Origin of the sequence: Rhizobium sp. H4 (assembly GCF_003013335.1) — a bacterium.
Classification (GTDB): Bacteria; Pseudomonadota; Alphaproteobacteria; order Rhizobiales; family Rhizobiaceae; genus Rhizobium; species Rhizobium sophoriradicis.
Map to the genome: position 1 here is coordinate 1 of NZ_PSOW01000026.1, position 57,671 is coordinate 57,671.

The window sequence follows — 57,671 nt, forward strand, 5'->3', positions numbered from 1 at the left end:
ACGTTGGACCACCGGATGCTAGAGTTTTCCGGCTTCATTCAGGGAGGCGGGCTGGTTGCGCCTCCCGAATTCACCAACGAGATCGGCACCTTGTTGCCGATCGCACCATGAGGTCTTTCCTCATTGTAGTATCTACGCCAATCCTCCATCTTTTCGCGGGCATCCGCAAGGGTCAGGAACCAATGCTGGTTCAGGCATTCTGCACGGAAGCGGCCATTGAACGCTTCGATGAAAGCATTATCAGTCGGCTTGCCGGGGCGTGAGAAGTCCAACGTCACACCCTTGGAATAGGCCCACAGGTCCAAGTCGCGCGACACGAACTCGGTCCCTTGGTCGACACGGATCGTTTTCGGATAGCCGGCTTTTTGGCACACCCGTTCAAGGGTTTGCACAACGTCTTCGCCTCTATAGCTATGACGTGGATCAAGCACCGGCACGTAGCGCGAGAAGGTGTCGACCACCGTCAGCACGCGCAGTTTCTTACCCGTTGCGAGTTGGTCGTGAACGAAGTCCATCGCCCAGACGTCGTTGGGTCCGACGGCCATGTGCCGATCCTCGCGAAGCTTGGCTTTTACCCCCCGCTTCGGTGTCTTGTTCCGCAACTGTAGCCCCAAGTCCCTGTAAATGCGGTAGGTTCGCTTGATGTTGGTGCCCCAACCCTCGCGTTCCAACAGCACATGCACGCGGCGATAGCCGTACGTAAGCGCCCGGTGAGGGCCGTCTTGCGAGGTTGAGACGAACATCGGAAGTCCTAGTGCAAACACTAGGAGTAGTCCTATGACGAAGCATCCGATTGAAGTGACACGTCTGTCGAGCGCCGACGGCGCTGGTCTCGGGAAGACAAAGAGCGGCTTGTTGCGGCCTGCTTTGAGCCAGATGCGGTGCTTTCCGAGATTGCCCGTGCGGCCGGTATCCATGTCAGCCAGCTTTTCCGTTGGCGCAAGGAGCTTTGCCAAATCGAGGAGCCGAAGACGGAAACGGCGAGCACGTTGGTGCCGGTGATCCTATCCGAGGCCGCGCCTCCAGCCACGCCCATTCCCTCGGGGCCGCCTGCCCCATCGCAGTCCCGCCGGAAGCGTAGCGATGTGACGATTGAGCTGGGTCGGGGCCGTCGTATTCGCGTGGACAGCGACATCGATACCGAGGCGCTGGGCCGTATTCTCGATGTCGTGCTGGAACGGAGATGATCCCGGTTCCGAGTGGTGTGAAGGTCTGGCTGGCGACAGGCCATACGGACATGCGCAAAGGCTTCCCCGGCCTATCGCTGATGGTGCAGGAGACGCTGAAGCGCGATCCGATGTGCGGACACCTGTTCGTGTTCCGCGGTCGCGGTGGTGGCCTGATCAAGGTCATCTGGCATGACGGCCAGGGAGCCTGCCTGTTTACGAAGAAGCTTGAACGCGGACGCTTCGTCTGGCCGTCGGCGGCAGATGGATCGGTGGTGATCACACCGGCGCAGCTCGGTTATCTGCTGGAAGGTATAGACTGGCGGATGCCGCAAAAAACCTGGCGACCGACGTCGGCAGGATGAGCAAAAGCACTGGAATGGCTGGGTCGAATATGATTCCATCCTACCATGAACGATGCGGCCGAACAGCTTCCTGACGATCTTGCCAGTGCGCTTGCACTGCTGGCGCAAGAGCGTGCCTGGCGTATGAAAGCCGAGGCGGAAGCCGCCAGTGCCAAGGCGCTCGTGTCACATTCAGAAGCGCTGATCGCGCGGTTGAAGCTGGAGATCGAGAAGGTTCGCCGTGAACTTTACGGCAGCCGGTCCGAGCGCAAGGCGCGACTTCTCGAGCAGATGGAGCTGCAACTCGAGGAACTCGAAGCCGACGCTGGTGAAGACGAACTGGCGGCGGAGATTGCTGCCAAGGCTTCTACAGTCCGGGCGTTCGAGCGAAAGCGTCCATCACGGAAGCCGTTTCCCGAACACCTGCCGCGCGAGCGCGTCGTCATCGCCGCCCCGACGAGTTGCCGCTGCTGCGGTTCCGCCAGGCTGTCGAAGCTCGGCGAGGACATCACCGAGACGCTGGAGGTGATCCCGCGCCAGTGGAAAGTCATCCAGACTGTGCGGGAGAAGTTCTCCTGCCGCGAATGCGAGAAGATCACTCAGCCGCCCGCACTTTTCCATGTGACGCCGCGCGGTTTTGCCGGGCCGAACCTGCTGGCGATGATCCTGTTTGAGAAGTTCGCCCAGCATCAACCGCTGAACCGCCAGAGCGAGCGCTATGGCCGAGAGGGGATCGACCTCAGCTTATCGACACTGGCCGACCAGGTCGGTGCTTGCGCGGCGGCGCTGAAGCCCATTCATTCGTTGATCGAGGCGCATGTTCTGGCCGCCGAGCGGCTGCATGGCGACGACACCACCGTGCCGATCCTGGCGAAAGGCAAAACCGATACGGGGCGCATCTGGACATATGTCCGGGATGACCGACCGTTCAGCGGGCAGTCACCACCGGCAGCTCTTTACTATGCGTCGCGGGACCGGCGGCAGGAGCATCCCGAGCGCCACCTGAAGACCTTTACCGGCATTCTGCAAGCGGATGCTTATGGCGGCTACAATCCCCTGTTCAAGGTTGACCGCGATCCCGATCCGCTGACGCAGGCACTGTGCTGGGCGCACTCACGCCGCAAGTTCTTTGTGCTCGCTGACATTGCCACGAATGCCAAACGCGGCAGCCGTGCCATGCCGATCTCGCCGCTGGCGCTGGAGGCTGTCAAACGGATCGATGCCCTGTTCGACATCGAGCGGGAGATCAACGGGCTTGCCGCCGACGAACGCCTGCAGCGCCGTCGCATCGACAGCCTCTCACTCGTCAAAGAACTCGAGGACTGGATGCGGACCGAGCGGGCAAAGCTGTCGCGCAGTTCTCCTGTCGCCGAGGCTATCGATTACATGCTGAAGCGTTGGGACGGCTTCACGTCATTCCTGGAAGATGGGAGAATTTGCCTGACGAACAATGCAGCCGAGCGGGCGCTGCGAGGCTTTGCTCTCGGAAGGAAGTCATGGCTCTTCGCCGGATCGGATCGTGGTGCTGATCGCGCAGCCTTCATGGCGACGCTGATCATGAGCGCAAAGCTCAACGACATCGATCCGCAAGCCTGGCTTGCTGATGTCCTCGCCAACATCGCTGACACGCCGACGAGCAAACTGGAACAATTGCTTCCGTGGAACTGGACGCCGACGGCGCTGGATGCTCAAGCGGCCTGACCTGCGTCCTTCACCGGATGCTTACAGCCGTACCGCACACGGATCTCGCAGATCTCGCGAATACGACGTTCCAGACCGGCCTGATCAGCACGGCGAGAGGTATAGTGGTGAGTTGATCGATCGAAGTTCAACGCTCCACAAGCACGTCGGATCGAGATCGCCCAATCGCAGCACATGCCTTTCACCATCTCCCGCTTCCGAGCAGGCCTTAGAGCTTTCGGCGGATGACATCCTGCAACATCTCGCGGTCCAGCGTCAGATCCGCGACGATCTTCTTCAGGCGCGAATTCTCGTCCTCGAGCTGTTTCAGCCTCTTCATCTCCGGTGGCAGCATGCCCGCGTATTTTTTCTTCCAGTTGAAATAAGTCGCCTGGCTGATCCCCGCCTTCCTGCAGATTTCAGCAACCGACACGCCTTCATCACCTTGCTTCAGAATGAACGCCTTCTGAGCGTCCGAAAACTGCGACGCTTTCATCGTCTTCTGGTCCCTTTCCCAGCCAGGAAAATGCACCGGAAAACTCTAACCAAAACTGGTCCAGTTTGAAGGGTTCAGATCAAAGTGCACAAGATGGTGGCGAATGGGAACGTAGGGTCGTCGCCTCGATCGCCAAGAAATTGAAAAGGGGCCAGCGAGGAGCGCCTTTTGGCTCGCATCGCCGGGTCCGCGATCAAGGCCCTCGACGGAGCGGTGCCGAAATTGCCGAACAGGCGATACTTTCGGCTCTGGTCCGCAAATACAAGACTGGCGGTTCCTAAGCAGCGAGCCCAGGCGGTGCCACGTTCCTCCTACGGCATTTCATTATCCACGCATGTTGCCGAGGCTGCTGAGCCTGCTCGAATTCCGGAACAATGCAGCACATCGGGTCCGCCATCGCGGCGCTGGAATGGCTCAAGCGTCTGATCGACGAGGACGACAGACGGATCGACCCGTATCGATCCGAGACCTGGCTGTAGGCCTGAAGGCCTAGCATCCTGCCGTATTTCACGTTTACCAGGGCGTGGCCTTGTCCCTATTGGCAGATGCTATGGCCGGATGTGTCAAGTAAAAGATCCACCGGATGCGAAAAGAAACACGAGACCTATTGGGCAATGCTTGGGCGGGTCCCGACGCTATGGCGATCTCAGACCTGCACTTGTTCCGGCCCAGGCTGTGGCCGACAGCGATCGTCTCGCGGGGCCGTTGCGACAGGAGGATAGCTGGCAAATCTCAAGCTCACCTCGACATCCGGTTACGCGAGCTTGGCCGCGCCAGCTCGGGCTGTTACGATTCCGGGCGGCTCGATTGCGAAGGCGACGTCCAGACGTGGATGCTGCGACTGGCTTCTGCGAAGCATTCAGTCATCTGCGTACAGGAGCGCCCTGCGATGAACGTCATCCTCGCAGAAGAGACTAGCTTTGGCCTGCGCATGATGGCCGATGCCACAGACACCCACACCTTGTGGGTGTTAATCCGTGTTCGACAGTGGCATGTCGAGAGCGAAGCCTACGACCGGGCGCTAGCCAGGGTGGTCGAGGCGCAGGCGGGGTTACCGATCCATGGGCACTCCGGCTTCGAGCGACGGCCTATTATTTGCCGCCACAGCGCAAGGCGACGGCCCGCGGCACCAAGCGGCGCATCCGCGCCCACTATCGTGCGGAGGGCCACCAACAATTCACCAGGTTTCAGAGTGAATCAGCAGCAACAAAAATCGACGGCAAACTCGATGGGGGCTACGCGGATGGGGGCGCGCTTACTGAGCGCCGAGTCTCAACTGTACCGTCGCCACCGAACTTTGGAGCTGTCGATCCTGTTCAGGACGTTCATTCAGAACCCTACTCGGTTTGTCGTGCTTGCGACAGCGTGATGTGCGGTTTGGCACGTCTCGGCGCTCTAGGGCAGCCATTGAATAACATACAGAACAGTTTTCTGATGCTTTTCGCTCCTTCTGCATTGGCACGAATCTTGAACCTTTTTGTTGCGCGCCGCTAGGAGCTCCCAACGGGGACCTTGGCATCTTCTCAATCCAGCTCTGAACGGAGACACCAATGATGAACAACATGGCAGCCTATCGTGTAACCGAATTAACCCCTCAAGAAGCAGCTGAAACCTCCGGAGGTTGGTATTTTTGGGTTTACTTGTTTTTGCGACGTTACGGACACTTGTTTGGTTGATAAGCGAGCTGGCTCTCGATGGCTCCTAGTGACTACAGACTAGCAGTTCCCCTTTCTGCTGAAACGGCCAGCTGCACCGCAGAAAGCATACTGGCGCGACGATCAGGACGATCCTTGAGCATTTATAGGGCGATCTTGCTCTTCGTCGCCGCGGCATTTGGCTCACTGCCACTCGTTACCATACCGGTCTCCATGCAGAGTGTCGGTACTATTCGCCCGATCGTGGAGAAGACGCCCCTGATAGCGCCCGTCTCCGGACGCATCTCCCGTGTCCTTGCCTTTGAGAACGATGTCGTTGCTAAGGGGAAGGAAATAATCGCCTTTGACGATCATGTAATCGAGGAAAAGCTCAGCGGGGTTTTAGCCGACATTCATGCCAAGAGCGATCTTGCCCATGACTTCCAAACGCTGATTTCTTCCGGCGCAAGGCTCAGCGTCTCGCCCCCCCTCCAAACCGAATCCGCGACGGCTGAAAGGGTGCATTTTCTCAACTTGCTGCGCGAGAACCAAAATGCGCGCAGTAACGCCGCGGCGGAACTCGACCGCGCAAAGCGACTTGTCTCGGCTGCTGCGGCGCCCGCGAAGACCGTTGACGAGAAGGCTTTCGCTCTCCAAAATATCGAGGTCCAAGGCGAGATCCTCGTGCGACGCAAAACCGCTGATTGGAACCAGAAGCTCCTTGATGCTAACCTGCGCTTAAAGGAACTCACGGCCACCTTGCATCAGCTCGAGCACGAACGGGACCTGCACCGCATCCGCGCCCCAGTATCGGGTGCTCTCGAGCAGTTCTCCGGCCTCGCGCACGGAAGCTACGTGCAGAGCGGGCAAACCGTTGGTTGGATCTCGCCGAACGACGATCTGGTGGCGGAAATCTACGTCTCCCCCAACGACATTGGCTTTGTGCAGCCTGGTCAGCCGGTGCGGCTCCAAGTGGATGCCTTTAACTACAACCAATGGGGTGTCATCAAAGCAAGGGTGGTCGAGGTGGCGCAGGACTTCACTCTGCATGACGGGAACCCGGTCTTCAAGGTCCAGTGCGCGCTCTCTCGCAGCGAACTCGCGCTGAAAAGCGGGGCCATCGGCCACCTGAAGAAAGGCATGACCGTGCGGGCTCGCTTTCTGTTGGCCAATCGCACTCTCCTGCAACTGCTCTACGACGAGGCAGACGATTGGCTCAACCCGATGCTGGCGGGGCGCTAATATTGTCCCAACAGCCAGCGAGCCTCCATGTCGAGTAAGGCCATTAAGTTCAAACAGCGTGACATCACGGATTGCGGCGCCGCCAGCCTCGCATCTGTCGCAGCCTTCTATGGCTACAAGTTGCCATTGGCGCGCATCCGCCAGTATGCGTCGACCGACCGCTCCGGTACGAGTGTGCTGGGGCTCACGGAAGCGGCGCAGAAGCTGGGCTTCATCGCGAAAGGCGTCAAAGGTGGCTTCGACAGCCTGTACAAGATCCCCAAGCCCGCTATCGCGCACGTCGTCAAGGAGGACCTGCACCATTTCGTAGTGGTCCATGCGATCGACGCCAAGTGGGTCATCGTCATGGACCCGGCCTTGGGCGAAATCTGCAAAGTGCCGCATCAGGAATTCATGGAGCAATGGACCGGCGTTCTGGTTTTGCTGGTTCCGGCAGACACATTCAATCGTCGAGACGAGACCACGTCGCCCCTCGCCCGATTCGCCCGCCTACTCGCGCCACACCGCACGGTGATGGCGCAGGCTCTCGTCGGCGCTCTTGTGACGACCGTCCTCAGTCTCTCGACGGCGATCTACGTTCAGAAGATCGTTGATCACGTGATCCCAGCGGGAAACCGCAACCTGCTCAACTTGATGAGCATCGCAATGCTGCTGATCCTAGCGATACAGATCCTGATCAACCTCCTAAGAGGCCGACTCGTCCTGCAGACGGGGCAGAAGATCGACGTATGCTTGATCCTCGGCTATTACAATCACATCCTGGCCCTGCCCCAGAAGTTCTTCGATAGCATGCGCATGGGAGAAATCGTGTCGCGCATGAACGACGCTGTGAAAATCAGGAGCTTCCTGAACGACGTTTCGATAAACATGTTTGTTGACATTTTAATGATACTGTTCTCGTTCGGAATGATGTTCATCTATTCCTGGAATATTGCTTTGATCGTGGCGCTCGCCATTCCAATGTACATCCTGGTATATTGGGCCATCAATCGGATGAATCGAAATCTCCAACGAGTCATCATGGAAAATGACGCCAAACTCGAGGCGCAACTGGTAGAATCACTCGGAGCTGTCTCCACCATTAAGACTTCCGGCGTCGAGAGCTTCGCAAACTTCAAAATGGAGACCCGCTTCGTAAAGATGCTGCATTCCGTCTACAGCTCCGGGCTGATCTCAATCTGCGGCGACAACGCCTCGACGTTGCTGTCGGTCCTGTTCACCATCGTGCTGATGTGGTTTGGAACCACGCTTGCGCTCGAACAGGCCGTCACGCCCGGCGAATTGCTGTCCTGCTATACGTTGCTTGGCTATATCACCCGGCCGGTCGCCCGCCTGATCCAGACCAACCGGATCGTTCAAGACGCGTTTATCGCGGCGGATAGACTTTTCGAGATCTTTGAACTGGAGTCGGCAAGCAGCAGCGGCATCGATGCTACGAAGACCGATCTCGGAGATATTCGCCTGGAGAACGTCACATTCCGCTATGGCGCGCAGGCGGAGGTTTTCAGCGATCTAAGCGTCTCCTTTCGCCAAGGAGAGTTGACGGCCGTCGTGGGTGAGAGCGGCTCGGGCAAAAGCACCCTTGCGGCTCTGCTGCAGAATGTCTACCAGCTTGAGGATGGATGCATTCGGATCGGCCAATATGCCCTCCAGGATTTCTCGAGCGCATCACTGCACAAGGTCATGGCTGCAGTACCGCAATCGATAGACGTCTTCTCCGGTTCCGTGATCGAGAACATCGCCCTGGGCGAGTTCGAACCGGAGTTCGATAAGATCGTACGCATCTGTGATCGAATAGGACTGCGGGAGTGCATCGAGCGCTGGCCCGGGCGGTTCCAGGCCCATCTGGGCGAGAACGGGGTTCGCCTCTCCAGAGGTGAGAAGCAGCGCCTCGCATTGGCTCGGGCCCTGTACCGGGATCCCGACGTTCTAATCCTTGACGAAGCGACCTCCTCTCTGGACTCGGCAGCCGAAGAATTTGTGCTGCGGGTTGTTGAGGATCTGTCTCGCGCTGGGAAGACCATCATAGTCATCACTCATCGGTTGAGCACCGTTCGTGGGGCGGACAATATTGTGGTCCTGGACAAGGGGCGGGTCATTGAGGAGGGAAAGCACGCTGACCTAGTGAGAACTGATGGCCCTTACGCTCGATTATGGCGGGCGCCAAGGTCGTGATCCGTGTAGGCCCTGTCGGCTCGAGGATTGAAAACGGTTGTGAACGTCACGGTTAAGCAGCATGGCAACATTGTCGGCTGTGAACTTGAAGCGGCGGTGATCGGAACGTGGGCGATGGACTTCGTTCACGACCAACTCGCAACGGGTAAGAAACTGCGCGTGCTGACGGTGGTCGACACCTTCTCGCGCTACGTGCCGGTGCTTGATCCACGTCATAGCTATAGAGGCGAAGACGTTGTGCAAACCCTTGAACGGGTGTGCCAAAAAGCCGGCTATCCGAAAACGATCCGTGTCGACCAAGGGACCGAGTTCGTGTCGCGCGACTTGGACCTGCGGGCCTATTCCAAGGGTGTGACGTTGGACTTCTCACGCCCCGGCAAGCCGACTGATAATGCTTTCATCGAAGCGTTCAATGGCCGCTTCCGTGCAGAATGCCTGAACCAGCATTGGTTCCTGACCCTTGCGGATGCCCGCGAAAAGATGGAGGATTGGCGTAGATACTACAATGAGGAAAGACCTCATGGTGCGATCGGCAACAAGGTGCCGATCTCGTTGGTGAATTCGGGAGGCGCAACCAGCCCGCCTCCCTGAATGAAGCCGGAAAACTCTAGCATCCGGTGGTCCAACGTTTGGGAGCGTTTCAAGACCGCCGAGGCTCTAATCGCCGCCGGATGAAAATTCAGTGACAGGTCATTTGAAGGCCAACCACCTACCTTCCTGCCGAACACTGGCAGACCAGAAAACAAGGGGCGCAGCCAATACACGTCGCTTGATCAGTGCTTGTGAGATACGCCGGAGCCAAAGAGGAGCCGTAGTGAGTAGTGAACGCACTGTCATGCAGGTTCCTCCATGTCGCCCCCCCCCCCCGCGCCAAGAACGCTAGGGCACACCCCCGGATTGCTTGATTGCTGGGCAGATTAGCGAAGAATTCCGCCCTATATGAGCCGTTTCAACCGCACTTAAACGCGCGCTACATCTGAATAGGTCTTAATTGTTGTTAAGCCATTATCGACCAGGCCAGTTCCCGCCTCGGCGAGCTTTTGGAGGTTGTCGAAGCCAAATCGATGTACGTCGCGGAGCGTCTTCGAGAGTACTACGAGCCGCCCCGCCGTGAGTAATATCCGACCGAATCCCTCATGGTTCACAGTCAACACCGGTGACGCCATCAGTCCGGACTGCTCCTCTATAGCAAGTGCTACGGCGGCATAGAAGATCTCAAGCCGCCACTGCACCTCTAGGTCAGGTCCCCCGATGAGAGGAATCGCCCTACGCTGCTGCCTCGTCACGATGAAATCACAGAGCAAATCGGTGTCCGATTTCTCTTGCCACAATTCAAAGGTGTCTTGAGCACGCATCAGACGCAAGAGGCACTTAATGAAAGGCGTGGCGAGAGCATCTTTCTCATCTAATCGAGCATTGTTGGGGACAGGGGTGACGTTTGACATCAGTTAAAATCCTCCTGAGTGTTGGATGCGGTTTGACTAAGGGCCACACCCGCTTCCGGTAACACCATCCCTTAAAATGGTGCGGCAGATGGGACCTGTGGCGACGCAACTTGGCCCGGACGAATGACATGGCCCCTCGAAACGGGGCGGCCGCAACAACAACGGCAAGCGGCGGGCAACGCTGGCGGGCTTGACGAAAAGCGCTTCACAAGCGAGATTCCCGTCGCGATAGTCCAGTGGCGGTAGGTTTCGCCGCGAACTCCACCCTCAACCAACCTATTCGCCGCCAGGTGTAAAACCGTGTCTCGGGCTTTCGAATTGAGGATCAGGCGGGGGGTGGAATCAGCTTTTCGAGGTCGACAAGGACAGTGAGAGTATCTTGAGAGGCCGTGTACTTGCCGATCCCCCCTTTTCCGTGCGAACTGATGCAGACCTGCCATGTATTTTCCCTTCAAGGTTCAAATCGACTTCGACCGGACGCCACACGTTCCACCAGGCGATTGCCCGCCGCGTAGTTCTGGGAGTTCAAGACTCATGCCAGTCTCCTCCGCTGAGGTTCGGAACACGGCATCTGTATTGTTTCCAGCTTCTTAGCTAGCCCATGAAGAATTGATCGAGGACAACGTTGTCGTGAACCGGACAAGACGCGGTGGGGATCGAAGAAATGGCATCCCGGTGCAGCGGCGGAAGCCTATTCTCCGGCCACGTCAGCAACAAATGACACCCGCCGAAGCCGCTCCGCTCTCAATTCGCGGATTGGGCGCAATGTCCGGCCGCTTGCCGAGGTGCAGCCGGTCGATCTTCTTTGCTTGGCGATCACAGCGCCTCCCAGTGATGGACTCCGAGACCCGCATGCATCACTGGCTGGAGCTCCCTTCCTCGACAGTTAGCGCCGTCATTTGGGGGAATGCCGCGGGCAAATGGAAAGCGGCATAGGCCCCCGCGACGCCGGCGACAGCTCAACAACGCTCTGAATTTCCACAGTGAACGGCTGTTAGACGTAGCCGGCAAAGGGGAAGCTCACGAAGATCAGATGGCCCTTCAGGGCCGGGTCCTGGTCCGATGCCCACCGGATCGACCGGCCGCAAGGTTTTAGGACCGTTTCAACAACCAGCCCCTGGGCGCCTCGGCGGCGTGTATCTTAAGTTGCCGGCGTGCGTCGGCCGCGTTCACTCTCTATCCGCACCAGAACACGGCACCCGGGGGATCATGCTGCCGGCACGACCTAGCTGGCCGGTACCGTCGGCGCCGGCAAGAGGATGACTGTGGCAGCGGCCGTCATGGAGCAGTGCTGCCTCGGTGTGACCGCTGAGGCGATACTCGCTGTTTCCGGTCATTGCTTAGCACAGGCCGGAAAAGCGTTTCTGGTACCTTAGCGAACGCTCGCGATTTTAGCAGGGACAACGGGACCTGGCGGCAAGCGGACCCCAAACAAGTGCGAAGCAAACCGAATCTTTGGCAACCTCAAAGAGGGTGGAGTCGATACCCTGGGGGTCAAGCGCCCGCGTCGTCGCGGAGCATTGGGCGCGAGGGGTTTGCGGATTCTCGATACGTGATTGGCACATCAGTCGGACCTCAGCCGATCTTCGTGCAAAAGGATCCTTTAAAAATGGGCCCCTTAACGCGTGCCTTGGCATGCTTGCTTGCTGACGAAGTTTAGGTTGAGAATTGAACACCGCTAGTTATTCGCAGGATTGCTCGGCAAACGAACGAGGCGGGGTGGCGTTCCAAGCATGAGCTGGGACAGATAGGGAATGTCGCGCACGCTCCAGCGAACTGCTAGTGCTACGGCAATGATCATCGTCCCGAGAATTCCCGCCGCGCCAGACCTCATTGTGGGAGCCCATTGTTCTCCGTATTGTATCAAATCCATGAGACGGAATACCGTAGCCTGCACCAGGTACAACACGAGCGTGCTCTGCCCCACTTCCACGGCGATAAAGCGAACCACCCGGTTCGAGCGTCCAATTTTCCAGGATTGAAGCAGAATCTCGATCATCACTGCAGAGGCCACTGTCGAGCCAAAAAACATCAGAAGGATATCTTTTGCCGACTGCAGATCCTGGATTAAGGCGAGATTGTTGTAGACATAGGTGTCCTCGCGCCACGCCATGAAGCACAAGCTAGCCGCGATAGAGGCGGACATCATCAGGAGTGGCTTATGATGCCGCATTATGCTCGTCCACCAATCTCTCGACTGCGCAAATGAAAATCCCATGCAGAAAAAGGGATAGGTGTACTTTATGAGAGGGAATATAGAAAACGTCACGGGGGCAACTGCGACCAGTATGGATGAGACAAGCAAAGAGCGTGCCGACCCGGAGTTGAAGATCGAAATAAGTTTGACCAAAAGAAAAGAAGCAAACGCAGCCCAGATGAACCAGTATGTGCCGACGAAATCGTGCATGAATTGCAACAGGTTGCCAGGTGCGTCCGGCGGCCGGGGAAACATGAGCAATTTGACTGCCTCCAAAAGGGTGCACCAGAACAGCGTCGGCACCAGGAGCTGCAGCGCGCGATCACCGATGGCTTGCCTGAACGATTTGCCTAGTAGCCCTGATCTAGAGAGATATCCGCTTATCGCCATAAAGAGAGGCATGTGAAACATGTAGATCGATTTGAAGCATGCCGAATCCCAGAAGCCATCACCCTCGTAAAAGATATATTGTATCAGGTGACCGAAAATCACCAAGACAATGAGTATTCCTTTGGCGAAGTCTAAAGCTAGATCGCGATCGTCGGCCTCTGGCGCCTCAGGCACTGTCTTTCCACCTACAATTCTTGCTCGCATTCTCAACATCTCACGATGCCTACGGGAGCCTTTGAAAGCGGCATTTTCCAACCTCTCGTTCATCATGCAGGCTAATCCAGCTTCCGATCAGCGCTCCGACTTCGGCATGCTGAACGACGGCCAACGGTCATACAATTTGCCTGGGTTCCAAGTTCACAGGGCGACCGTGGCGACTTAGGCCCAGTAGCCGTTTTCGGCGTGTCCATTGGCTGTTTTTCGCCGCAACGTACGCCCCGCCTAAACTCGCTGCCGCGCAACTGCTTGGGCTGCCACGTCGTCGAAATCTTCTAACGGACATTTGCGCGTATGCAAGTAGCGCTGCTTGACTCTGCACTCGGCTATTGTTGCGATTGCATATGATTCTCCATGCCAAACTTGCGCGACACCGTATCAAAAGAACATATTGCCGATTCAATGGCTCCTAGCCGCTGTGGGTATCGTCTATCACCTACCGGCGCTTGGGTGTGGATCGGCACCCCAGCGCAACCCCCCAGACGCTGGAGATTTGCTCCATTAGATCCGCCGCCCAACGTGTCCTATATGGCAGCCTCACCATTGTAAAATTCATGCTCCTAATGACACGCATCTGCGGTATGGATGAGTATCGCGGACCCTTGACAACCTTGAGCGGAAGGTCGGTGAGTATCGCGATACACGAGGCTTTGGCCGCGATCGCCGCCGTTTTGGATCGCCGCCAATGATAGCTGGACGTTGGGCTGCCATTGTCGATCCGTATGCGACGTTTGTCGATACGTCAGAGACGACCGTGGTCCCAATCCGTAGGAAGATCGCAGTAAGCGTCAAGATATGCGGGATGCAACGGCCAGTGTCTGGGGATGCGCTCCCCTGTCAAGGTCGAGACCCCCTCCTCGATCAGTGGCTTTCCCTTTTTGGGATACCTCTCCTTCGGTGGCGAAAGAATGAAACCGGGCTGGATATGTCGCTGGTCATTTCGCGCGATTCAAATTGGCGCAGACTTTGCGGCTCGCTTGACGCGACGATCCCCCTGAGCTGAAGAAGGCCGGCCGCAATAGCGCCGAGCATTGGCGCACATATATAAAGCCAGAGTTGAGAGAGTGCCGCCCCTCCTGCGAAAAGTGCTGGGCCGATCGATCGTGCTGGATTCACAGAAGAACCCGAAACGGTGATACCGCCAAGGTGGATCGCAACTAAGGCAAGTCCAATCGCCAATCGTGCAACAGCGCCGCGTCCAGCCGTGCATTTGAGGAATACAGTTACGAACAGGAACGTGGCGATAAACTCGAATAGGAACGCAGCTCTCCATCCGTAGACTACCCAGCCGGTTTGGGCGAAACCTTCTAGGGTGATATCGTAACCGCCGACCTTGTTCATAGCGATAAGGTAGAGCGTGCCTGCCGCCGCGATAGCTCCTGCACATTGGGCGGAGACATACGCGAGAAAGTCCCACACTCTCAATCGGCGCGACACGAGGAAACCCAGGCTGACCGCCGGATTGAGATGCGCGCCCGAGACTGGGCCAATCGTGTAGGCCATTGCAACCACGGTCGTCCCGAAGGCTAAAGCGACACCCAACAGGCCCACCTCTTGACGCATATAAAGCAATGTGCCGCAGCCGAGGAAGACAAGTGTGAAGGTCCCGAAGAATTCGCAAACATACTTTTTCATTTTTCACTCCATTGATTTGACCCCACGTACTTTTCGGTGTCATCCTCGTGCCGCCAAGCGTTCCGCATGCACCGAACCAATCATCGTGTCAGGTCCCGAAAACCTCCGTAGTTGACTTCAATTGCGTCCTTGTCCGACGAGATCGGCATCAGAGCCTATGGTCAACCAGCGTCACCGATCACCAGCAAACGTCGTACCAAATGAAATATGTTGCGCATCACAGCGATCGCTCTGATGACGTTCGGTCTTAGGTTCGAAAGTGCCGTGAACAGGATAGGCAGGCGAACCGTACCGAGACGTATGGACCCGAGCTGGGCTACGAACAAATCGCCAAGCAGCCCATCCTCAAATTATCGAAACAACGACCCTCTTCATGGCTCCAAGCGGAAGGTGGTGCAAAGCAGGAACCAGGACAAGGGTTGATAAGACCGCCAGGGACGTTCACGAGAAGTCGAGTAACGCCCCTTAGCCACGAACAGGCACATGATCCTTGGCGCGATTTGAAGTCCGCGTGAATTCCCTTGTCCCCAGCGCAACCGTCGACATTTTTCGCAAATGTCGGGCATTCGCCACTTTTGTCAGATTTGTCGTGACTGGAACGTTTTGTTCGCCGGTCTCTCCGCCAAATACACATCAACCTGCCCTCAACCCGCCCATCGATAAACGAAAATCATCTTCTTGGCGCGTCGGAGCAGTTGGCATGGTGTTTGCTGATCCCTGGTTACAAGCGGCAGAAAGCAGTCTGCATGATGCCGGTTCATGAAACGAACGGAACGGAGGCCACCTGACCGTTCGTCATCGGATCCGCGTTCTACCAAAGCGGCCATGCATAGTCCGCCGGCGGAAGGGGTCAATCCCGATGTCACAGCTTGCAACCAACTCAAAGAGAAGGAAAATGCAATGACCAAGATTTCCGAAAGATCCTTTGAAACGATCGAAAACCCGGGGTCATCGCCGCTCAAGGTGCCAGATCAGTTCGGCGCATCCGTTGAAAAGGGGAACAAGCAGGTGACAGAGGCTCTTTTGAAATTTGCGTCCGGCGCTGAAGCGACACAGAAAATGCTGCCTCCGATCCTCGAAACGACAAGTCTATTCGGCAACGAATTGTGGTGGAAGACGATCGCTGCACTGCAAGCCGACGCCGAGGCCGGCTTCTCACATTTGCAAGCTTTGCTGGGCGCGAATTCGCCGTCGCAGATCCTCGAACAGCAGTCGACCTTTTTCCGCAAGCGCGTTGAGACAAGTTTGCAGCACGCCAAGGAAGTCCGGGAGCTCTCAAGCAGGGCGGTGGAGGAAATCTCAAAGCCGGTCAAGGATGCTTTTGACAAGGTCCTGACGAACCCCAAAGCGACGTAAAGTTGACTCGGCACTAAGATCAGGGCTGGACGAATCATGATCGGAGCCGCTTTCGAGGAGACAACATTATGCGGCCGACTGATGTTTCATCTGTTCGCGGCGCTGGCGAATTCCGGCGTGATCTGGTCAGAGAGCGGACCCGTGCCGGCCCGGAGGAACGTGGTAGGCGCGGCGGCGGCCGCCGCAGATAAGCTTGCCAGGGCCTCATCTGGTGGCTGGCCACAAAGTGCGCGAGGCCATCGCACCTTACGAGGCTCTTAGATGGTTACATGTGGGGGATAGTAAAATGATTGTAGCTGTTCCAAATAGCGGGGCGTCACGGATTAACCAATCCGGTGTAGAAGCATTACGAGAATTTCCTAACTTTCCGATAGGCGGGATCTTGTTCAAGGATATAGCGCCTATGCTGGCTGGTAGAGGTGCATTGGGCGAAGTCGTTTCTACCGTCGCAAGCCAAGTGTCGGGAACAGAAATCGATGCCATTTTGGCGGTTGATGCGCGTGGTTTCATCTTGGGCGCCTCATTGGCTGATAGGCTCGGTTGCGGTTTCATCATGGTAAGGAAACCCGGTAAACTGCCGGGGGACGTCCTCTCATTTGAATACAGCTGTGAATACTGCTCCGGAACCCTGGAGGTAACTGCCGGCCTCATCGGTGACGGCCTGCGATGCCTGATTGCTGATGACCTTCTAGCGACGGGTGGCACTGCTCGGGCGACTGGGAATTTTGTCAAGTCCCAAGGCGGAGAGATCGCCGGATACGCATTCATACTCGAAATCGAAGTTTTGAAAGGCAGGCGTCAATTGGACGACGCACCAGTGATCAGTGCGATGACGTGCTAGCGCAGCAACATAGACGTAAGGAGGCAAGCGCATGAATACCCCTGATTGGCTTTCGACACCGCAGGACGTGCATGTAGCCAGTCAGACGCTACAGGCCCTCGTCACAAGTGAACTTTCGAAACGAGTCGTCTCGGAAAACGAAATTAAAACGATCTATCTGTTTCTAACCCGCAAGTGCAATTTGGGATGCCACCACTGTTATATCGCAGGCGTCGGGCCCAAGGCCAAGGGCATTGATTTCAACCTGGAGGCGATCCAAGGACTGATCGAGCAAGCACTACCCAATGGGCTGCGCAAGGTTAAGGTTTCCGGGGGTGAACCGATGGTTCACAAGGAATTCATGGCAGTCATGGAATATCTCGCATCCTGTGGGCTGAAGGAGCTGGTTTTCGAGACGAATGGAACCCTCTTTGACGAGTTCACGATCGAGCAGCTAAGTAGGCTCCCCAATTTGACGGTCTTCATCAGCCTCGACCATTTCGACCCAGAGGCGCACGACGCTTTCAGAGCAAAATCGGGTGCGTTCGCCAAGACTGCGATTGTCCTGCAGCGGCTTGGAAAAACTGACATCTCTACGGTGGTAACGACGACTGCCTATCGCAACAACTATGACAAGGTGATTTCGATTATAGATTTGGTGCTCGGCTGGGGCATCAAGAAGCATCGGACGCTGCTCAACATACATCCGATGGGCAACGCGCGCAGCCATGAGGACAATGCGATAAGCTTGGAGGAATGCAAGCTACTGATAGGCGATCTTTTGAAATCTCCCCATTTTGAGAGTGGCGCTGCATACATGACTCTGCCGCCGGCTCTGATGCCTCTCAAGTATCTGAACGGCGTGCATACTTGCGGTTGGGGCGACAACGTACTGGGCATACTGTCGAACGGACAAGTTTCGATGTGCAGTGCCTCCTACGATGATCCGGAAATGATCGCCGGCAATGCCTTCGAAATGCCCTTGATGGAAATCTGGCGCAACAGCCCGTTCTTCCATGAGCTACGCGAGGTGGTGAGTGGCGAGGTTAAGGGCGTCTGCGGCAACTGCGTGTTTTATCCAGTCTGTCGCGGCGTCTGCAAGATGAGTAGCTGGTCGCACTATGGTGAAAAGGACGCGCCCTATCCGCTGTGCCAGGAACTTTACAATAACGGAGGTTTTCCGGAGTACGCCCTGGTGGACCCGACGAAAGATTCCACCTACCGCCGCGGAGTTATAGCGAAAGAGCGTCGGCCCGCCGCCGAAGCTCCTGTCTATAACTTCTCGGAGGAAATCGCGGCTGCTGCGCAACACACTCACTAACGCAGGAGGCGCGACGTAATAATTGCTGTGTCGACGACGTAATTTAACCAGGTCAACAAAAATAACGTGGAGGATTGAGGATGAGCAGAGCTTTCCGAGGTGCAGCGGGTGTGGCGCACACACTTGCGAACAACGCGATACGATCCGGCAACAAAGCAGCCGCCCAGCAAGCCCAGGTGATTTCTCGTCTCGCGGAAGGACTCGCCCGGCTGCAGGCGGGTTTGGATGACCAAGCTCAGCAATTGACGGCTGGCCTTGTAAAATTAGAGCAATCGCTAAAGGTGTCACGCAGATCGCAACGGTCGAAATCCGGCTCACTCGCTGCTAACGGCGAACTACAAGACTACTACGTTGATATAACCGCCTCGAAGAAATTTGGCAAAGCCAATTGGCCGCGCGCCGCCGATTCAGGTCTTGTAGGACGCCGCATTGGGCGAGGACCGGTTAGGATGACTGGTTCCGACACACAATCGGCAAAGGCGGTTACCGCCGCATTCGCCAAACTTCTCTCGGCTCAGGCACAATTGCTGCAGATACGCAGTGAAGTGGAAGACCTCAAGAAGGTTCAGAGGTAGCGGCAATGGCTAGTTCCCGACTGTTTGGCTACGCCGTTGACGAAGAGGATGGCAAGCTGGTAATCGTGATTGACGGATTGCTTGCCGAAAGTTGCATCCGGCAAATTCGGGACAGCGCCCAGACGGGCCGCGGTGGTGAACTCTTGTCGCGATTGCTGCCGGTAAGTTCGGTTTACAAGCTTATGTCTGGACAAGAGGAACGCGCTGAAGAAACGCTCAGCCTTGAACAGTTGCTTGGACAAAACGTCGACCAGAGTTTCGCTTCCTTCGAACAACAGTTCGCCGACCTGAGGCAGACACTAGCCGAATTCGGCAGCCCGGAAAGTTCGAAATAAATCACGCAGCCGTATCAGGAGTCTCCGCGATGCTTCGGTTGTCACCAGAAGACTCTATTTTGCTGATCACCTGCCGGGCCTACCTACGACCCGAGGATGAAGAGCGTTTGGTCCGTCTCTGCAAGGAGCCTGTCAACTGGCCCTATGTGGTATGGCGCGCCGAGCATAATCGGACGGTGCCGCTGCTTGAGAATCACTTGCGCCGCCTCGATTTGTTGACACTATTGCCTACTGAGGCGGCGCATTACGTTCAGTGCTGGACTGTCATGTCAAAGGTCAGGTCCGCACTCGAATTTCGCAATCTGCCAGAAATCATGGATGCGCTGGATCGGGCCGGCATCGCCTGGTTCCTGGTGAAGGGACCAGATCTCGCGCTTCTCCACTATCCCGATCCACTCCTACGGCCGATGACCGATCTCGACATCATGGTCAAGCCCGCTGACGCGCAGCGCGTGCAGCGGCTCATGTTCGATCTCGGCTACCGGCACGGTATTTTCGACCCTTCAAATGGCAACTGGCATCCGGAACGAAAGGAACTCGATGACGAAACCTTCCGCGAAAGTTATTCCTTGCCGGTGTTTGTAAGGATAGAATCCGTTGAATCTCCGTTCCCTGGTCCCGCGGTGCCACGCCAGCTGCGCTACCGCCACGTAAAGGGATACATCGATTCCGCGAAGAAGCTGCACATGCCCATCTTCATTGATATGCATGTAAATCTCTCCGTCGGCATCGATGTCGAAGACATATGGTCAGGCGTGCGTCTTGCAAACGGTCTAGGCCGCATATTGCAGGTCCAATCCGCGACTGGCGCCGTCTGGTTCCTTTCGGCCAGGCTTTATCACGAGGCCTTCCTTTATAATTCGCTTCGACTATTGATGTTCGGCGATCTTCATGCGGTTCTACACAAAGAAATGGCGAATATTAGCTGGGCGGAGGTCGCTGCGATAGGTTACAAATACGAGATGAGGCCGGCGTTATATTTCGTCCTGACGCAGATGAAGCGCATCTGTGGGATAGACATACCGTCCGAGTTCCTAGAGCTCATTCGACCCGATCAAACCGAGGTACCACTTCAACATGATTGGGGCGACGTGTTGCCCAAACTGCTGTCTATTCCCACTGTTAACGATCTTGAGCTGGCGTAAATATGGCGCCCGAGTCACCATATCGTACAGATCCTGCGGCGAACGACCTTCGTATCGCAGCAACCGAAACCTCTGCAAAGTTTGCGTCAACAGTCCATCGGGCCCTCACGCGGTCAGGAATAACGATCCTAAACACGCAGGTGTTCAGCAATGGCCAGATGGCTGTCACTCCGCGCGACGGCGGGCTTGGCGGAAATGTGGTGGTCGTGCAAACATTTCCTGACAGCGTTCATGATCGTCTTTTCGAGTTGTTCCTAGCGCTTGGTGCCGTGCGGGCGCGGGGTCCCCGCACGATTACCGCTGTTCTTCCCTACCTCCCATATTCGCGTTCGGATCGCCCTGCCTTCGACGGCGGACCTGTACCGGTGCGAATCCTTGCGGGGATTATCGAAACTCTCGGTATAGATCGGCTGATAACTTTCGAACTCCATGTTCCTCAGCTGTGCGCCGCATTTGCCTGTCCTGTCGTCAATCTTCAGTTCGCTCCCGCCCTAGTTCGCCATCTCGGTTCTGCGGCCGTCGATGGCGACATGGTCGTTTCACCGGATTTCGGCGGAGCGAAGCGAGCTGAGCACTTGGCGGCCCTGCTCGGCTGCCCATTCGCTGTCATGCGCAAGCACCGCAGAGACGATGATGACTTTCGGGAGAGCGTCGAGATTCTGGGGGACGTTGCTGGCCGGACGATCATCCTGATTGACGACGAAATCAACAGTGGTCAGACGGCTTTTTCAGCCGCCGCACATCTCAAAGCGGCAGGCGCTCGCAAGATAACCCTTGCCGCAGCCCATGCCATATTCACGCCGTCGCTGAACGAAAACTGGGGACGGTCTCAGATCGACCGCATCGTTGTGACCGACAGCGTCGGACGTACCGACAATTTCCCCGACAGTGTCGAAGTAGTCTCGATCGGCAACGAAATTGCAGGCGCGCTGCAGGCACGCTGAGAAGCATTACCTGAAATCTAGCATCACGCGATTAACACGTGGATCGAGCGCCTGCTCGAATGCCTCTTGGGCGTTTGACGAGGGCCAAAGATTGACCTGCAGCACGTCGAAGCGTGCGGCGTGTTCAACGATGGTTCGGATGGCATTTCTCACGTCGTCCGCGCTTTGGGCTATGGTGCCGATCAGTTCAATTTCCCGGTAATGCAGAAAGTTAGCGCCTACCGATAACAAATCGGACGTCGGAATCGATTGGTAGAGTACAATCCTGGCACCGCGTGACGCCGCAGCTATGGCCCCCTGAATGCCTCTGACACCGAAGCGCGTGCAAAAGATGCAGTCGAAGCCCCAGCCATCCGTTAATTTCTCGACGAGTTTCGGATCAGACAGAGAATGAACTGACCCCGTTGCATGGGCGCCGGTCGACATCACAGGCCCATGCGTTGCCACGTCGTCATCGAAAAGGTAAACGTCGCATCCTTTGGTTGTCAGAAGTATCGAATGGAGAAGGCCCATCGTGCCTCCGCCGATGACGGCCACAGTGTCTCCAGCCTTTGCACGCGCCCTATTTATGCCGCGTGCCACGCAGGCGACAGGTTCAACTAACGCGGCACGCTCGGGAGCCAAAAAGGAAGGCACGGAAAAAACCTGATAGGCGGGTACGCCCACAAAATTGGCCAATCCCCCCGGCCCCTGCGGCACCCCTCCTCTCGCTTTAGGATTTAAATATGCACAGTGGTTGTCCAGTCCGAGGCGGCAGGCACGACATTGGCCGCATCTGCGCATTAAAAGCACCGCAACGCGGTCTCCTACGCGCAGGCCATCCGGTACATCGTCCGGCAGAGACACGATCGTGCCTGACAACTCGTGCCCGCCCCAATAGGGGTAAGTCGGCTTGGCGCCCCGATAAACGCGTTGCTCCGGTGTGCAGAGTCCACACAACTCTATCCGCACACCGACTTCGGACGATACGGCGAGTGGAACCGACAATGTCCATTCTTCAACCTTGCGGGGGCAAGTAATTACGAGTCCACGAACCTCCATACGAGACCTCTCGCTCCCCGACACACCGACTATCCTAATATGTACACTTACTTGCATCCAGAATCTAGCCAACAACCACAGGCGGCAGTCAGAAAGCTGATGAAATCACGTGCCTTGCTGGCGGGCTTGCTTATGTCCTGGGTCTTGACAAGCTTCTCGGAGATATCGTCGGCGCAAACGGCAAAGGACGTTTCAAGCGGCAGAAGTGTTCCCTTGCGCAAGGAGCGACGAAACTATTGAAGGTAGAGTGGAGCGCTTGGGCCGCGTCAATGCCACCAGCCTCAAACACGAGCCGCGGTTTACCAGCCCGTTCTTCGATGCATCCTCATCTCTGCGAAGATGCCATGTCGCCTTCCCTCATCTGCCCGCGCGAACCCTCCTAAGAGCCTATCGCCACATCGTCCAAAGCTTCATCCTTCGTGGCGCACCGGTTCGAACCGAACAGACCAACAATCCGAGTCGCACCGAGAAGGATGACGGCAACTAGATCGGTAGTTGGGCGGCCGCAACATCAGAAAGGTCTCAGCGTTTGCTGGACGCGTGCCTGCGATGGCGGTGGTGGCAACGATCTTCTCTGGCTGCCCCAAGCGCGGGAGAGGCCATTCGACGCTAGCAAGAGTTCGCTCGAACCTGATATCCGTTACCGCAACGACTTCGCTGAGACCACCTCCCAGGCACCATTCTACGATGCCGGCGAACAAGGTCAGCGTTGCCTCGTGAACGGAACCATCTCCCCTCCCCTCCCCTCCACTCTTCGAGGTGTCGACGCAAAAGCGAGAACTCTAGACCATCAGGGGATTGGCGTTCAGGCGACCCTTCGGGAGCAGAGACGGAAATACGTCTACCAGCATGGTCGGTCCCATCGCAGACAAATCGCGTGCACATCCTGCAAGTGGTCCAGCCGCGGTGACATCCAGGATGGCAGTCGGGGCGAGAGCGTCAACCCCATCTGCCTCGCACTCGTCGACTACTTCTACATCCCAAGTGCGAGTGGAAAAGATCCTCGCACGTAGCCTATGATCGTCCTGAAGCAGCTACGCTTCGTAGTAAATTTTTGGTGTCGAGATCGCGAATACCTGCATGAATTTCTCCGCCGCCGTTAGGCGCCGGGAACTCTGCACGAATTGGAATCGGGCGTCCGTTGTCGAATGCTTACGGTTTTGTGCGAGTGAGTCGCGGCAAGGGGATCACCGACTTTGCCGAGGTCTTCTGCTTTTCGTCTAAATCGCCGGGGCACATTTGTAGGATTCACAATAAAACACACCATGACCAATCGGTACCGCGGTCTTGCTAAGCTGCAGGATATAAACGGAAAAATCCATTTACTCTACGTTCCGGGTTTATCCACGTTAGCCTTTCGTTAACCTAAAACCCCTTGCTCAAAATGCAGAATCGGCTCTAATAGCTAGTGGCGGAACTTTAGCGGTTTCGCGAAAAGTTCCGCCACTTGCAGGAAATGGATTTTGAGATGGCGAAAACCGCAGCAAAAACAGCGCCGGTCGTCGAAGGGTTGACCGCATTGATGGAGCGTCATGCTGACGCTCTCTCCAGCCAACTTCAAGCACATCATCTCAAGGTCTTCCCGCCGACGTCCGAAAAGGGCATTCGATCCTTTGCACCGTCAGAAGCCTCAAAATTGCTTGGCATCGGTGAGTCTTATCTTAGACAAACTGCTTCGGAAATGCCTGAACTGCACGTTAGTATGAGCCCTGGCGGTCGACGCACGTTCACGATCGAAGATATTCATTCAATCCGTAAGCACCTGGACCTGATTGGCCGCGGGAACCGGCGCTACCTGCCCCATCGTCGCACGGGGGAGCAGCTTCAAGTCGTCTCGGTGATGAATTTCAAAGGCGGCTCGGGCAAGACGACGACAGCCGCGCATCTGGCACAGTACCTGGCAATGCGTGGCTACCGGATTCTCGCGATTGATCTTGATCCCCAAGCAAGCCTTTCCGCACTCTTCGGCAGTCAGCCAGAAACTGACGTTGGTCCGAACGAAACACTCTATGGCGCCATCCGGTATGATGACGAGCAGGTCCCAATCGAGCAGGTTGTCCGAGGAACGTACATCCCGGATCTTCATCTAATTCCTGGCAATCTTGAACTGATGGAGTTTGAGCACGATACCCCGCGCGCGCTTATGAACCGGAAGGAAGGTGACACGCTTTTTTACGGTCGGATCAGTCAGGTCATCGAAGACATCGCGGACAACTACGATGTCGTCGTTATCGATTGCCCTCCCCAACTTGGCTATCTCACGCTTTCAGCTCTGACCGCCGCAACCTCGATCCTCGTCACCGTCCATCCCCAGATGTTGGATGTAATGTCGATGAACCAGTTTCTGGCGATGACCTCGAATCTCCTTCGGGAAATCGAGAACGCAGGCGCCCAGTTCAAGTTCAATTGGATGCGCTACCTCGTCACTCGTTTTGAACCGAGCGATGGCCCGCAGAACCAGATGGTGGGCTATCTGCGTTCGATCTTTGGCGAAAATGTCCTCAATTTTCCGATGCTCAAGACGACCGCCGTTTCGGACGCTGGCCTGACGAATCAAACCCTCTTTGAGGTTGAGCGCGGACAGTTCACGCGCTCGACCTATGATCGGGCCTTAGAGGCGATGAACGCCGTCAACGACGAGATCGAAACTCTAATCAAAAAAGCATGGGGTAGAACCACATGAGTCGGAAGCACCTCCTTGACGTCACCACGGACGCGCCCGACAGCTCATCAGCTGCTGAACACAGAGCGGCAAAGACTCGCTCCATGCCGCTTCTCGGCGTGACCAGAAAAGAACGAGATCCAGCGACGAAGCTGACTGCAAACATCGGTAACGCGTTGCGCGAGCAAAATGATCGTCTTGGTCGTGCCGAGGAGATCGAGCGGCGTCTCGCCGAAGGTCAGGCCGTGGTTGAACTGAACGCGTCGTCAATCGAGCCGTCCTTCGTTCAGGATCGCATGCAAGGTGATATCGAAGGACTTCTTGCATCCATCCGCGAGCAAGGACAGCAGGTCCCAATCCTTGTGAGACCTCATCCCGTTAAACCCGCGCACTACCAAGTTGCCTTTGGACACCGCCGGCTGCGCGCCGTTTCGGAGCTAGGACTGCCGGTCAAGGCGGTTGTTCGAGACTTGACGGACGAGCAGTTGGTTGTCGCACAGGGTCAGGAAAACAATGAGCGCGAAGACCTCACCTTCATCGAAAAGGCACGTTTCGCACACAAGCTAAACAAGCAGTTTCCACGAGAAATCGTCATCGCGGCTATGTCAATCGATAAAAGCAACTTGTCGAAGATGCTCCTGCTTGTTGACGCCCTCCCCTCTGAATTGATCGATGCCATCGGCGCCGCTCCAGGCGTTGGACGCCCAAGTTGGCAGCAATTGGCAGAGCTGGTTGAGAAAGCATCGCCTCCGGCAGGCGCTGCGAAATATGCTGCCTCGGAGGAGGTGCAGGCGCTGCCGTCGTCGGAACGGTTCAAGGCAGTGATCGACCATCTGAAACCGCGTCGGACTGCGCGCGGGTTGCCAGACGTCCTGTCGACCCCCGATGGCGACAGGCTTGCGCAGGTCACGCAGAGCAAGAGCAAGCTCGAAATTACCATTGACAGGAAAGCCACGCCGGATTTCGCGGCTTTCGTACTCGAGCATTTGCCGGCGCTTTACCAGGCGCATCGCGCAAAGCATCAACGGAAACAGGGAGTGTAACCCGCAAAAGAAAAGAGCTCCCTCAACGTCGCCGTCGTGGAAGCCCTTCTGTCTCTGTAGCAAGAACAGAATCGCATTTCCTCGAATCCTCGTCAAGAGTCTTTGGCGCCGTTTTGGTGAGCGAATTTCCTTTGCCTGCTGAAAGGTGAGAGACAATGCAGTCGGGGAATGTAGCGACGCCGTTCGGGCGGCGGCCAATGACGCTTGCGCTCGTGCGGCGCCAGGCGGCAATGGAAATCAAGCATGGAAAAGCTGCCGATAAGTGGAAAGTGTTGAGAGACGCTTCCGCCGCGATGGAACTGCTCAAGATCCAGTCGAACAGTCTGGCTGTTCTTGACGCACTTTTGAGTTTTTATCCTGACAATGAGTTGCGTCAGGATGCACAATTGATTGTCTTCCCCTCGAATGCCCAACTGGCGCTTCGGGCGCATGCAATGGCGGGCGCAACGTTGCGGCGGCATATTGCCATTCTGGTGGAGTCGGGGTTGATCGCCCGTAAGGATAGCGCCAATGGCAAGCGCTTCGCCCGCAAGGGCGACGATGGCCAGATCGAGAATGCTTTTGGCTTCGACCTGTCGCCCCTCCTGGCGCGATCGGAAGAGTTGGCGATGTTGGCGCAAAGAGTGGCGGCCGAGAGAGCCTCGCTCAGGAAAGCCAAAGAGAGCCTTACAATTTGCCGGCGGGATGTTCGCAAACTTATTACTGCTGCAATGGTCGAGGGCGCCGACGGCGATTGGAAGACGACCGAGGACATCTACATTGCGCTCGCGAGCAGAATTCCGCGCGTTCCGACCCTTGAAGGGGTCACTAGCGTTCTCAATGAAATGGAGATGCTCCGTGAGGAAGTGCTTAATCGTTTGGAAAACCTCGAGAATGCTGAAAAAATTAGCACCAATGCTGCTCATATCGAGCAGCACATACAGAATTCAAAACCCGAATCCGTAAATGAATCTGAACCACGCTCCGAAAAGGAGCAGGGGGCAAAGGCGAGCTTGAGCCATCAGCCGAAGAATGAATCGCAAAGGGCGTTCCCCTTGGGATTGGTGCTCAAGGCGTGCCCGATGATCAGCGACTATGCACCGCGCGGCGTGGGGAGCTGGCGAGATCTGATGTCTGCCGCTGTGGTGGTTCGATCTATGCTGGGGGTAAGCCCTTCCGCCTACCAGGATGCCTGCGAGGCGCTAGGACCGGAGAATGCTGCGGTGGCAATTGCGTGCATCCTGGAAAGGGCCAACTTCATCAACTCTCCTGGAGGCTATCTGCGGGATCTAACGCGCCGAAGTGAGCGCGGTGAATTCTCGCTTGGCCCGATGATAATGGCGTTGTTGAAGGCCAACGGGCAAGGTGGTTTGAGGGCTGGGTAAGTGCGGCTGATCGTTATTCCTGCCGTTGAGGATTTCGGTTGTGATCAGCTGACCACAAAGCTAACCCCTTGGAAAACACCAACTTTCAAAGGCGGCTTGTCGGAGGCATTGTGCCGGTTACCGTCTGGCTCCCGAGCCAAATGACGCCTCTTAGGGGAACAGTAGACCGTGATCTCAATACGAACGCGCCCAAGGTCGCGCACGAACAAGACCAGGAGCGAAGTCTTCGCACGAAATGGCAGCCGCCTTTCATCAATTCATTGGCACCGGCGCGGCGAGCAAATCGCAAGGCGGCCGGCTGTGCCGGCTAATCGCGAATGGGCGATGGCGCCGCATGGAAAGGACGCAATAGGAACAACTAACTGCTGCCATCCGCGGCGCCGGAATCTACGGGGCTGATTCGCGGCGGCACTTCCACAACACTGGGAGAATTCATCAACCGCTATCTTGGGCGAGGTGACGCAATGAGCCACTCGACCCTATGGTCTTTTGACCAGGCAAGAATGGCATTCGAGGTGAGTTTGGTGCCGTTGTCGGAGAGATCATTGCGAGTTTGCCGCGCCATTCGATCGTCAGCTCTCGAGCGACGCGACGACCGGAAATCGAGGTCGTCCGGGGATCGCCGCGAGGCATTCGCGCGTCGCGTCATCGACGATGTTGAGCACGCGAAATCCCCTTCCGTAAGCGAACTTGCAGGCACGCGCGCACCGATCCTGGTCAACGCGAAGGCTCCGCCCGCTGGTCGCTGGATTTTGTTGGTGACCAAAAGCAAATGATCCAGTGGAACATTTCTCCACCGAACGACTGAGGCATATACCTATCTCGCAAGGCCAGCCATCGGCACAGTATTTGAGTCCGTTGAAGAAGGTGATGGGTCCAGGCGGCTTGGAGGAGGCATAGCCGTTCCAGCCGCCGAGTTTGGGGATGATCCAAGCGGCCCAGGCGAGCGAAGCTTTGGGATGGGGATTGGATTGCAGCTTGGTCTTGCCCTTGAAGCGGCTTTCGAGGGCGGCGAGCGTGTTGATCTCGTGGGGACTGACTGCCAGGCTTGCCGGGTGAGGATCGCCGCCACTGCGGTCCTGCACGAGTTGGAGGACGATTGCCGCGGCCTTGGCGGCGATGGCGACGAGCTTTTCCAGCCGCGCCGCTAACTGCAATTGGCTGTCCTCGATCTTGAAGCCCTGCGTCTTCATCACTCGGAAGAACTGCTCGATCATCCAGCGCTGCTTGTGCCAAGCGACGATCTGCCAGGCGTCAGTCGCACTGGAGAGCGCATAGGTGGTCAAGAGCAGCCAATGCAAGGGCTCGACACCGTCGGGTGCGTCCGGTTCGACGACCTCAACCCAACTGAGCCTAACCCCGTCGGGCAGCCCTTCTTCGCGCAGGTTTTGCGGCCTGCCTGATCGTCGCCTGGCCGAAGCGCAGGCACAACGTTGCCTGCCGCGCCGGACGGTCGGCGCGCTCGCGCAGCTCGATCGTTGGGTGTCGCAGAACCGAACTGTCTCTACGAGCCGCCGATGCGTGCATGGTCATGCATGACGCGCGACAAAAGATCGAAGCGTTGGTCGGGCAGGCGCGCCCACATGATAAAGAAGTCGTCCTATTGCGCGACCTCGCCAATGAGCGATGGCGTTTCGGCGACCGGCGGCTTCGGCGGGAGGGAGCGCCGTTGGGGTCGACCGCATCTACGGGCTCTATCGCGAAGAAGGACTTTCCGTTCGCAAGCAGAAAAGCCGGGGCGGCACGCGTGGCCCGATCCTGGTCGAAGCGAAGGCCAATGCCCGATGCTCGCTGAATTTCGTTCACGACCAGTTCGCTTGCGGAAGGCGGTTTCGCGTGCTCAACTTCGTCGAAGACGTGACCCGCGAATGCCTGGCGGCGATGCCGGACACCTCGATCTTGCGTCGTCGCGTCGCTCGCGAACTGTCGGTCCTCATCGAACGGCGCGGCAAACCGGGGATGATCGTCTCCGACAACGGCACGGAATTCACCTCGAATGCCATCCTTGCCAGGTCGAAGGATCATAGGGTCGAGTCGCACGGCATCACGCCGGGAAGCCGATGCAAAACGCTAATGTCGAGAGCTTCAACGGCCGGATGCGGGACGAGATGGTCAACCAAAGCCTGTTCCTCGGCTGCGATTATGCCCGAAGCGCCATTGCTGGGCCAACGATTACAACCACTTCCGGCCGCACTCATCGCTCGGACCAGACCCGGGCAAGTGATGCAGATACCATTGCCACAACCGGCTCCAACGCTGCGCGAGATGAAAGCTTCGCGTTTCCGCCACTTGGCGTACTCGGAGCGCGCAGGCTCTAGTCGCCGCCGGAGAGGATTGAGTGCTAGGTCAGCGGGTCCACTGAACGAGGTTTTTCGCCAGACTCTGCTGTCGTGGGCCAGCAAGTTTTTTGGGGTGGGACGCACTGCCAACAGCTGCTTTTCCGGTGGTCAGCTGACCACAGCTCCAACACCCTGAAAAGAAACGACATTTTCGGGCGCTACTATGGACGGCGCATGACCCGCTCCTCGCGCCACCTCTCACAAGATCGGTTGTGTAGAGATAGGTACCGTCCTGTCGCCGCCATGGGTCGCAGGGTCTTGGCGGTCATTTTTGATCGTACATGACGTCCTAAGGGCATTGGTCATGGTTGCCCGGGTAGAATGGCCGACAGCCCTTCTATGCGGCTGGTGTAGTAAGGTCAGTTGATGCACGGAGCCGATTGAGCGGCTTCGTGTTCGAACGAACAATCGCGGTGTTTGTCACGACTGAAAGGAGACATTGCTTTGTAATCTTAACGGCGGTCTCCGCAGGATGCTTCAGGACGAAGACCTCCCAGGCTTCGAGGACAGTCGAAATTTGCTGGTCGTAAAACGAATGTTTGCAGATCTTCGGCCGTAATCATTCTTGTAGGAAATATAGCTGGCGGCGCGGACAAATGGCTCAATCAAATTGTCGAGCATCCTTGAAAGAACGCCGAAACGCGGAGGCAAATACTGTCTGACTGAGTCCCGGCTCGCGCCCGAATTCTTCGTGCAGCCGAGACGGCTTTTTGGTAGCGAGGGGAGGGGCTGTCCTCTGCTTTTACCCGCGCCGCCGAGGGTCATGGCCCGCGCGCCTCTGCGGATCATAATCACCGCGGCTGAAGCCTTCAGCACGTTCCGGGGGAGGGGGCGAGCAGGCGGAGGAAGCCGGCTCCGCGGGCGAGGGTGTAGGCGCTGAGCTGAAACCGCGGAGCGATAGTGACTAGCGGTCCTGGCGCTACAGATCCCCAAAGGCCGGACCTGACGGCTATGCAGTCGAATAGCGACAAGAAAAGAATATCTGCCATCGGGCGTCGGATGAACCATGCCCTCAACGGCGAATGAGGCCAAATCGGTGGGCTTCGTCCAGCAGGACCCGCACCGAGGACGGTTGCCACTTCTTGCCGCTGCGCACAGGCCGTTCTCCCATCTGGTCCAGTTGCGCGGCAATGTCGCGCAGCGACAGGTTGGGATCGGCAATGGCAATTGCCGCCACCAGCTTCATCAGATAGTCTTCGGGAGCGCGGCGAGGGGATCGAGCAAGGAGTTCCTTCTCCGCGAGCTTTTCGCGTACCATGCGATGAACAGCGCGACGAAGGCGTTCGACGGTCCAGTCGTGGCCACGGCGATTGAGAACCCGCACGACATTGTCCCAACTGTGCTGCGGCCGGAGTTGACGCACCATCGGCAGCCACGTCTGCGCCGATGCAATGAGTTCATCGAGATAGAGCTTCTCCCGTGCCTGCGAGATTGCCTTGATCGCCTCCGGCCGTCGTTCTCGCAGACCCGGATTTCCAGGAAGCTTGCCGCGTGCCTTCGCCGCCTTAATGCCGGCTTTGGTACGCTCGGCGATTAGCGCCCGCTCGAGCTGCGCGACGGCGCCGAGGACCTGAAGGGAAAACATGCCCTGCGGGGTCGACGTATCGATTGGATCGCGAATCGACCGGAAATGCACGCCGCGCGCCTCGAGGTCCTCGATCACCGACAAGAGATGACTGACGGATCGGGCCAGTCGATCGAGGCGCACGACAATGAGGACGTCGCCGGCGCTAAGCTCAGCGAGTAATCGCGTCAGCACCGGTCGAGCCCGCGATGCTCCGGAACCATGATCCTGATGGATCCGATCGCAGCCGGCTGCACGCAGCTCGTCCAACTGGGCATCGTGGACCTGTTCATCCGTCGACACCCGGGCATAACCGATCAGCCGCTTGGGAGAGTGTTGGTTGTTAAATGTTTGTGGCTTCGCCATCGCGCTTGTAACTGCCCTGTCTCGAAGTACTTTGTACAGATAAGGCATGCGTTAGAAATCGAACAGTTGCAAGCGTGTTTTAGGCATTGAATAGCGGCCCGTCAGACTCGAAATGCTACCGCCGATGAGCAACGGAGCGTCCGCAGTGGCAAATGCGCGTCAGCGGGCTTCCAGGGCGGAAATGCCGGAAAAACAGCGGCTTTGGTGATGGCTGCGGGCGGAGAAGCCTGCTGAAGGGCGCCGGCGCTCAATTCCGGAAATGAGGACCGGCCATGTGCACCGACGGCGGTCGCCGAATTTTGCGATGACTGAGTCCGGTCATCCCGGCCGAAATCGCCTTGGAAGCCCAGAAAACAAGGCGTTTCCGGGGATCCGGGGCGACCGATACACCGATTTGCGGCTCCAAATCAATCACTTCCGATAAGAGCAATGCTTATCGGAAGTGAAGGCATCACCTGTCGATCGTAGCCGGTGAGGAACCCTAACTTTGACATAGAGTTCCTGTAAGAAATCAATTACCATGATTTCAATGGCTTACGATTTTGCGAGATTGCCCATATCGAGCTTGATGGACCCGGCTTTTCGAGCCGGCCTCGAATTGACGCGTCTGGACGAACGCATCGCCCGCTCGCCGGTCGGACAGGGGTGGATCGAACGATCGCACTTTGCCGATGCCTGCGCCTCGCTGTGGATCGACGGCGAACTCGTCCATCTCGAAGACCTCGTCCTCCACGACGCCACCCGCGATATTCGCACACCCACCCATGAACTGACAATCGCCCGCGACGTGCTGCGCACCCGCCGGCGCATTGCCGCGCATTCAACGGACTGGGCTCTATCGACGGACGGTATCCGAACGTTGCGACAGACGTCGGACATCAATCCGGTCAATGCCGAGGCGGTGGTACTCGCTGGCGTCATTCGGCCCGTGGTCACGACCGATGCGGAAGGTGAGACGAAATATGTCGACGAAGCCGAAGGGCTTCCCGGGGTCGACTATGCCGCCATCGATGCGGTGCTCGCCAGGTCGGAGGCAGCAATCGAGAACGCAAGCCGGCCCGGCCGCGGAAGCACCCAAGAGAAAGATCCGATGATCTATGATCTCGACTGGGACGAGGATGCCCGGCTCGACGAATGGCGCGCCGTACTGCGCCAGGCCGAAAACTTGCCGACGGTGCTGCAGGCCATCGTCGCCCTCGACGCCTGGAACGAACTGTCCGTCCTGCAGCACGCGCCCTGGCTGGGCCGGCTGCTTGCCGCGGCGATCCTGCGCCAGGGTGGCATTGCCACCGGCGCTCATCTGGTGGCGATCAGCCTTGGTCTGAAAACCATTCCCGTCGATCGGCGTCGTCATCGTGATCGGGAGACGCGGCTACTCGCCATCGCCCAAGGATTTATGGAGGCCGCCGAGATCGGCATGAAAGAGCATGACCGGCTGGTTTTGGCGCGCACCTTGTTCGAGAGGAAGCTCGAGGGGCGGCGGACGTCGTCGAAATTGCCGGAGCTCGTCGAGCTCGTCATGGCAAAGCCGCTTGTGTCGGCCGGGATGGCGGCCAAGACGCTCGATGTGACGCCGCAGGCGGCGCGGCGCATTGTCGGCGAGCTCGGGCTCAGGGAGATGACGGGGAGGGGGAGGTTTCGGGCGTGGGGGGTGATATAGGTAAAGGCGTTCGTGGCGGAGGATTTTAGAATGGGGCGTCAGATTCCGAACTCGGTTATCGGTGCAACCGCATCGGTCATCGGACATCATTATTACAGCCACAATAAGCTCGACACGCTTTTCATGGAAAGCGGGGCGCCAGGTGAGCCGCCAGCTGGCAATTGCGAATCGAAGTGCGCTTCATGGCTCAGGAGATGTAACGAGGACGAGGGCGTCGACGCCTTGGACGTCCTCGGCGAGGTGATCCAGGATTTCATGGAGCTTGAGGCGTATAACGGGGACGTCGAGAAGGGGCAGCAGCGAATTCGCGATACTTTGGCGAAAAACAGCCTCATACCACCGAATGGACGCATTACCCTTGCGGGAAGTGCGCCGGTTGCGTTGGGATTAAGTGACCTCCTCAAGCGCGGCGATTTCGCGTCGGTGGAACGCGAATTCGAGCGCGCCTATCAGCAGCTGGTCGGCGATCCGCATGCCGCAATTACGGCGGCGTGTGCGATCATCGAAGCTCTTTGCAGAACCTACATCGAGACCTTTGCGCTGGAGCTGCCCTCGAAAATGACGGTCGTGCCTTTGTGGCGCACGGTGCAAAGCCATCTCGGCCTGAACCCTGACGCAACGCTTGCTGAAGATCAGAGAAAGATGCTGCAGGGATTGGCATCGGTCGTCGACGGCGTTGGCGCCTACCGGACACATATCGGTTCGGCACATGGACGAGGAATTGCGCCGCCTAAGATTTCGGTCTCGGAAGCGCGTCTGGCGGTCAATGCGGCACATACCCTCGTGACCTTCGTTCATGGAGATCTGGCACGACCCAGACCGATAATAGGACCGGTAGGATCCGGCGCCGTCAGCATCATCATGTCTACGTGAACTTTGAGATAGGCAGATCGCAGAGGCCGCAAAGTCCGTCATTGACAGCCCCTCGGCTTGTCTGCTTGGTGATTTCTCAATCAAAGGGGGATCGATGTCGACGATCGTCAAGGACCGAGTCACCCAGACTGGCAGGCCGATCGGCCTCTTCCTTGACAAGGAGAACCACAAGGTCTGGGTGAAAACCTGGGCTGAAATCATCCGAGATTGTGACGGTCGACTCAACTTTATCCAGGAGCGCCTGCGGGTCGAGGTTTCTGCCGAGGAGATCGAGCAGAAGATCGCGCTCCTGAAGACGTCGATCGTCAAGACCAGCAAGGAAACGGCCGACACCCAAGGCGATACCGGTGAGTGAGCCTAGGGCTCCTTTGCTTGGCCATGATTTAACAGACGGGAATGCTGGGACGCTTGGGGTGGGGTGGACGGTGGAGGTAGCGACGTGAAGCGGATCAAAATCGAGAGTCTCCAGCCCGGCGACATCATCCTGACCGCGCGACCGGGAAAAGGGAGCAAGTTCATCCGAGGTGCGACTGGAGGTATGGTTTCTCACGCGATGATCTGCGTTCAGCAGGATCCTTCATCGACTCCACGATGGATGGTGTTCAGGCCCGGAACATACAGCGAGAGTTTTTTGAAGACGACGAGAACGTCTTTGCTTTTCGGTCGAAGACCCCTTTGCCGACCCACGTCGTCACGCAAGTCGTCGATTACGCAAGATCGCAGATAGGAACCCGTTATTCATTGCCAGAAGCCCCACGCTCGGTTGTTGCGGTCACCAAGCCCCGCACCAACCGGACCGCGTCGAACCCCGCCTGGGCGCACTTGCCCGTGTCGCGATCCAGAGCGAAAAGAGCGCGATGGTCTGTTGCGGTGACGGACCGATCACGGATTATCGGATCGCCAATGCAGCAGAAGCGATGCCAGGCGTTCCATCGCTCAGGCTTTGCGATGACTGCGTGAGCATTCGCCGAGGATTTGGCGAACGGCTGGAGCCTCTGGGCTGAGCTTGGGCGAAATAGAGAATTGCGGCAGGTGATTGCGGGCAGCGCGATTGCATGTGGGCTGGTGGCGAAGTCACAAATTCATGTATAGACCCACTTTACGACCTCCATCAGAAGGCGTGAGAAGACTTTTTCAACTATTTGAGTTACGATTCGCGTTGACGCGAGTTTAAGTTAAGAGCCCTCAGAAACGCGACAGATATGGCCAGAAGCGACCTTCTCATTTCCCTTGTACGGGCCGGCGCGTCCGGCGATCGGGCGATGCTGAAATCCGCAACGGAAGCACTGGTCGCCGAAGAGCGTGCACAGAATCACCACATCGTGGCCGATCGACTCGAGCGCGCTCTATCAACGGTCGCCGTCACGCCGCCCGCGCTGACGGCGGCCTCCAGTCCTGCCGGTTCCGGAAAGGACACGATAATCGAGCTCGAGCCGCGACTTCAGCTCAATCAGCTGATGCTTCCGCTTCCGGCGGAGCAGGGCGGCCGTCAGCTCATCGAAGAGCATACTCGCGCCGATGTCTTGCGCGCTCATGGCTATGAGCCGCGCCATCGGGTTCTGCTCTCCGGTCCACCCGGTAACGGCAAGACCTCCTTTGCTGAGGCTGTGGCGGAAGCACTCGGGCTACCGTTTTTTGTTGTCCGATACGATGCGCTGATCGGAAGCTACCTCGGCGAGACGAATTCTCGTTTGCGCAAGCTATTCGACTATGTCCGTACACGGCCGAGCGTTCTGTTCTTCGACGAGTTCGACTCGATCGGCAAGGAACGTGGCGATACCCACGAGACCGGCGAAATCAAGCGGGTCGTCTCGTTCCTCCTGATGCAGCTCGACCAGCTGCCCAGCTACGTCGTCGTGATCGCCGCAACCAACCACGCCGAGCTGCTGGACCGGGCAGTTTGGCGACGCTTCCAGATGCGGTTGGCTTTCCCGGCCCCGGACCGGCAGAGGATCGGAGTTTTCCTCGACCGCATTATCTCGCAATGGCCCGATGCGCCTAAGGCTGTGGCGAAATCGATTGCCGCGAAATTGGGTACCGTAAGTTTTGCAGAGGCTTTGGATTTCTGCCAAAACGTGCGAAGACGACAGATATTGGGCTTGGGGGAGCTTTCCATCGACGATGCACTTCGTTCAGAACTGGACCTCTGGGCAACAAGAGTTAGCCCCGAGGTTTTGAATGGCGAGCGATCCGACCAAACCGATACTGAGACTGCATCCGAGCGCTCCGCAGCCAAGAGCACCCGGCCGTCAAGCGGTCGTACGCGGCCCTCAACCAAACTCAACCGCTGACCAGAACCAGCGATTTGGCGCGAAATTTCAGCGGCTGACAGACGTGCTGCAGCGCGACCCGGCGGGGCTCGCGCTTCGCGCGGATCCAGCCGCGCTTGCGCCTGAGCGACTTCTCGTATTCGAAGTGAAGGGGAGCATTGCCGCCTTTGCACGGGCAATCAACAACGTGCCGGGCCTCGAACTTATCGACGAGGAAGAGCTGCCGGGCGATGAGGACAGGGCGCCAGTTGCTTACTTGCTTGTACCTGATCTGCGGGCACTGCAGCAGATAGAGTCGCTATGGCGAACATGGGTGGCGGGCCGGGTGTTACCACAGGGCTTTACACCATGGCGCGACGTCTTTGCCTGTCTTCGCGACCTTCGTGTTTGGGGTCCTGCCGATCGCGTCCAGCGATTTGACGCGGATGTCCTGGCTGAAGAGATCGAAGGTCGGGCCGACGACGAGCTTGTTCCTCTTGAAATCGAACTAGTCTTCCGCGGGTCTCCCGACGCAGGTGCGATCAGTGAAGCGACGGTCGTGGAGGCGATCAGGCAGAGTGGCGGTCGACTTCTCAGTCGAGCCAGACTGGATGACATTGCCTACCATGCCATCCTTGCCGAATTGCCAGTGGCAGCAATTCGGCTGGTCGTGGAACGGGCTCCCGTGGGTCTGGCCGGCGTCGAGCCGATCATGCACATTCGCCCGCAGAGTGTCGTCACGGAAATTGACGCAAATGATCTTCTGCCGGCTGCGCCTGCGCCGGTGATGGGACCTGTCACCGCCGACCCGATTCTTGCGCTTCTCGATGGTGTCCCAGTGGCGGGTCACCCGCTGCTGCAGCCCTATTTGAGTATTGAGGATCATTTCGGGCTTGAGCCCGGGGCTCTCGTGGCGCAGCGCTATCACGGCTCGGCCATGGCCTCCCTTATTGTTCACGGCGATCGCAATAAGCCGGAGCCACCACTGCCTCGTCAGGTGCACTGCATTCCGGTTCTCGGCCACAACGACCGCTTTCCGCCGGACAGGCTGATCATCGATTTGATCTATCAGGCTGTCATCCGGATGCGCGCGGGCAATCAACCCTCGGCTCCACATGTGATCATCATCAATATTTCGCTTGGAAATGTCCGTCGCCCATTCTACGGCCAGCTTTCTCCCTGGGCGAGACTTCTCGACAGACTGGCATACCGCTTCGGTATCCTTTTCCTCGTTAGCGCCGGCAATATCACGACACAATTCCCCGTCGCGACGTTTGCAAATAGGGTCGCATTTGAGGATGCCAATGCGGATTGGCGCGCGCGAGGCGTGATCAACGCTGTCGCAGCAGTCGTCGCCGACCGCCGATTATTATCTCCGTCGGAGACGATCAATGGACTGACGATCGGCGCCCGAAATCTTGATTGGGTGCCGACCGCTGAGCGTGCCTTGGCGCGGGCCAATGTCAATCCATATTCCGAGCTCGATACGGCCAACCCGTCCAGCGCTTTGGGACCCGGCTTCGCGGGTTCCGTCAAGCCGGACATTCTGATGCCGGGGTCCCGCGAACATCTTCGCGTCGTCGCGAGCGCGGAGAGCATTACGGTCGAGCCGGCGAGCGCAAGTCGAGGAGCAGGACTCAAAGTTGCCGCGCCGCCGCGACCTGGCCTTGAGAATGCCGAAGGCTTCACAAATGGGACGAGTGCAGCAACGGCGCTCGCTTCCCGAACGGCGCACCGCATCCATGATGCTTTGGAAGCGGCCTACGGTCAGGAATTTCTGCAACTGACGAATACCGAACGGGCTACCCTCATCAAGGCTCTCCTCGTACATCCAGCTCGCTGGCCGAATGCGGCGGCCGGCCTGGTCAAGGAGCTACTCGGGCCATTCGGCCAGGGACAGGCCCCGCGTCAAAAGGACAACATTCGCCGCTTTCTCGGATACGGCGTATTTGACAGCGACGATGCCGTCGCCTGTGCCGCGGACCGCGCCACCTTCTGGTGTGTTGGTTCACTCGGCAGGGAGCGGAGCGTCGATGTGCTGGTGCCGATTCCGGCGGCGATCGGCGGGCAGGCGCGTCCCCACGCGGTGTCCGCCACATTGGCGTGGTTTACACCGGTCGTGCCCGGTCGGAAATCCTATCGCGCCGTGAGGATGAAGATCCTCGATCCCGCCGAAATCGCGGGTCTCGGTGTGTTCGCCGATGCGTGGCAACCGGATGGGAACCAGACCAATCGCGGAACCGTCTTCACGCGGGTGTGGAGCGGGGCACAAGCCGCGGTCGTCGCCGAAGGAATGAACATGAGGCTGAAAATCCAAAGAGAACCTGATCCGGCCGGTCCCATTGACGAATTGGTTCCGTTCGGGCTGGCGGTCACTCTCGAAATGCCTGGCGAGCTCAGGATTTACGATCAGGTGAGAAATCGGGTTCAACCGCGTCCGGCGCAGCGAGCCGCTCCATAATTGAGGAGAACAGACATTATGGTCGAAATACCGTCAAATTTCATTGGCGATTTCAAGGTAGGGGATAACCTAGTTTACACGCTGGCGTTCTACGCTCGCTTTGTGACCATAATGGTGACGGCGGCTTGAATAAGCTCGTGGTGGTGCAGTTGGGGCCATTCTCGAGGCTGCTCTGGGCCAAATCATCTATCGTGCGCAGAATTTCAATCGGGAAGGTGTGCCAAACATTGCCGAAGCCGACCGGCGCGAAATCGAAGGCAAAAAGATCGACAAACTCAACAACATCATCGACGTGATGCGCAAATACGATCTGCTTAATGAACTCGGGGCAGGCATCTACGACGAGCTGCACATCCTGCGCAAGTTCCGCAACAAGGTCCACATTCAGGACGACAACCAGGATGTTCCGCGTGACGAGGCGGCGGCCTTTACGCCCGCACGGTGCGCCTGGTCGTTGGGTCTTTGCGCGACCGTCCTCGGCTTTTTAAGTCAGAAGTTTCCTCGCCCAGCCGATGTCGCCAAATACGTTGAGCCGCTTCGTATCCCGGACGCCTGAAAGCTGTGATCCGCAAAGGCCGGCCCGTCTAACTGAATACGGTCCGGTTGCTGAAGCCGGCTGCCGCCAAACCTCCAGCTTCAGGCGGCCGTAACGACACTCCGCGCAGCAGGACAGAGGTATGAGCGACAGATCTGATCTAAAACAAATAGCGGAAGCCGACTGGATCGAATGGCTTGTTGCCTTCAACGATCTATCTCGTGGGTTCATCGAGAAAGCCGCGATCGATCCTCCGTATGGCGATGATCCGCGAAGACAATCCGCAATGCAGGCAATTGCGGCGCGGGCTTTCACGCTGTTTCGTTCGGCGCTCACGCTTCTCCAGCAGGGCGAACAGCTCGGGTTTCGCAACTCGTGCGTGGGATTGTTGAGTGTGCGATGCATATGGAAGCCGCCTGCTTCAGGCCGGAGTACTTGCAATTCTGCTGGACCACGACAAGGCGAGCCGGGTTTCACGAGGAAAGGCTTTCCAGAAGATCGCCGCCAACCTTACCGAGGAGTCGAACCGGCGTCTTCAGCAATTCGTCATGGGTGATGGGACAAAGCCTCAAAGTCTCAATTTGGGGGATTTTTCAAAGGGCAGTGACTTCCCCAGATACCATCATATCTACCGCGAGATTTCGGCTGATGCCGAACATGTCACGTGGACGTCTCTTTGCCGCCATCCGCAGGAACTTGCCGACAGAGTACATCTGGAGATCGATCCGCAACTGACGGACTTCGAGATGTTCGACACCGCAAGCATCATGGCTCTCGCAGTATGGCAGGTTTGATCTCTCCTTCCAGGTCGCTCGCGTCATAGATCGCGACGACGCCGGGCACCGAGAACGCATCGCCGACATCGATGTTCAGGATTCAGGCATGTGGCTGGTCGGAGCGTCGCAATGCGATATACAACATACCGCGGCGCCATGTCATCGACATACTGACCAACACCCGTCAGCAGACGTGGATCTTCGGTGCGCGTGTCCCGCTTGCCGACAAGTTTGGGCCGCAGCTCGACGGAATGGTCCTGCTGGCTCATTCGTAGAACTCCACACCCTTTCGCAACTCTTGCCATTGCGCGTCGTCGTGGCCGGAAATGATAGAAGCTCCCCGCTCCCGAAGAGCTTTCAGGCGAGCGAGTGCCTCTGCGGCGAGTTCGATGTTCCAAGTATTTCTCGGAGCGATACCCGTGTCGACGCTCGCCTGGAGCGGGGCAGCATCTGAAGCGAGTATAAATGAACCATCTTTTTCCAGCTCGACACGGGCGACGGTCATTCCGGGGGTATGACCCGGCATGGGCAGCAAGACGATGCGCCCGTCGCCAAAGACGTCATGCTCCGCATTGAAGGTCTGGAAACCCTGGGGCTGGTCCCATTCTCCTCGAAGATAGCCTTGATTTTCTGCACCGCTTGCCGTGGCGGCCTGCGCCTCCGCTTCGTGGCAGAGGATCGTTGCGCGCCGAAAATACGAGTTGCAGCCGCAATGATCGGGATGCAGATGTGAACAGATCACAACATCTATGTCCTCCGGATCGAGAGCAAGAGTCTTCAACTGATGAACGACCGTCTGCTCAGGTGAAAAGATCGGGGTCATAACCTTGCTCAAACCGCCCCATCGCGCGACGGGATCGATGGCGGCCTCTGGATTGCATCCGCTATCGAACAGCACGTTGCCTTGAGGATGGCGCAACAGGGTGGCGTGAACCGGCAGTTCCATCGCTTCTTCCTTCAGCGCCCCGGGGACGTAGATGGACCGGCGCATACGAAGCCGGCCGCCGTCAAGAAAATGCATCTTCATCTTAGAGGTCCTCTCTCCTTAGCCAGTTCGCGGACGGCGTTGACGATGTTTTCATATCCCGTACAGCGACAGATGTTCCCCGACAGCGCTTCCCTGATCTCCTCATCGGTTTCCAGCGGATGATGGCGAAGAAGGTCGGTGATCGCCATGATGAAGCCGGGCGTACAGAATCCGCATTGCAGGCCACGATGCTGGCGGAACGCTTCTTGGATTCGCCCGAGTTTATCGACGCTTCCGCGGCTTCGATGGTTTCGATTTCGCTCCCGTCTGCCTGCACTGCAAGCGTCAGACAGGAGCGCGCGCTCCTTCCATCGAGAATGACGGTGCAGGCACGCCATGTTCGCACCCGACATGGGTTCCGGTCAGGCAAAGGTCCTGGCGCAGGAAGTCGCTCAGCAGCGTTCGTGCTTCGATCGTGCGCGTCATACATACGCCGTTGACGCTGATGGTGATCGTCTTCTCATTCATCTTTCTTGAAGCCTTTCGTGGTTCGCGCGGCTCCAGGCGGCGCGAAGGGCCCGTTTGGCAAGGACGCCTGAGAGATGCCTGCGGTAATCTGCAGAGGCGTGGATATCCGTGTTGGGCGTGAAGATTCCAGCCAGGCGATCCGCCACCTTATCGAGAACCGGCTCGGAAACATCCGTCCCCTCGATGATGCTCTCGATCTCTTCAAGCCGCAGCGGGGTTTCACCAACGCCCATCATGCCAACGCGAACGTCAGACGCCCTGCCATCTACACAATGCAGCGTCGTCGCAAAGCAAGCGAGTGCGAAGTCCCCGTGGCGTTTTGCAAACTCCTCAAATCCCCATCTGGCATCCGGTCTCATCGCGTTGAGCTCGACGCGAATTACAAACTCGTCCGGTTCCAACGAGTTGACCAGCGATCCGACAAAAAAATCGGCTGCAGGTATTTCGCGTCTGCCGCGCTGAGAGTAGGCGATGACCGTCCCACCGAGGAACCGTGTCATCATCGGCATCTCGGTCGCTGGATTCGCATGCGCGACGCTGCCGCAGAAGGTGCCGCGGTTGCGCACGGTCATATGGGCGACGTGATGCATCGCCTCATGCACGATCGGCAAGTGTTGGCGGATGATCGGGTCTGTCGCGGTCATGTGATGGCGTACCGTCGCGCCGATTCGCACCCGATCTCCGTGCAGTTCGATCCGACCAAGGCCGGCCACCCGGTTGATGTCGATAAGGATGGTCGGCTTCACCAATCGAAAGTTGATCATCGGCATGAGGCTCTGGCCCCCCGGCGATGATCTTACCGTCTCCCTCGGTAGCGCCAAGTGCCGCGGCAACCTCATCGATCGTGGTGGGAGCGATGTAGTCAAACGGCGCGGGCTTCATGGCGTCTGCGACCTCACATGCGATACTAACTTCCTCGACACGTATCTTCCTCCCGCGCAGTGCGGCTCAGCGCAATTCTATAATTTTCACTTGCATTATTAGACCTAAGATAGGAATGTCAAACAATGCGATTTCGCCACTCGCGGGCGCAACCTCCGAGAACCTTTTGATGACCCCGTAGGCTTTCGATAGCGAGGTGCCGCCCTTGAAGACGAGGTGCTCGCCGAGCTTGGACGAATAGAGCGTCTGCAGCGTCCAGATGACCCAGACATCCTTTTCGAGCAGATGAATGGGCCGTCCGGTGCGGTCGGCCGCCACGGCCAAGGCTTCGCGCCGGTCATCCTTTGACAAGGTCAGGAACAGATCAGCCATGCGCAGCCTTTCCCACGCTTCTTGCAAGCCAGGTCGGGAACTGCGGCGCCGCCGCCACCAGCTCGCCGAACGCGTCCGGCGGCAGCTTTCGCTTGATCCGCGATAGTGCTTCATCGGCCTTCTCTGGCCCAAGCCAGGCGAGCGCACGGACCGCCACACCGGCGGGCCGATCGGCCAAGGCCAGTTGCCAGCGAGGCACATGCTTGAGCTCGACCGTCTGCTGTCCAAGGTTCATCGTCCGGCTGCGGCCGGATGTCAGGTAAACGGAGCGGACCGGGACCTGGGTGGTCAGGCCCAGGGCATTCGCCGCGGCGGCGCCGTTTGAGACGATGACCTCGCCGCGCTGCTGCGCCACTGCCTCCACCGCTTGTTCAACTGTCGGCGGTCGGCTGCCAAAACGGCTTTTGACCGGTCGCATATAGATGCCGCGGCCGGCCCGGACCAGCTCGCCGCGCTCAGCCAGGCGCGACAGAGCCTGGTCCAGGGCGGCACGATTTCCGAGATGCAGAAAGCTTTTTGCCGAAAACGCGGATCCTTCCGGCAGTCGTTCAGCATGCCCCATGATTTGCGATGTCAGCTTTTGCATGGCATTTCTCCTGTCAGAAATATATGCAAGTTTCTGACAGTTTGCAATGAGAGGGGAAGACGGCGAGCCCGGACGGTGCTGACCAATTTTTATCGGTCAGTGACCCGCTGTCGCTTCACAATCACGATTCATCTATCAGGCCGTCAAACACTTCCAACATCGCATCGCTGATGGCCTTGCCTAGCGGCTGCAGCGTTTGCAAGCGCCTCGTCGTCCATATCGCGAGCGGCCATCGCAAAAGCAGTTCCCTCGGACGTTACGATTTCCCGCGCCCGCTCGATTGCCCAAAGGCCGAAGTCGCTGCGGCTGCTGATTTCCACGGTTTCCATGTTGTCTCCTGATTTGTTCGAGAGGACGGCTTATACCGATTTGCCGGACAATGCAGTCTGAAAACCGAGCCCGAGGACCGACTTCGATCTGTCTCGTGAGCGCATTCCCTACGGGAGCGTGCTCTATTGCGCCGCACCTTGGCGACTGCGGTGTCACCAGCATTTTTACCGCGGTATAATTTAGAAGCGCTATGTGGGGGTCAATGGTTCAATTTTGCCGCTCCGAATAGCTCCCATTTGTCATATCACTGAAAAACTTCTGACCTAACAAGGCTTTCCGGGCCTCCGTTCAGGGTGCGGCCGTCGATCAGGAGTGACGAAATCATGTTGGAACGTGTCGGCAGCGGATCGAAAGAGGTCGGAACCCTGGTCCTGGACCTCGGCCAGAAAGACGTGACCGGCCGTTCTGCATCGGCAAAAACCATCGACGCCGGCGAAATACGCAAGATCGCGCCGAGCGGCAACGGACAGGCACTCGATATCTCCCCAGCGCGGCTGGGCTTCGTCGGGTCTACGCCGAGCAAAAGCGGCGGCGCCGCGATCCTGGTCGATGCAAAGGTGAGCACGCCCGAAACCGACCCGGGCAACGATCTCAAGATCGACCTGGACGGCTTGAAAAAGGTTGCCGCTTCCGAATTCGGCAGCACCGTGTCCAACAATATCACCCACCTGTTCAACCCGACCATCCAGGCGATTGCCAATCAGTTTTACGGGGGAGACAGCCCCGAGGTGCGCGATCAGTTCAAGGCCGACGTCAAGGCGCTTCTCGGTCCGCTGCTCGACAAGGTCGGTGCCGGAGAGGTCAGTCAGGCTGATCTTGGCGGCCTTCTGGAGCGCCTGACGTCGCAGTTGGCGGCTCCCGGCGGCAAGGAAGTCTGGGGTTACCGCCACGCGGTGCAGACCGCGCTCGAAGGGCTCGTCATGGGCGCCAGCCTGGTCTCGAAGCTACCGGCCAATGCCGAGTGGGACAAGAGCGTCTCGCCGCTCCCCTCCAGCAATCTTGCCAGCTATTCGTTCAACGACGTCATGGCGGCAATCATGATCGGCACCGGGCTGGCCGGCAAGGGCATTGCCGCCAACGGCTCAGACGGCGGGCGCTTCTTCGCCGGCAGCGGCGGCGACGCCTGGATCGCCGAGCGCATGTTCGCCACCACGGACAATGGCTGGAGCAAGACCATCCAAAATCTCGATCTGCCCTATATCGACAGCGACTATCTGACATCGAGCCTCAAGAAGATGGACCTTGTCATGTCGGGCTCGGATGCCATCGAGCCGGTCGTGGAGCGCCCGATCGACGAGAACGACATCCTGGAAAGCAAGGTGCTGCGCGGCTACGCTCCGTCGACCGCCTATGAGCCGACGCTGAAGAAGCTCGACGAACTCAAATACGGCATTCTCGGCGACGCCGTGAAGGACGTGAACCGGGATTTCGTCGCGCCCGACAACATGGACCACCTCGACCAGCTGACGCCGGAACAGAAGGCGACGGTGCTCTACGATCTCATCGAGATCAAACAGCAGTTCAATGGCTATATGAACCAGTATGGCGACAGCGTGCCCGATGGCGAGCGCGTCGGCAAGGACCTCGATGCGCGGATCGAAAAGCTGACGGCCGATCCGGCGACGCAGCAGCATCTCTCGGATATCTTCGCGAGCGGCATGAAGGAATATCTGCAAAGCCCGGAGAATTCCGATCTGCTCACCAACATCGAAGACGCCTATCTGATCGATATCGGCGGCGGCAAGGCGATCGACCGGGCGCTGAGCGCCGGCAAGAGCTTCGAAGATGCCCTGAAGGATTATTATTCCGAACTCAACACGCTCGTCGATCTCCTGCCCCAGGATTATATCGACGCGCATCTCGACGCCGCGAACGTCACCTTCTCGAACATCGTCAAGGAACATTATATCGGCGACGGCCAGGGTGTCGATCTCGAGCCGCTGCTGTCGGGTCCGGATGACACATTTGTGCCCGGCGCAACGAATGACGCCATCAGCCAGTTGGCAAACACCTTCGCCGAGGATTTCATCAGCAAAAACGGCCCGGCAGATGGCGGCGAGACGCTGAAGCAGAACCTGGCGCAGGATATAGCGCGCGACGTCGACGGCGTTCTGCGCATGGTGCGCGGCGGTATGAAGCTCGACGACGCGCTTGCCTCCTTCAAGGATTCGCTCGACCTGCCGCGCCAGACCCGTACACCTGCCGGCATCGATGCCGAAGTGTACAAGGCCGGTCTGATGCACGCCGTGCAGATGCTGACGATGTCGAGCGTGCTGGTGGCGCGCGGCCTCGGTGTCGGCGGCAAGTGGACGCCGGCCGATATCGCCGCTGCGGTCGGCTCGGCGACACAGATCGTCGGCATGACGATGGAAGGTCTCGGCAAGAACCTCGACGTTGCCGGCAAACCGTTCAGCGCCTTCGGCAATCAGCCTGGCAGCTGGGGCAAGGGGATCTCGATGAACTTCTCGCCGAAGACGATGGAAGCGGCAGGCAAGATCCTCGGCGCGGCCGGCGGCCTCGCCATGGCCGGCCTCGGCTTCTATTCGGCGTCGCGGTCGATGAAGGCCGGCGACCGCGCCAAGGGCGCGCTCGAAATAATCGGCGGCATTGCCGGTACCGGCAACGCGCTCATCGGTTTCTCCGAGGCGATGCTTTATCTGACCAATGCCATGTCCCGTGCCTTTTCCGGACTCGGAACGGTGGCGCCGGAAGTCGTGACCATCTTCAGCAGCGCCGCCAAAACCGGCCTTGCCGCGGCCGGACTGGTCACCGGCCTCGTTGCCTCGGCCGTCGGGCTGGCGCTTGGTCTGTGGGATATGGCCAATGGCGTGAAGAAGCTCGACAAAATGGAAAAGCAGCTGAACGAGAAGCTTGAACGCTACACCGGCGAGTCCGTGCATCTCGAATTTGGGCCAGACCCGTCATTCATCTGGTAGAGGCAGAGGGGCGGCAACGATGACCGCCACAGCCTGGGAAATACCCTGCGACCCCTCGGTAAAAATGTGATTTTTGATCTCCAGGCGCGAGGCCGCTGCATTTTATGCAACCGCGATGTCGCGATCGGGGCTTGAATTATCACGCAAAGGTCGATCTTATGCCTAACGTAAGGTAAACGACGTCATCCGCGAAAAGCGGAAAAAGAAAATCAAAGGGAACGCATGTCATCGATCGCACCAGCATCTTCGGATATCGATACGGTTTCATTTCTCCGGCTAAACGCCAATTCCGATCCAAAGTCCGAAAATTCCACGAGCCAGGGCAAAACCACGAGCACCACGGTCAAGAAGGCATCGCCTTTTGCCTCTGACGGGACCACGACGGCAGCCCTGACGATTTTCTCCTCTATATCGGCGCAGACGAGCAGTCCGAAGTTCGTTTCGCTGGCCGCCACGTCGAATGGCACGTCCCGCCCTACCGCGCCGATCCAGCCGGTCATCGATCTCCTGTTCAATTCCGATTTCATGAGCGAGATCAATCAGGGCTTCATGGAAGGGCTGAAGGACAAGGACAAATCCTTCGAGAGCATCGACGTCGTCAAAAACCCTCACAATTACACTGCCGAGCAGAAACTGATCATGTATCTCGATCTGCTTCAGACCAAGGCGACCTTCGGCCAATACAAGGACAGCCTCGGCGACAACCAGCGCGGCATCTACAACGACCAGGAGATCCTGAAGGATCTCGACAAGTCGATCGCCATCCTGGGCTCGGACCCCGACGTCAACTCGCTGATGACGGAGAAGGCGCTGAAGGCCTTCAAGCTGATCTTCTCCGGTTATCGCGTGGCGCCGCCCGATACGAACAAGGACGCTTCCGAGATCATCAACGACACGATAACGCGTGACGAGAAGATGAAGGACCTGCGTACGAAGGTCGAGGATGCCTTTGAGCGCGACATCGTCAATGGCGGCCTGCTGAATGACGGTCTCAAATCCGGCAAGGACGTCACCACCATTCTCAAGGAATATAATGCCGCCCTCGGCTTCTATTCCATGGTGCTTCCCGACGATTTCGTAAAGCAGCGCTCGGCGATTGCCGACAAGACCTATGCCGAATTCTTCGACAAGAACGTGCTGCCGACGATCTCCGATCCGACGACGGCGCTCGATGGCCTGATCCGCATGGGACTGGCCGGCAACAAGACCGAGCGGGAACTGAAGGGGCTCGGCTCCATCCTGCCGGTTGTGGATTTCGACCAGTCGCTCGGGCTCGGCGGGAGCCTGTTCCCCGATCTCAAGATCGACCTCGACGGTTTGAAAAAGGTTGCCGCTTCCGAATTCGGCAGCACCGTTCCCAACAATATCACCCACCTGTTCAACCCGACCATCCAGGCGATGGCCAACCAGTTTTACGGGTCAGACAGCCCCGAGGTGCGCGATCAGTTCAAGGCCGACGTCAAGGCGCTTCTCGGTCCGCTGCTCGACAAGGTAGGCGCCGGAGAAATCGGCATCGGCGATCTCGCCGGCAATCTGGAGCGCCTGACGTCGCGCCTGAGCGCACCCGGCGGCAAGGAGGTCTTGGGCTACCGCCATGCGGTGCAGACCGCGCTGGAAGGGCTCGTCATGGGCGCCAGCCTGGTCTCGAAGTTGCCGGCCAATGCCGAGTGGGACAAGAGCGTCTCGCCGCTGCCCTCCAGCAATCTCGCCAGCTATTCGTTCAACGACGTCATGGCGGCGATCATGATCGGCACCGGGCTGGCCGGCAAGGGCATTGCCGCCAACGGCTCAGACGGCGGGCGCTTCTTCGCCGGCAGCGGCGGCGACGCCTGGATCGCCGAGCGCATGTTCGCCACCAAGGACAATGGCTGGAGCAAGACCATCCAAAGTCTCGATCTGCCCTATATCGACAGCGAATATCTGACATCGAGCCTCAAGGACATGGGACTTTCCATGTCAGGCCTGATGAAGACGCTGATGCCCGGCACGGATGTGATCGATCCAATCATCGTCGACGGCAAGACCGCCGAAGAGGCGATCAAGAAGATCATCGCCCCGAGCCTCGACGCGCTGGCGGAAACCCTGTTCAAGGGCAATGCCGATGCCATGGCGCAATACAAGACCAATTTCACGACGATCTTCACCGCGCTTTGGGCGACGATGCGACCGGGCGGCAGCGTCGAAACGATCAAGGCCGACCTTGCCAAGCTGATCGACAAGACTGCGACGGCGGCGCCGGCAGGGGTCGATCCTGTCAAATACAAGGCGGCGCTCTCTTCCGGCGTGATGTCGGTGCTTACCGCATCCCGCTCCATCTATGCCGGCCTCAACATGACGAGCCCGACCTGGGACAGCATCGGCATCGTGGTTCTGCACGCCCTTGGCGCTCTCGCGCACATGGGCAGTGCGCTCGGCTCGGCGATCAAAGCCTCGAATTTCTCGCTGCTGGATGGGATCGGGTCGCTCGTCGGCGTTTCCGACGAGCTGGCGCGGGCGGAGCGCAGCGTGCTCTCCGCCTTCTTCAAGAATACCGGGACGACGGTTGGCGCCGTTGCCGGCGTCGCTTGGCTGCCGGTGGAGTATTACCAGTTCCTGCAGGGGCTCACGAGCGGCAAGGGCGATCCGGTCGATCTCATCTTCATGGGTATCGGAACCGCGGCGGACACGGTCGGCGCGATCGAGGGCATCACAGGCGTTGCGAATATGCTGGTGAATTCCACCTTCCTCGGGCGCACGGGCGCAACGGTTGCTCTGGTCTCCGGCGGCTTCTCGCTCGCCTTCGCAGTCGCCTGCGCGGTGTCCTGGGCGGCCTGGGCGGGCTTTGCCATCTACCAGAGCATCAAGCAGGAAAAAGCCTTCCACAAGCAGACCGACATGATGAACGACATGCTTAAGCGCACTGTCAACGACACGGTCGGCATCTACGCCAAGACCGGCCCGATCGTCGGCGCCAAGGGCGGCGTCGCCCCCGCGCCCCGCGACCCGGAACAGCGCGAGCTGACCCCTGAGAACTGGGACGCGATCATCGCCGATATCGAGAAGCGCCGCGGTACGGCGGTGGGCTGATCCGGGACGCTTTCGCAACACCAAATATCTGGGTACTCACAGGCCCGTTGGCGTAGAGGCGGTCGGGCCTGTGAACATTTGATAGCAATAAATTTAAGTATGAATTTCATGCGCAATCTGGATATCTGCTGCGCTTTATGGATAAAAACGTTCAATTTTAATATAAAGGTCGAGAAAGTTGTCAAAGCCGATTGTAATTTCCGAAAATTAACCATCGGTTAAGTTTAAACAATTGACCGGCCGTTTTTTTATCCATATCAAATCATGCATTCATTTTGATAACTCCTTGATGGAAGTGCTCATATGGCCGTAGATGCAGTGAATTCCGACCTGAACCTGGCGCCTGCAAACCCTGTCTCGGTGGAGCTGACGACTGATAAGACAGGTTCCAAGGACACCACCGGCAGCACGACGAAAAAGGTCGATCCGAACAGCGAGAGCGAGATTTTCTCCGCTGCCGTGGACGCGTTTCTGCCAGGCATGATTTCCAACACCCTGATGCTGAACAATTCGCTTTTCAATTTCGCCAAGGAGGCGATCGACGAAGGCAGCGACGAGTAGCGTTCCCGTTCATCGTTTGCAGTTGACGTGTACCGAGTTGAGGAATTGCAATGAGCGGAGAAGAACTTACCGGCCGCGCCTTCACGCCGCCCGTCGACGGCGTATCGACAGGCAATGTGCTGAAGACCTCGGAGATCGTGGCGGAGCGGATCGGGCTGCAGCCGGCGGATTTCGCCGGCCTTCGGCCAACCGAACTCACCTCCATTCCCAACACCCAGGGCCGCAAAATCGCGCCTGAGTCCGACGCCGTCCCGCCCTCCTATTCACCTGAAGGCAATACCAGGCCCTCCAGCATTCTCGACCGGCTGTCGGCATTCTTCATGCCGGTGGCCGGGAACGGCCAGCCGGAGACGCCGCTGGTGCGATTTGCCGCGGACAAGGATCACAGCGGCCCGAAGATCGAAGACATCACGACATCGATCGACCGGCTGGAGAAATCACAGCAATTCGCGACCGGCACGACGCTGCTGTCGTCACTCACCCAGTCGGTGATGTCGTCGTCCAAACGGCTGACGCAGGGCCAGTGAATATCATGATCTCATCGGCCCTTGCGAGATCATCGATCTCTTCGCCCGCGCGCAAAGTCCTTCCGAAGACCGCCATGCTCGCCCTCTGCCTGTTCCTCGCCGCCTGCAGCCAGGACGTGCTGACGGGACTCGATCAGCGCGATGCGCTGGATGCCCAGGTGCTGCTGGAACGCGCCGGCATTTCCGTCACCATGAAGAGCGAAAAGGGCGGGACCTATGCGATCGCCGCTGAAGCAGCCGATCATGCCCGGGCGATCGAGTTGCTGGCGGGCGCCGGTCTGCCGCGTCAGTCGTTCGGAAATGTCGCCGAACTCTTTCCCGGCAACGGCTTCCTCGTGACGCCTTACGAACAGAAAGCCCGGATGAGCTACGCCATCGAGCAGCAACTTGCCGAAACACTTTCCGGGCTTGACGGCGTGGCGACGGCGCGCGTCCATGTAGTGTTACCGGAGGAGAACGGCCGCGGGCTCATCAAGGAGAAGGCGAGGGCGGCGGCCGTGCTGCAATATCGCCCCGGCGCCAATCTCAACGAGATCGACATGAAAAGCCGATCCGTTCTGGTCAACAGCATCCGTGATCTCTCTTACGAAGATGTCTCGGTGGTGGTCAGCCCCTGGTCGGAGGTCGGCGCGCCGGCGGCTCCTGCCACAGCCGCAGCGCCCGCCCCAGCAGCACCAGTGACGCCGGCACCCGCTGCGGCGCCATTCTCGATGGTGCAAAGCGCTCTCTCGGCTTTCAAAGGCCCCAATCTGGCCGTGATCGGCGCCATCATCCTCGCTATCGGGGCATGCCTGCTGCTGCTATTGCCGCAGCGAAAGGAGCGCTGAGCATGCGCACGCCGCATTCCGACGGCGAGGTGATCTCGAATGCGGCAAAGGTCCGCAAGGCAGCGCTGCTTTCCGCGGACATGCTGACGGCCGCCCGATGGGATGGCACCGCGCCGCTCCTTGCCGAGGGGGTTACCCTGTCGCCGCGGCTGCATCGGCGGCTTTTCACGGAAATCGCGGAAGCCCATGGCGATCCCGCCACATTTGCCGACGGCGCCCGCCGCCTGATTTCCATGGCCGCGGACGGACGCGCAAAGGCAGCGCTCCGGGCGGGCCTCGCCTATCATCTCGCAGCCTTCTGCCCCACGGTCGATCGCCCGACCCTTGCGAGGCTTAAGGCCGTCTACGGCGAGGAAGCGGTCGCATTCGCCCTCGGCCACATCAATCTTTCTACGGCAACGCCGTCGCCCGATCTGTTGAGCGAGCGGGCAAGGCATGTCGTCGAGGCCGATGGCTGGTCGATGCTGGCACTTCTGGCAGACGAATACCAGATCTCCGCGGCATGGCGGTCGGCGGGCTGGCGCGACGTGGCCGAAAACGGCTCGGTTTCCCTCTTGAAGAGCCCGGCGCTCGTTCTGGCGACGGCCGCCGTCGACGAGGTCGCCTCCATACAGGAAGGCGCCGGACGATGAGCTCGGGATTTGCACGCCACGACCGCATCATTCCGGCGGAGAGTTTCGGCCAGATCAGAGAGGCGGCGCACATTCTGGAGGCCGCCCGCCAGGACGCCGCCCAATCGCAGGCGACACTTGCCGTCGCCAGCGAGCAGGCCGCCCAAAGCGGCTATCGCGACGGGTTCGAACAGGGCGTTCGCGATGCCGCCGCACGGCTTGCCGCCTCGCTCGGAAAAGCCGAACAGGAAATTGCCCATCTCGATAGCTGGGTCGAGGCGGTGGTTCTGAAATCGGTCGGATTGATCCTCGGATCGATGGAGGCCGACGAGCGCACGAGGCGATTGGTTCGCCACGCCATATCCCAGACCGCCGAGGCCCAGCAGATCGCCCTGCATGTCGGCCCCGAGGATGCCGCCATGATCGCCCGGGCAATTGCGGATATCGATCATCGCATCACTGTCGAAACGGATCCGCTGATGTCTCCAGGCGAGATCGTGCTGGAGACATCGGCGGGACGAAGCCAGATCGGCCTGAAAGATCAGCTTGCCACCGTGATCGAGGCTCTCCTCCATGGTTGACGCGTTGCTGCGGATGGAGCGGACACTCGAACAAACGGAAGTGCGGCGGCAGAGCGGCCGCGTAAAGAGTGTTTCGGGCCTGCTGGTGCGGGCCCTCATCCCCTCAGTCAGGATCGGCGAGCTTTGTGAACTGCATGAGCCGGGCAGGGGCCGCATCGGCCTTGCCGATGTCGTCGGCATCGACGGCGAGACGGCGCTTCTCTCGCTTCACGGCGAAACCCGCGGCATCTCCCAGCGCACGGAAATCGTCCCGACCGGCCGGGAGCCGGCCATCTCTGTCGGCAATTTCCTGCTCGGCGCGATCGTCGATGCACACGGCAATGTCCTGCGTCCCTCCGCCAATCCTGCCGGCGATGATGCGCGCTTCCTGCAGCCGCTCTACGGCCAGCCGGTCAATCCCCTGTCGCGCCGCCCGATCCGGCAGCCGTTTACCTCGGGAATTGCCGCCGTGGACGGATTGCTGACCTGCGGGCAGGGCCAGCGCATCGGTATTTTCGGCGCGCCCGGCGCCGGCAAGTCGACGCTGGTGTCCCAGATCGTCGCCAACAGCAAGACCGATGTGATCGTCTGCGCCCTGGTGGGCGAACGCGGACGCGAAGTCGGCGAATTCGTTGCCGGCAACATGCCGGAAGGCGTTCCCTCGAATGTGGCGCTGGTCGTTGCCACATCCGATCGCCCGGCGCTGGAGCGGTTCAAGGCGGTGATGACGGCAACGGCGATCGCCGAGCATTTTCGCGAGCAGGGAAAACATGTGCTGCTCGTCATCGACAGCGTCACCCGCATGGCCCGCGCCCTACGCGAAGTGGGGCTGGCGGCAGGCGAACCGCCGGTGCGGCGCGGCTTCCCGCCCTCCGTATTCGCCGTCCTGCCGCAAATCTTCGAGCGCGCCGGAAACAGCGCAAACGGCACGATGACGGCTTTCTACACAGTGCTCGTCGAAGGCGAAGAGCAGGACGATCCGATCGCCGAGGAAACCCGGTCGCTGCTGGATGGCCATATCGTGCTCTCCGACAAGATCGCCCGGGCGGGCAATTTTCCGGCGATCGATGTGCTGGCCAGCCGAAGCCGGACGATGAGCGCGGTCGTCAGCGAAAGCCATCGGCGGGCAGCCGACAGGCTGCGCGCCCTGCTCGCCCTCTATGACGAGGTGGAGTTGCTGATCCGCGTCGGCGAATATCGCCAGGGGCGTGATGCCGCCGTCGACGAGGCCGTCGCCAAACACGGCCTCCTCAAGCGGTTCCTGTTTGACGGCGAGCGCAAACCGCAGCCGTTCGGCGCGATCGTCGAAGCGCTCGAGGAGCTTGTCCGATGAATATCGCAGCACCCGCATGGCCCCGGTCATCGATGGCCGAGAGCTTCTTTACCCATTCCGACACGATGATGCGCGCCGCCTGGAAAATTCCGGTCCGGGAGCAGACGCTTTCCGTTCGCCCGCTGTCCCCCGATATCGCAGCCGGGCGGATCGCCGATCCGGTCGGCATTCTCTGCCGCGTCGGCGAACGGGAGCAGATGCTGATTGCGTCGGCCGGAGCATTGCGGTTGCTGGCCGAAAGGCTGGAACCGCTGCTCCTCTGGGAAAAACTGTCTCCGCATGAACAGGCGGCGGTGGTCGAACATCAGTTCGCCGAGGCCTTCGAGGCAATCGAGAACAAGATCGGCATCAGCCTGTCGCTGCTGCAGATCGGCGCCGAGCCGCAGCTGGATTTCAGCGGCAATTTCGGCTTCGAAATCGGCTGGAACGGCATGAGCCTGCCCTTGAGCGGCCGCTTCGATGAAACCTTCCTTGCCGGGCTGGTCGGCTGGGCGAGCCGCCTGCCGCGCCGCACGCTCAATGCCCTGACGACGGCCGTCAACATCCGGCGCGGTTATGCCGTGCTGTCGGTCGCTGAGATCAAATCCCTGCGATTGGGGGACGGCATCGTCATCGATGGGGCGGCGACGGAGACCGTCATCGCGATCACCGGCGAACGTTACCTTGCAACCTGCATGCGATCGGACAAAGGCACTGTTCTCACCGAGCCGCTGCTGTCGACGCCAACCGGACCAATGAGGCATTTCATGACGAATGAAACCGTCGATCAGGAATTGCAGGGCGAGCCGCGGCCATCGCCTGTCGACAGCATCCCGATCAAGCTGGTCTTCGATGCCGGACGGCTGGAGCTTCCGCTTCGCACACTCGAGACGATCGGCGAAGGCTACGTGTTCAACCTCGACAGACCATTGTCGGATGCCGTCGAGATCATCGCCCAGGGCCGTGTCATCGGACGCGGTGAAATCATCTCCGTGGATGGGTTGAGCGCCGTTCGCGTCACGGCGCTGCACGACTGATGGAACAGAGTTTTCCTCTTGCCCAGAGCCTCGTGGCGATGGCGGCGATCTCGATGCTGCCGGTCATTGCCGTGATCGCGACATCCTTCACCAAGATTTCGGTCGTCCTGCTGATCGTGCGCAATGCGATCGGCATCCAGCAGACGCCGCCGAATCTCCTGGTTTTCGCCATCGCCATCGTGCTCTCGGCCTTCGTCATGAACCCGGTGCTGCAAAACAGCTGGCAATTGCTGCTCGCCCATAGCGGCGATTTCGGCACGGTCAGTGGCATGGCGGACGGCATGGTCAAGGTGGCTGCACCGCTGAAGGATTTCATGCTGAAATTTTCCGATGCCGAGGTTCGCGACTTTTTCGTGCAGGCGTCGCAGAAGATCTGGGCGAATGCGCCGGTTACCTCTATTGCCTCCGACGACATCACGGTGTTGACGCCGAGCTTCCTCGTTTCGGAACTGACGCGGGCCTTCGAAATCGGATTTCTGATCTATCTGCCCTTTCTGATGATCGACTTCGCCGTCTCCGCCATTCTCGTGGCGCTCGGCATGCAGATGATGTCCCCGACCGTGGTGTCGACACCGCTGAAGCTGCTGCTCTTCGTTTCGATAGACGGCTGGCGGCGATTGCTGGAAGGTCTGGTGCTGTCCTATGCGCAGTGAGCATCTCGCCTTCACCGAAGCACTGCTTCGGGTGTCTGCCGCGCCCACGGGAAAGGCTTGCCGCCATGGGTGAGGATCAGGTCGCAGCCGAAATCGGCATGTCTGTCATGGCGACCTTCGCCCTTGCCGGTCCCATTCTGGGCCTCGCCGCGCTTCTCGGCCTCGTCATCGCCATTTTCCAGGCCGCGACGCAGATCCAGGAACAGACCATCGCCCAGATCGTCAAGATTTTCGTGATCTCCATCGCTCTTCTGCTGTTCGGCCGGGTGCTGGCAACGCCGCTGATCGAACATTCGGTTCATATCCTCAACGACTTCCCGACCATGGTTCAGTGAGGCGAAGCGGATGGGGCCGGATCATCTTCCGCTCGTCGGCATCGAGGTCGCGGCTCCGGCCGCAGCCATGCTCGGCGCCGCCCGCGCGCTCGGCATCCTGCTGATCTTCCCGATCTTCTCGCTGTTCAGCATTGTCGGCATTCTGCGTTTCGGCCTGGCAATCGGCCTTTCGGCGCCCTCCGTCGCCTTCGCCTATTCGGTGCTGGCGTTGGGAGATACGTCCTGGTTCGATCTGGCCGCTCTTTCGATCAAGGAACTCTGCTTCGGGGCGCTCATCGGCATGGGGCTCGGCGTCCCCTTCTGGGCGGCCCAGGCGGCCGGCGACATGACCGATGTCTATCGCGGCGCCAATGCCGCCAATCTCTTCGACCAGATCAACGCGCTGGAAACCGCGCCGCTGGGCTCGCTGATGATGTCGATCGCCCTGGTGATTTTCGTCAGCGCCGGCGGCATCATCGATCTGGTCGCGATCTTCTACAAATCCTTCGAGCTCTGGCCGCTCTTCAAGCTCGCGCCCACTATCCCCGACGATCCGCTCGACATGATATCAGGTGTTTTCGGCCGGCTGTTCAAGGCGGCCGGATTGCTTGCCGCCCCGTTCATGATCATCACCTGCGCACTCGAATTATCGCTGGCCTTCGTCGGCCGCTCGTCCAAACAATTCCCGCTGAACGACAGCCTGCCGGCCATCAAGAACTTCGCGGTCATGGTCATTCTCGTCGTCTACACGGCCTTCATCTCCAGCTATTTCCACGATCTTTGGGTCAATGGATTCAACGAGGTGAAAGCCATGCTGGAGGTGGCTGATGGCCAAAAATGACGATACCGAGGAAAAAACCCTGCCGCCGAGCCGGGTGAAGCTCGATCGGCTTCGGCGCGAGGGCCAGGTTCCCCGTTCGAAGGAAATCCCGGTTGCGATCTCCGTCCTCGCCATCGCCATCTATGTCACCTGGGGCTTGCCTGATATCCTCGAGGATTTCACCCGCGGTTTCGATGCCGGTCTACAATCCGCCGGCCGGGCCGACCTTTCCGACGCCGTGACTGTCGGCTTGAGCGAAACCGGCGTGGCGCTGCTCGATCTCATCTGGCTGCCGCTTGGGATGGGTCTCGCCGCCACCATCCTGGCCTCAATCCTCGACGCGCAGGGTTTTCCCGTGTCGTTCAAACATATGAGCTTCGATTTTACCCGGCTCAATCCGTTCGACGGCATCAAGAGGCTTTTTTCGCTCGCGAGCATCGCCGAATTCATCAAGGGGCTGGTCAAATTTGTCCTGCTCGCGGCCGCCGGCGGCGGTGCGATCCTCTATTTCCTCAACAGCATCTTCTGGTCGCCTCTTTGCGGAGAAGCATGCTCGCTCTCCACGGCAGCCCATCTCCTCGGCTCGATCCTCGTCATTGCCGCCGGCATCATGGTGGCGGCGGCGTTTTTCGATATCCGCATTTCGCGCGCGCTGTTCAGGCACGAACACCGCATGACCAAGACCGAGGCGCGGCGTGAATACAAGGATACCCAGGGTGACCCGAAGCTGAAA

General features: G+C 58.6%; 44 protein-coding genes and 13 pseudogenes (1 of these 57 running past the window's edge). 39 read left to right on the forward strand and 18 right to left on the reverse strand.

Features of this window, described 5'->3' with window-relative positions:
* Positions 1-38: 38 nt before the first annotated feature.
* Positions 39-698, reverse strand: a pseudogene (locus C4N04_RS29005) (IS3-like element ISRel21 family transposase); the annotation flags it as partial.
* 126 nt (positions 699-824) lie between these two features.
* Here C4N04_RS29005 and C4N04_RS29010 point away from each other — a divergent pair.
* From C4N04_RS29010 to C4N04_RS29020, 3 genes and pseudogenes are all read left to right on the forward strand, one after another.
* Positions 825-1,187, forward strand: a pseudogene (locus C4N04_RS29010) (transposase); the annotation flags it as partial.
* A complete protein-coding gene (gene tnpB, locus C4N04_RS29015) occupies positions 1,184-1,531 on the forward strand; it encodes an IS66 family insertion sequence element accessory protein TnpB (protein ID WP_008536947.1) in 348 nt (115 codons plus the stop codon). The pseudogene C4N04_RS29010 and the gene tnpB, both read left to right, overlap by 4 nt.
* 45 nt (positions 1,532-1,576) lie before the next feature.
* Complete coding sequence (locus C4N04_RS29020; RefSeq protein WP_064826120.1) at positions 1,577-3,211, forward strand: IS66 family transposase; 1,635 nt, start codon at positions 1,577-1,579, stop codon at positions 3,209-3,211.
* 26 nt (positions 3,212-3,237) lie between these two features.
* On the opposite strand, the pseudogene C4N04_RS29025 reads toward C4N04_RS29020, so the two are convergent.
* Positions 3,238-3,686, reverse strand: a pseudogene (locus tag C4N04_RS29025) (IS3-like element ISRel21 family transposase); the annotation flags it as partial.
* An 825-nt stretch (positions 3,687-4,511) separates the two neighbouring features.
* On the opposite strand from C4N04_RS29025, the pseudogene C4N04_RS32330 reads away from it, so the two are divergent.
* From C4N04_RS32330 to C4N04_RS29045, 5 genes and pseudogenes are all read left to right on the forward strand, one after another.
* Positions 4,512-4,774 (forward strand): annotated as a pseudogene (locus C4N04_RS32330) (Tn3 family transposase); the annotation flags it as partial.
* A gap of 462 nt (positions 4,775-5,236) precedes the next feature.
* Positions 5,237-5,362, forward strand: a complete 126-nt coding sequence (locus C4N04_RS32535) for a hypothetical protein (protein WP_004676277.1) — start codon at positions 5,237-5,239, stop codon at positions 5,360-5,362.
* Between the two features lie 114 nt (positions 5,363-5,476).
* Positions 5,477-6,562 (forward strand): HlyD family efflux transporter periplasmic adaptor subunit, encoded by a 1,086-nt coding sequence (locus C4N04_RS29035; protein WP_008533948.1) that lies wholly within the window; start codon positions 5,477-5,479, stop codon positions 6,560-6,562.
* Positions 6,563-6,589: 27 nt separating this feature from the next.
* On the forward strand, positions 6,590-8,737 hold the full coding sequence (locus C4N04_RS29040; RefSeq protein WP_106797626.1) for a peptidase domain-containing ABC transporter: 2,148 nt from the start codon (positions 6,590-6,592) through the stop codon (positions 8,735-8,737).
* A 108-nt stretch (positions 8,738-8,845) separates the two neighbouring features.
* Positions 8,846-9,328, forward strand: a pseudogene (locus C4N04_RS29045) (IS3-like element ISRel21 family transposase); the annotation flags it as partial.
* Positions 9,329-9,696: 368 nt separating this feature from the next.
* On the opposite strand, the gene C4N04_RS29050 reads toward C4N04_RS29045, so the two are convergent.
* The 4 genes and pseudogenes from C4N04_RS29050 to C4N04_RS29070 all read right to left on the reverse strand — a co-directional run bounded on the left by C4N04_RS29050 (position 9,697) and on the right by C4N04_RS29070 (position 14,620).
* Entirely contained in the window at positions 9,697-10,182 is a 486-nt protein-coding gene (locus C4N04_RS29050) for a NifX-associated nitrogen fixation protein (protein WP_004677039.1), read from the reverse strand.
* A gap of 281 nt (positions 10,183-10,463) precedes the next feature.
* A pseudogene (nifH, locus tag C4N04_RS32620) lies at positions 10,464-10,609 on the reverse strand (nitrogenase reductase); the annotation flags it as partial.
* A 1,251-nt stretch (positions 10,610-11,860) separates the two neighbouring features.
* On the reverse strand, positions 11,861-12,973 hold the full coding sequence (gene nolL, locus C4N04_RS29065; protein WP_312883029.1) for a nodulation factor fucose acetyltransferase NolL: 1,113 nt from the start codon (positions 12,971-12,973) through the stop codon (positions 11,861-11,863).
* An 873-nt stretch (positions 12,974-13,846) separates the two neighbouring features.
* Positions 13,847-14,620, reverse strand: a complete 774-nt coding sequence (locus C4N04_RS29070) for an aquaporin (protein ID WP_004677031.1) — start codon at positions 14,618-14,620, stop codon at positions 13,847-13,849.
* 900 nt (positions 14,621-15,520) lie between these two features.
* On the opposite strand from C4N04_RS29070, the gene C4N04_RS29075 reads away from it, so the two are divergent.
* The 7 genes from C4N04_RS29075 to prs all read left to right on the forward strand — a co-directional run bounded on the left by C4N04_RS29075 (position 15,521) and on the right by prs (position 21,116).
* On the forward strand, positions 15,521-15,976 hold the full coding sequence (locus C4N04_RS29075; protein WP_018247122.1) for a phasin: 456 nt from the start codon (positions 15,521-15,523) through the stop codon (positions 15,974-15,976).
* Between the two features lie 286 nt (positions 15,977-16,262).
* Positions 16,263-16,817: an adenine phosphoribosyltransferase gene (locus C4N04_RS29085; RefSeq protein ID WP_004672710.1), complete on the forward strand. Its 555-nt coding sequence runs from the start codon at positions 16,263-16,265 to the stop codon at positions 16,815-16,817.
* A gap of 31 nt (positions 16,818-16,848) precedes the next feature.
* On the forward strand, positions 16,849-18,117 hold the full coding sequence (locus C4N04_RS29090; protein WP_004672712.1) for a radical SAM protein: 1,269 nt from the start codon (positions 16,849-16,851) through the stop codon (positions 18,115-18,117).
* 80 nt (positions 18,118-18,197) lie between these two features.
* On the forward strand, positions 18,198-18,692 hold the full coding sequence (locus C4N04_RS29095) for a hypothetical protein (protein ID WP_004672713.1): 495 nt from the start codon (positions 18,198-18,200) through the stop codon (positions 18,690-18,692).
* A gap of 5 nt (positions 18,693-18,697) precedes the next feature.
* Complete coding sequence (locus C4N04_RS29100) at positions 18,698-19,027, forward strand: hypothetical protein (RefSeq protein WP_004672714.1); 330 nt, start codon at positions 18,698-18,700, stop codon at positions 19,025-19,027.
* Positions 19,028-19,056: 29 nt separating this feature from the next.
* The gene (locus tag C4N04_RS29105) at positions 19,057-20,172 is read left to right on the forward strand and encodes a nucleotidyltransferase family protein (protein ID WP_004672715.1); all 1,116 of its coding nucleotides are present in this window, start codon (positions 19,057-19,059) and stop codon (positions 20,170-20,172) included.
* A 2-nt stretch (positions 20,173-20,174) separates the two neighbouring features.
* Positions 20,175-21,116 carry a ribose-phosphate diphosphokinase gene (gene prs / locus C4N04_RS29110; RefSeq protein WP_011053499.1) on the forward strand — a complete coding sequence of 314 codons (942 nt, stop codon included), beginning with the start codon at positions 20,175-20,177 and terminating at the stop codon, positions 21,114-21,116.
* Between the two features lie 6 nt (positions 21,117-21,122).
* Here prs and C4N04_RS32540 read toward each other — a convergent pair whose 3' ends face one another.
* Positions 21,123-22,214: a medium chain dehydrogenase/reductase family protein gene (locus C4N04_RS32540; RefSeq protein ID WP_309506636.1), complete on the reverse strand. Its 1,092-nt coding sequence runs from the start codon at positions 22,212-22,214 to the stop codon at positions 21,123-21,125.
* Between the two features lie 353 nt (positions 22,215-22,567).
* Positions 22,568-23,191 (reverse strand): annotated as a pseudogene (locus C4N04_RS29120) (acyl-homoserine-lactone synthase).
* A 434-nt stretch (positions 23,192-23,625) separates the two neighbouring features.
* On the opposite strand from C4N04_RS29120, the gene repA reads away from it, so the two are divergent.
* The 3 genes from repA to repC all read left to right on the forward strand — a co-directional run bounded on the left by repA (position 23,626) and on the right by repC (position 27,226).
* Positions 23,626-24,840 (forward strand): plasmid partitioning protein RepA, encoded by a 1,215-nt coding sequence (gene repA / locus C4N04_RS29125; RefSeq protein ID WP_008534005.1) that lies wholly within the window; start codon positions 23,626-23,628, stop codon positions 24,838-24,840.
* Complete coding sequence (repB, locus tag C4N04_RS29130; protein ID WP_106797627.1) at positions 24,837-25,862, forward strand: plasmid partitioning protein RepB; 1,026 nt, start codon at positions 24,837-24,839, stop codon at positions 25,860-25,862. Before repA ends, repB begins: the two co-directional genes overlap by 4 nt.
* A gap of 155 nt (positions 25,863-26,017) precedes the next feature.
* Positions 26,018-27,226, forward strand: coding sequence for a plasmid replication protein RepC (repC, locus tag C4N04_RS29135; protein WP_016737357.1), 1,209 nt, complete (start codon positions 26,018-26,020; stop codon positions 27,224-27,226).
* Positions 27,227-27,695: 469 nt separating this feature from the next.
* On the opposite strand, the pseudogene C4N04_RS29145 reads toward repC, so the two are convergent.
* A pseudogene (locus C4N04_RS29145) lies at positions 27,696-27,918 on the reverse strand (DDE-type integrase/transposase/recombinase); the annotation flags it as partial.
* A gap of 480 nt (positions 27,919-28,398) precedes the next feature.
* Positions 28,399-28,611: pseudogene (locus tag C4N04_RS32345) on the reverse strand (transposase); the annotation flags it as partial.
* Positions 28,612-28,802: 191 nt separating this feature from the next.
* Here C4N04_RS32345 and C4N04_RS29155 point away from each other — a divergent pair.
* A pseudogene (locus tag C4N04_RS29155) lies at positions 28,803-29,564 on the forward strand (integrase core domain-containing protein); the annotation flags it as partial.
* 1,013 nt (positions 29,565-30,577) lie between these two features.
* On the opposite strand, the gene C4N04_RS29160 reads toward C4N04_RS29155, so the two are convergent.
* Complete coding sequence (locus C4N04_RS29160) at positions 30,578-31,495, reverse strand: recombinase family protein (protein ID WP_106797628.1); 918 nt, start codon at positions 31,493-31,495, stop codon at positions 30,578-30,580.
* 520 nt (positions 31,496-32,015) lie between these two features.
* Here C4N04_RS29160 and C4N04_RS29165 point away from each other — a divergent pair.
* From C4N04_RS29165 to C4N04_RS29195, 7 genes are all read left to right on the forward strand, one after another.
* Positions 32,016-33,155 (forward strand): RHE_PE00001 family protein, encoded by a 1,140-nt coding sequence (locus C4N04_RS29165; protein WP_199852512.1) that lies wholly within the window; start codon positions 32,016-32,018, stop codon positions 33,153-33,155.
* Between the two features lie 30 nt (positions 33,156-33,185).
* On the forward strand, positions 33,186-34,028 hold the full coding sequence (locus C4N04_RS29170) for an abortive infection family protein (protein WP_106797629.1): 843 nt from the start codon (positions 33,186-33,188) through the stop codon (positions 34,026-34,028).
* Positions 34,029-34,122: 94 nt separating this feature from the next.
* A complete protein-coding gene (locus tag C4N04_RS29175; protein ID WP_106797630.1) occupies positions 34,123-34,383 on the forward strand; it encodes a hypothetical protein in 261 nt (86 codons plus the stop codon).
* 847 nt (positions 34,384-35,230) lie between these two features.
* On the forward strand, positions 35,231-36,319 hold the full coding sequence (locus tag C4N04_RS29180) for an ATP-binding protein (RefSeq protein WP_245425670.1): 1,089 nt from the start codon (positions 35,231-35,233) through the stop codon (positions 36,317-36,319).
* A gap of 43 nt (positions 36,320-36,362) precedes the next feature.
* Positions 36,363-38,738 (forward strand): S8 family peptidase, encoded by a 2,376-nt coding sequence (locus C4N04_RS29185; protein ID WP_106797631.1) that lies wholly within the window; start codon positions 36,363-36,365, stop codon positions 38,736-38,738.
* 217 nt (positions 38,739-38,955) lie between these two features.
* Positions 38,956-39,294 (forward strand): hypothetical protein, encoded by a 339-nt coding sequence (locus C4N04_RS29190; RefSeq protein ID WP_106797632.1) that lies wholly within the window; start codon positions 38,956-38,958, stop codon positions 39,292-39,294.
* 371 nt (positions 39,295-39,665) lie between these two features.
* Positions 39,666-40,067, forward strand: coding sequence for a hypothetical protein (locus C4N04_RS29195; RefSeq protein WP_106797633.1), 402 nt, complete (start codon positions 39,666-39,668; stop codon positions 40,065-40,067).
* Positions 40,068-40,314: 247 nt separating this feature from the next.
* Here C4N04_RS29195 and C4N04_RS29205 read toward each other — a convergent pair whose 3' ends face one another.
* The 6 genes and pseudogenes from C4N04_RS29205 to C4N04_RS29230 all read right to left on the reverse strand — a co-directional run bounded on the left by C4N04_RS29205 (position 40,315) and on the right by C4N04_RS29230 (position 43,713).
* A complete protein-coding gene (locus tag C4N04_RS29205; RefSeq protein WP_106797634.1) occupies positions 40,315-41,076 on the reverse strand; it encodes an N-acyl homoserine lactonase family protein in 762 nt (253 codons plus the stop codon).
* Positions 41,073-41,544: pseudogene (locus C4N04_RS32350) on the reverse strand ((2Fe-2S)-binding protein). Before C4N04_RS32350 ends, C4N04_RS29205 begins: the two are co-directional and overlap by 4 nt.
* Positions 41,541-42,314 (reverse strand): FAD binding domain-containing protein, encoded by a 774-nt coding sequence (locus tag C4N04_RS29215; RefSeq protein WP_106797635.1) that lies wholly within the window; start codon positions 42,312-42,314, stop codon positions 41,541-41,543. The pseudogene C4N04_RS32350 and the gene C4N04_RS29215 overlap by 4 nt, the downstream one beginning before the upstream one ends.
* Before the next feature lie 265 nt (positions 42,315-42,579).
* Positions 42,580-42,798 (reverse strand): annotated as a pseudogene (locus tag C4N04_RS29220) (nucleotidyl transferase AbiEii/AbiGii toxin family protein); the annotation flags it as partial.
* The gene (locus tag C4N04_RS29225) at positions 42,791-43,384 is read right to left on the reverse strand and encodes a DUF6088 family protein (protein ID WP_106797636.1); all 594 of its coding nucleotides are present in this window, start codon (positions 43,382-43,384) and stop codon (positions 42,791-42,793) included. The pseudogene C4N04_RS29220 and the gene C4N04_RS29225, both read right to left, overlap by 8 nt.
* Positions 43,385-43,505: 121 nt before the next feature.
* Positions 43,506-43,713 (reverse strand): annotated as a pseudogene (locus C4N04_RS29230) (hypothetical protein).
* Between the two features lie 324 nt (positions 43,714-44,037).
* On the opposite strand from C4N04_RS29230, the gene C4N04_RS29235 reads away from it, so the two are divergent.
* Positions 44,038-46,650, forward strand: a complete 2,613-nt coding sequence (locus C4N04_RS29235) for a hypothetical protein (RefSeq protein WP_106797637.1) — start codon at positions 44,038-44,040, stop codon at positions 46,648-46,650.
* Between the two features lie 209 nt (positions 46,651-46,859).
* Here the strand turns inward: C4N04_RS29235 and C4N04_RS32355 are convergent, their stop codons facing one another.
* Positions 46,860-47,150, reverse strand: a complete 291-nt coding sequence (locus tag C4N04_RS32355) for a hypothetical protein (protein ID WP_004672580.1) — start codon at positions 47,148-47,150, stop codon at positions 46,860-46,862.
* 25 nt (positions 47,151-47,175) lie between these two features.
* On the opposite strand from C4N04_RS32355, the gene C4N04_RS29240 reads away from it, so the two are divergent.
* The 12 genes from C4N04_RS29240 to C4N04_RS29295 all read left to right on the forward strand — a co-directional run.
* Positions 47,176-49,716 (forward strand): hypothetical protein, encoded by a 2,541-nt coding sequence (locus C4N04_RS29240; RefSeq protein WP_245425671.1) that lies wholly within the window; start codon positions 47,176-47,178, stop codon positions 49,714-49,716.
* 303 nt (positions 49,717-50,019) lie between these two features.
* Positions 50,020-50,277: a hypothetical protein gene (locus C4N04_RS29245; RefSeq protein WP_106797639.1), complete on the forward strand. Its 258-nt coding sequence runs from the start codon at positions 50,020-50,022 to the stop codon at positions 50,275-50,277.
* Positions 50,278-50,327: 50 nt separating this feature from the next.
* Positions 50,328-50,804: a hypothetical protein gene (locus C4N04_RS29250; protein WP_106797640.1), complete on the forward strand. Its 477-nt coding sequence runs from the start codon at positions 50,328-50,330 to the stop codon at positions 50,802-50,804.
* Complete coding sequence (gene sctJ, locus C4N04_RS29255; RefSeq protein WP_106797641.1) at positions 50,801-51,631, forward strand: type III secretion inner membrane ring lipoprotein SctJ; 831 nt, start codon at positions 50,801-50,803, stop codon at positions 51,629-51,631. The genes C4N04_RS29250 and sctJ overlap by 4 nt, the downstream gene beginning before the upstream one ends.
* A gap of 2 nt (positions 51,632-51,633) precedes the next feature.
* Entirely contained in the window at positions 51,634-52,263 is a 630-nt protein-coding gene (locus C4N04_RS29260; RefSeq protein ID WP_106797642.1) for a hypothetical protein, read from the forward strand.
* The gene (sctL, locus tag C4N04_RS29265) at positions 52,260-52,823 is read left to right on the forward strand and encodes a type III secretion system stator protein SctL (RefSeq protein WP_106797643.1); all 564 of its coding nucleotides are present in this window, start codon (positions 52,260-52,262) and stop codon (positions 52,821-52,823) included. Before C4N04_RS29260 ends, sctL begins: the two co-directional genes overlap by 4 nt.
* On the forward strand, positions 52,816-54,135 hold the full coding sequence (locus tag C4N04_RS29270) for a FliI/YscN family ATPase (RefSeq protein WP_106797644.1): 1,320 nt from the start codon (positions 52,816-52,818) through the stop codon (positions 54,133-54,135). Before sctL ends, C4N04_RS29270 begins: the two co-directional genes overlap by 8 nt.
* Complete coding sequence (sctQ, locus tag C4N04_RS29275) at positions 54,132-55,151, forward strand: type III secretion system cytoplasmic ring protein SctQ (protein WP_106797645.1); 1,020 nt, start codon at positions 54,132-54,134, stop codon at positions 55,149-55,151. The genes C4N04_RS29270 and sctQ overlap by 4 nt, the downstream gene beginning before the upstream one ends.
* The gene (sctR, locus tag C4N04_RS29280; RefSeq protein ID WP_106797646.1) at positions 55,151-55,804 is read left to right on the forward strand and encodes a type III secretion system export apparatus subunit SctR; all 654 of its coding nucleotides are present in this window, start codon (positions 55,151-55,153) and stop codon (positions 55,802-55,804) included. Before sctQ ends, sctR begins: the two co-directional genes overlap by 1 nt.
* Positions 55,805-55,869: 65 nt before the next feature.
* Positions 55,870-56,139 carry a flagellar biosynthetic protein FliQ gene (locus tag C4N04_RS29285; RefSeq protein WP_097667881.1) on the forward strand — a complete coding sequence of 90 codons (270 nt, stop codon included), beginning with the start codon at positions 55,870-55,872 and terminating at the stop codon, positions 56,137-56,139.
* Positions 56,140-56,149: 10 nt separating this feature from the next.
* A complete protein-coding gene (locus C4N04_RS29290; protein WP_106797647.1) occupies positions 56,150-56,959 on the forward strand; it encodes a flagellar biosynthetic protein FliR in 810 nt (269 codons plus the stop codon).
* Positions 56,946-57,671: the 5' portion of an EscU/YscU/HrcU family type III secretion system export apparatus switch protein gene (locus C4N04_RS29295; RefSeq protein WP_106797648.1), read on the forward strand. The gene runs 72 nt beyond the window's last position; 726 of the gene's 798 nt are visible here — the first part of the coding sequence; it begins with the start codon at positions 56,946-56,948; its stop codon lies off the right edge, out of view. The genes C4N04_RS29290 and C4N04_RS29295 overlap by 14 nt, the downstream gene beginning before the upstream one ends.

Coding starts and splice junctions, on each gene's coding strand:
- tnpB (WP_008536947.1), top strand. CDS start 1,184: ATGATCCCGGTTCCGAGTGGTGTGAAGGTCTGGCTGGCGACAGGCCAT.
- C4N04_RS29020 (WP_064826120.1), top strand. CDS start 1,577: ATGAACGATGCGGCCGAACAGCTTCCTGACGATCTTGCCAGTGCGCTT.
- C4N04_RS32535 (WP_004676277.1), top strand. CDS start 5,237: ATGATGAACAACATGGCAGCCTATCGTGTAACCGAATTAACCCCTCAA.
- C4N04_RS29040 (WP_106797626.1), top strand. CDS start 6,590: ATGTCGAGTAAGGCCATTAAGTTCAAACAGCGTGACATCACGGATTGC.
- C4N04_RS29050 (WP_004677039.1), bottom strand. CDS start 10,182: ATGTCAAACGTCACCCCTGTCCCCAACAATGCTCGATTAGATGAGAAA.
- nolL (WP_312883029.1), bottom strand. CDS start 12,973: ATGCGAGCAAGAATTGTAGGTGGAAAGACAGTGCCTGAGGCGCCAGAG.
- C4N04_RS29070 (WP_004677031.1), bottom strand. CDS start 14,620: ATGAAAAAGTATGTTTGCGAATTCTTCGGGACCTTCACACTTGTCTTC.
- C4N04_RS29075 (WP_018247122.1), top strand. CDS start 15,521: ATGACCAAGATTTCCGAAAGATCCTTTGAAACGATCGAAAACCCGGGG.
- C4N04_RS29085 (WP_004672710.1), top strand. CDS start 16,263: ATGATTGTAGCTGTTCCAAATAGCGGGGCGTCACGGATTAACCAATCC.
- C4N04_RS29090 (WP_004672712.1), top strand. CDS start 16,849: ATGAATACCCCTGATTGGCTTTCGACACCGCAGGACGTGCATGTAGCC.
- C4N04_RS29095 (WP_004672713.1), top strand. CDS start 18,198: ATGAGCAGAGCTTTCCGAGGTGCAGCGGGTGTGGCGCACACACTTGCG.
- C4N04_RS29100 (WP_004672714.1), top strand. CDS start 18,698: ATGGCTAGTTCCCGACTGTTTGGCTACGCCGTTGACGAAGAGGATGGC.
- C4N04_RS29105 (WP_004672715.1), top strand. CDS start 19,057: ATGCTTCGGTTGTCACCAGAAGACTCTATTTTGCTGATCACCTGCCGG.
- prs (WP_011053499.1), top strand. CDS start 20,175: ATGGCGCCCGAGTCACCATATCGTACAGATCCTGCGGCGAACGACCTT.
- C4N04_RS32540 (WP_309506636.1), bottom strand. CDS start 22,214: ATGCAAGTAAGTGTACATATTAGGATAGTCGGTGTGTCGGGGAGCGAG.
- repA (WP_008534005.1), top strand. CDS start 23,626: ATGGCGAAAACCGCAGCAAAAACAGCGCCGGTCGTCGAAGGGTTGACC.
- repB (WP_106797627.1), top strand. CDS start 24,837: ATGAGTCGGAAGCACCTCCTTGACGTCACCACGGACGCGCCCGACAGC.
- repC (WP_016737357.1), top strand. CDS start 26,018: ATGCAGTCGGGGAATGTAGCGACGCCGTTCGGGCGGCGGCCAATGACG.
- C4N04_RS29160 (WP_106797628.1), bottom strand. CDS start 31,495: ATGGCGAAGCCACAAACATTTAACAACCAACACTCTCCCAAGCGGCTG.
- C4N04_RS29165 (WP_199852512.1), top strand. CDS start 32,016: ATGATTTCAATGGCTTACGATTTTGCGAGATTGCCCATATCGAGCTTG.
- C4N04_RS29170 (WP_106797629.1), top strand. CDS start 33,186: ATGGGGCGTCAGATTCCGAACTCGGTTATCGGTGCAACCGCATCGGTC.
- C4N04_RS29175 (WP_106797630.1), top strand. CDS start 34,123: ATGTCGACGATCGTCAAGGACCGAGTCACCCAGACTGGCAGGCCGATC.
- C4N04_RS29180 (WP_245425670.1), top strand. CDS start 35,231: ATGGCCAGAAGCGACCTTCTCATTTCCCTTGTACGGGCCGGCGCGTCC.
- C4N04_RS29205 (WP_106797634.1), bottom strand. CDS start 41,076: ATGAAGATGCATTTTCTTGACGGCGGCCGGCTTCGTATGCGCCGGTCC.
- C4N04_RS29215 (WP_106797635.1), bottom strand. CDS start 42,314: ATGCCGATGATCAACTTTCGATTGGTGAAGCCGACCATCCTTATCGAC.
- C4N04_RS29225 (WP_106797636.1), bottom strand. CDS start 43,384: ATGCAAAAGCTGACATCGCAAATCATGGGGCATGCTGAACGACTGCCG.
- C4N04_RS29235 (WP_106797637.1), top strand. CDS start 44,038: ATGTTGGAACGTGTCGGCAGCGGATCGAAAGAGGTCGGAACCCTGGTC.
- C4N04_RS32355 (WP_004672580.1), bottom strand. CDS start 47,150: ATGACCGGCTGGATCGGCGCGGTAGGGCGGGACGTGCCATTCGACGTG.
- C4N04_RS29240 (WP_245425671.1), top strand. CDS start 47,176: ATGAGCGAGATCAATCAGGGCTTCATGGAAGGGCTGAAGGACAAGGAC.
- C4N04_RS29245 (WP_106797639.1), top strand. CDS start 50,020: ATGGCCGTAGATGCAGTGAATTCCGACCTGAACCTGGCGCCTGCAAAC.
- C4N04_RS29250 (WP_106797640.1), top strand. CDS start 50,328: ATGAGCGGAGAAGAACTTACCGGCCGCGCCTTCACGCCGCCCGTCGAC.
- C4N04_RS29260 (WP_106797642.1), top strand. CDS start 51,634: ATGCGCACGCCGCATTCCGACGGCGAGGTGATCTCGAATGCGGCAAAG.
- sctL (WP_106797643.1), top strand. CDS start 52,260: ATGAGCTCGGGATTTGCACGCCACGACCGCATCATTCCGGCGGAGAGT.
- C4N04_RS29270 (WP_106797644.1), top strand. CDS start 52,816: ATGGTTGACGCGTTGCTGCGGATGGAGCGGACACTCGAACAAACGGAA.
- sctQ (WP_106797645.1), top strand. CDS start 54,132: ATGAATATCGCAGCACCCGCATGGCCCCGGTCATCGATGGCCGAGAGC.
- sctR (WP_106797646.1), top strand. CDS start 55,151: ATGGAACAGAGTTTTCCTCTTGCCCAGAGCCTCGTGGCGATGGCGGCG.
- C4N04_RS29285 (WP_097667881.1), top strand. CDS start 55,870: ATGGGTGAGGATCAGGTCGCAGCCGAAATCGGCATGTCTGTCATGGCG.
- C4N04_RS29290 (WP_106797647.1), top strand. CDS start 56,150: ATGGGGCCGGATCATCTTCCGCTCGTCGGCATCGAGGTCGCGGCTCCG.